This window comes from bacterium (assembly GCA_019695335.1).
In the GTDB taxonomy this organism is placed as follows: domain Bacteria; phylum CLD3; class CLD3; order SB21; family SB21; genus JABWBZ01.
Window position 1 is genome coordinate 1 of record JAIBAF010000014.1, and the last position, 57671, is coordinate 57671.

At 39.5% G+C, this 57671-nt stretch carries 45 protein-coding genes (1 of these 45 running past the window's edge); 27 read left to right on the forward strand and 18 right to left on the reverse strand.

Features of this window, described 5'->3' with window-relative positions; genetic code table 11:
* The 3 genes from lipA to K1X84_05290 all read left to right on the forward strand — a co-directional run.
* Window positions 1-756 (forward strand): lipoyl synthase (gene lipA, locus K1X84_05280; protein MBX7151030.1); only part of this gene is annotated, 756 nt, incomplete at its 5' end.
* Between the two features lie 26 nt (window positions 757-782).
* Entirely contained in the window at window positions 783-1364 is a 582-nt protein-coding gene (locus K1X84_05285; GenBank protein MBX7151031.1) for a uracil-DNA glycosylase family protein, read from the forward strand.
* Between the two features lie 67 nt (window positions 1365-1431).
* A complete protein-coding gene (locus K1X84_05290; protein MBX7151032.1) occupies window positions 1432-3870 on the forward strand; it encodes a zinc-dependent metalloprotease in 2439 nt (812 codons plus the stop codon).
* Here the strand turns inward: K1X84_05290 and K1X84_05295 are convergent.
* Window positions 3867-4430 (reverse strand): hypothetical protein, encoded by a 564-nt coding sequence (locus tag K1X84_05295; protein ID MBX7151033.1) that lies wholly within the window; start codon window positions 4428-4430, stop codon window positions 3867-3869. The genes K1X84_05290 and K1X84_05295 overlap by 4 nt on opposite strands.
* Before the next feature lie 96 nt (window positions 4431-4526).
* Here K1X84_05295 and K1X84_05300 point away from each other — a divergent pair, with 96 nt between their 5' ends.
* The 8 genes from K1X84_05300 to K1X84_05335 all read left to right on the forward strand — a co-directional run bounded on the left by K1X84_05300 (window position 4527) and on the right by K1X84_05335 (window position 14642).
* Window positions 4527-5684: an AraC family transcriptional regulator gene (locus K1X84_05300; GenBank protein MBX7151034.1), complete on the forward strand. Its 1158-nt coding sequence runs from the start codon at window positions 4527-4529 to the stop codon at window positions 5682-5684.
* Window positions 5685-5853: 169 nt separating this feature from the next.
* Window positions 5854-8175 (forward strand): TonB-dependent receptor, encoded by a 2322-nt coding sequence (locus K1X84_05305; protein MBX7151035.1) that lies wholly within the window; start codon window positions 5854-5856, stop codon window positions 8173-8175.
* A 19-nt stretch (window positions 8176-8194) separates the two neighbouring features.
* Window positions 8195-9100, forward strand: a complete 906-nt coding sequence (locus K1X84_05310; protein ID MBX7151036.1) for a DUF4249 domain-containing protein — start codon at window positions 8195-8197, stop codon at window positions 9098-9100.
* 152 nt (window positions 9101-9252) lie between these two features.
* Window positions 9253-10923, forward strand: coding sequence for a DEAD/DEAH box helicase (locus tag K1X84_05315; protein MBX7151037.1), 1671 nt, complete (start codon window positions 9253-9255; stop codon window positions 10921-10923).
* Window positions 10924-10970: 47 nt separating this feature from the next.
* A complete protein-coding gene (locus K1X84_05320; GenBank protein ID MBX7151038.1) occupies window positions 10971-11444 on the forward strand; it encodes a DUF2147 domain-containing protein in 474 nt (157 codons plus the stop codon).
* A gap of 115 nt (window positions 11445-11559) precedes the next feature.
* A complete protein-coding gene (locus tag K1X84_05325; protein ID MBX7151039.1) occupies window positions 11560-13197 on the forward strand; it encodes a M28 family peptidase in 1638 nt (545 codons plus the stop codon).
* Window positions 13194-14024, forward strand: a complete 831-nt coding sequence (locus tag K1X84_05330) for a phosphate ABC transporter substrate-binding protein (protein ID MBX7151040.1) — start codon at window positions 13194-13196, stop codon at window positions 14022-14024. Before K1X84_05325 ends, K1X84_05330 begins: the two co-directional genes overlap by 4 nt.
* Before the next feature lie 66 nt (window positions 14025-14090).
* Complete coding sequence (locus K1X84_05335; protein ID MBX7151041.1) at window positions 14091-14642, forward strand: hypothetical protein; 552 nt, start codon at window positions 14091-14093, stop codon at window positions 14640-14642.
* Between the two features lie 2 nt (window positions 14643-14644).
* On the opposite strand, the gene glgA is transcribed toward K1X84_05335, so the two are convergent.
* From glgA to rpmH, 12 genes are all read right to left on the reverse strand, one after another.
* Entirely contained in the window at window positions 14645-16114 is a 1470-nt protein-coding gene (glgA, locus tag K1X84_05340; protein MBX7151042.1) for a glycogen synthase GlgA, read from the reverse strand.
* Window positions 16115-16126: 12 nt separating this feature from the next.
* The gene (locus K1X84_05345) at window positions 16127-16840 is read right to left on the reverse strand and encodes an esterase (GenBank protein ID MBX7151043.1); all 714 of its coding nucleotides are present in this window, start codon (window positions 16838-16840) and stop codon (window positions 16127-16129) included.
* Between the two features lie 33 nt (window positions 16841-16873).
* Complete coding sequence (locus K1X84_05350) at window positions 16874-17635, reverse strand: DUF3108 domain-containing protein (protein MBX7151044.1); 762 nt, start codon at window positions 17633-17635, stop codon at window positions 16874-16876.
* Window positions 17632-18489 (reverse strand): low molecular weight protein arginine phosphatase, encoded by an 858-nt coding sequence (locus K1X84_05355; GenBank protein MBX7151045.1) that lies wholly within the window; start codon window positions 18487-18489, stop codon window positions 17632-17634. Before K1X84_05355 ends, K1X84_05350 begins: the two co-directional genes overlap by 4 nt.
* A gap of 13 nt (window positions 18490-18502) precedes the next feature.
* Window positions 18503-19525, reverse strand: a complete 1023-nt coding sequence (locus K1X84_05360) for a radical SAM protein (protein ID MBX7151046.1) — start codon at window positions 19523-19525, stop codon at window positions 18503-18505.
* Between the two features lie 353 nt (window positions 19526-19878).
* Entirely contained in the window at window positions 19879-26799 is a 6921-nt protein-coding gene (sprA, locus tag K1X84_05365) for a cell surface protein SprA (GenBank protein ID MBX7151047.1), read from the reverse strand.
* Between the two features lie 180 nt (window positions 26800-26979).
* Entirely contained in the window at window positions 26980-27642 is a 663-nt protein-coding gene (gene rsmG / locus K1X84_05370; protein MBX7151048.1) for a 16S rRNA (guanine(527)-N(7))-methyltransferase RsmG, read from the reverse strand.
* A 3-nt stretch (window positions 27643-27645) separates the two neighbouring features.
* Window positions 27646-29547 carry a tRNA uridine-5-carboxymethylaminomethyl(34) synthesis enzyme MnmG gene (gene mnmG / locus K1X84_05375; GenBank protein MBX7151049.1) on the reverse strand — a complete coding sequence of 634 codons (1902 nt, stop codon included), beginning with the start codon at window positions 29545-29547 and terminating at the stop codon, window positions 27646-27648.
* A gap of 70 nt (window positions 29548-29617) precedes the next feature.
* Window positions 29618-31006 (reverse strand): tRNA uridine-5-carboxymethylaminomethyl(34) synthesis GTPase MnmE, encoded by a 1389-nt coding sequence (mnmE, locus tag K1X84_05380; GenBank protein MBX7151050.1) that lies wholly within the window; start codon window positions 31004-31006, stop codon window positions 29618-29620.
* A 1-nt stretch (window position 31007) separates the two neighbouring features.
* The gene (gene yidC, locus K1X84_05385; protein ID MBX7151051.1) at window positions 31008-32723 is read right to left on the reverse strand and encodes a membrane protein insertase YidC; all 1716 of its coding nucleotides are present in this window, start codon (window positions 32721-32723) and stop codon (window positions 31008-31010) included.
* A 33-nt stretch (window positions 32724-32756) separates the two neighbouring features.
* Window positions 32757-32990, reverse strand: coding sequence for a membrane protein insertion efficiency factor YidD (gene yidD / locus K1X84_05390; protein ID MBX7151052.1), 234 nt, complete (start codon window positions 32988-32990; stop codon window positions 32757-32759).
* A 98-nt stretch (window positions 32991-33088) separates the two neighbouring features.
* The gene (gene rpmH / locus K1X84_05395) at window positions 33089-33232 is read right to left on the reverse strand and encodes a 50S ribosomal protein L34 (protein ID MBX7151053.1); all 144 of its coding nucleotides are present in this window, start codon (window positions 33230-33232) and stop codon (window positions 33089-33091) included.
* A 674-nt stretch (window positions 33233-33906) separates the two neighbouring features.
* Between rpmH and dnaA the strand changes: the two genes are divergently transcribed.
* The 13 genes from dnaA (at window position 33907) to K1X84_05460 (ending at window position 48204) form a co-directional block, all read left to right on the forward strand.
* Window positions 33907-35319 carry a chromosomal replication initiator protein DnaA gene (gene dnaA / locus K1X84_05400; protein MBX7151054.1) on the forward strand — a complete coding sequence of 471 codons (1413 nt, stop codon included), beginning with the start codon at window positions 33907-33909 and terminating at the stop codon, window positions 35317-35319.
* A 149-nt stretch (window positions 35320-35468) separates the two neighbouring features.
* Window positions 35469-37883 (forward strand): aconitate hydratase, encoded by a 2415-nt coding sequence (locus K1X84_05405; protein MBX7151055.1) that lies wholly within the window; start codon window positions 35469-35471, stop codon window positions 37881-37883.
* Window positions 37884-37946: 63 nt separating this feature from the next.
* The gene (locus K1X84_05410; protein MBX7151056.1) at window positions 37947-38801 is read left to right on the forward strand and encodes a TIGR02757 family protein; all 855 of its coding nucleotides are present in this window, start codon (window positions 37947-37949) and stop codon (window positions 38799-38801) included.
* Window positions 38802-38886: 85 nt separating this feature from the next.
* The gene (locus tag K1X84_05415; protein MBX7151057.1) at window positions 38887-39462 is read left to right on the forward strand and encodes an RNA polymerase sigma factor; all 576 of its coding nucleotides are present in this window, start codon (window positions 38887-38889) and stop codon (window positions 39460-39462) included.
* A complete protein-coding gene (locus K1X84_05420; protein ID MBX7151058.1) occupies window positions 39446-40048 on the forward strand; it encodes a hypothetical protein in 603 nt (200 codons plus the stop codon). The genes K1X84_05415 and K1X84_05420 overlap by 17 nt, the downstream gene beginning before the upstream one ends.
* Window positions 40049-40061: 13 nt before the next feature.
* A complete protein-coding gene (locus tag K1X84_05425) occupies window positions 40062-40568 on the forward strand; it encodes a hypothetical protein (protein MBX7151059.1) in 507 nt (168 codons plus the stop codon).
* Window positions 40569-40696: 128 nt separating this feature from the next.
* Window positions 40697-41287: a YceI family protein gene (locus K1X84_05430; GenBank protein ID MBX7151060.1), complete on the forward strand. Its 591-nt coding sequence runs from the start codon at window positions 40697-40699 to the stop codon at window positions 41285-41287.
* Window positions 41288-41436: 149 nt separating this feature from the next.
* Window positions 41437-41799 carry a MarR family transcriptional regulator gene (locus tag K1X84_05435; protein MBX7151061.1) on the forward strand — a complete coding sequence of 121 codons (363 nt, stop codon included), beginning with the start codon at window positions 41437-41439 and terminating at the stop codon, window positions 41797-41799.
* A 1-nt stretch (window position 41800) separates the two neighbouring features.
* The gene (locus K1X84_05440) at window positions 41801-42730 is read left to right on the forward strand and encodes a hypothetical protein (GenBank protein ID MBX7151062.1); all 930 of its coding nucleotides are present in this window, start codon (window positions 41801-41803) and stop codon (window positions 42728-42730) included.
* Between the two features lie 67 nt (window positions 42731-42797).
* Window positions 42798-44438 carry a cyclic nucleotide-binding domain-containing protein gene (locus tag K1X84_05445; GenBank protein ID MBX7151063.1) on the forward strand — a complete coding sequence of 547 codons (1641 nt, stop codon included), beginning with the start codon at window positions 42798-42800 and terminating at the stop codon, window positions 44436-44438.
* Between the two features lie 3 nt (window positions 44439-44441).
* A complete protein-coding gene (locus tag K1X84_05450) occupies window positions 44442-45809 on the forward strand; it encodes an NAD-dependent succinate-semialdehyde dehydrogenase (protein ID MBX7151064.1) in 1368 nt (455 codons plus the stop codon).
* Window positions 45809-46846, forward strand: coding sequence for a beta-lactamase family protein (locus K1X84_05455; protein MBX7151065.1), 1038 nt, complete (start codon window positions 45809-45811; stop codon window positions 46844-46846). Before K1X84_05450 ends, K1X84_05455 begins: the two co-directional genes overlap by 1 nt.
* 20 nt (window positions 46847-46866) lie before the next feature.
* A complete protein-coding gene (locus K1X84_05460) occupies window positions 46867-48204 on the forward strand; it encodes a PhoH family protein (protein MBX7151066.1) in 1338 nt (445 codons plus the stop codon).
* Window positions 48205-48211: 7 nt separating this feature from the next.
* Here the strand turns inward: K1X84_05460 and K1X84_05465 are convergent, their stop codons facing one another.
* A complete protein-coding gene (locus tag K1X84_05465) occupies window positions 48212-51463 on the reverse strand; it encodes a protein kinase (protein ID MBX7151067.1) in 3252 nt (1083 codons plus the stop codon).
* A gap of 110 nt (window positions 51464-51573) precedes the next feature.
* On the opposite strand from K1X84_05465, the gene K1X84_05470 reads away from it, so the two are divergent.
* The 3 genes from K1X84_05470 (at window position 51574) to K1X84_05480 (ending at window position 54922) form a co-directional block, all read left to right on the forward strand.
* Window positions 51574-53130, forward strand: a complete 1557-nt coding sequence (locus K1X84_05470) for an amidohydrolase (protein ID MBX7151068.1) — start codon at window positions 51574-51576, stop codon at window positions 53128-53130.
* A 74-nt stretch (window positions 53131-53204) separates the two neighbouring features.
* Entirely contained in the window at window positions 53205-53699 is a 495-nt protein-coding gene (locus K1X84_05475; protein MBX7151069.1) for a DUF255 domain-containing protein, read from the forward strand.
* Window positions 53699-54922 carry an ABC transporter permease gene (locus K1X84_05480; protein MBX7151070.1) on the forward strand — a complete coding sequence of 408 codons (1224 nt, stop codon included), beginning with the start codon at window positions 53699-53701 and terminating at the stop codon, window positions 54920-54922. Before K1X84_05475 ends, K1X84_05480 begins: the two co-directional genes overlap by 1 nt.
* Window positions 54923-55200: 278 nt before the next feature.
* Here K1X84_05480 and lpxA read toward each other — a convergent pair whose 3' ends face one another.
* From lpxA to K1X84_05500, 4 genes are all read right to left on the reverse strand, one after another.
* A complete protein-coding gene (lpxA, locus tag K1X84_05485; GenBank protein ID MBX7151071.1) occupies window positions 55201-55968 on the reverse strand; it encodes an acyl-ACP--UDP-N-acetylglucosamine O-acyltransferase in 768 nt (255 codons plus the stop codon).
* Window positions 55965-56654: an SDR family oxidoreductase gene (locus K1X84_05490; GenBank protein ID MBX7151072.1), complete on the reverse strand. Its 690-nt coding sequence runs from the start codon at window positions 56652-56654 to the stop codon at window positions 55965-55967. The genes lpxA and K1X84_05490 overlap by 4 nt, the downstream gene beginning before the upstream one ends.
* Before the next feature lie 83 nt (window positions 56655-56737).
* Window positions 56738-57148 (reverse strand): DinB family protein, encoded by a 411-nt coding sequence (locus tag K1X84_05495; GenBank protein MBX7151073.1) that lies wholly within the window; start codon window positions 57146-57148, stop codon window positions 56738-56740.
* A gap of 255 nt (window positions 57149-57403) precedes the next feature.
* Window positions 57404-57671: the end of an AraC family transcriptional regulator gene (locus tag K1X84_05500; protein ID MBX7151074.1), read on the reverse strand. 578 nt of this gene lie beyond the right edge of the window; only the last 268 of its 846 coding nucleotides appear in the window; its start codon lies beyond the right edge, outside the window; the stop codon is at window positions 57404-57406.

Genomic DNA, 57671 nt, shown 5'->3' on the forward strand with positions numbered 1-57671 from the left:
GCGGAATGCTGGAATCGCGGCACGGCGACTTTCATGATCCTCGGTGACACGTGCACGCGCAGCTGTGGCTTTTGCGCCGTCAAAACCGGGAAACCGACATGGCTGGATCTGGAAGAACCCAAACGCGTAGCCGAGTCGGTCCGGAAAATGCATTTACGTCACGCCGTGATCACTTCCGTCAATCGCGACGAATTGCCCGACGGCGGCTCGATGATTTTCGCCAATACGATTCGCGAGATCAATAAAGCCATCCCGTCCTGCCGCGTCGAAGTGCTGATTCCCGATTTCAGAGGCAACGAAGAAGCTCTGAAAAATGTCGTCGACGCGAAGCCGGATATTCTGAACCACAATATTGAAACCGCTCCGCGTTTGTACCAAGTCGTCCGCCCGCAGGCCAATTATCAGCAAAGCCTTGAATTGCTCGGCCGCGCAAAAAAAATGAACATGGCTACGAAAAGCGGCATGATGCTCGGCCTCGGCGAAACGAACGACGAAGTGCTTGAAGTCATGCGCGATTTACGCGAGGTAAATCTGGATATTCTGACATTGGGCCAATATTTACAGCCAACCAAAGAACATCTTCCCGTCGACCGGTTCGTCCATCCCGACGACTTCGCCATGTTCAAAACCAAAGGCCTTGAAATGGGATTCCGGGTCGTCGAATCCGGCCCGCTCGTTCGCAGTTCCTACCACGCCGATGAACAGTCGGACGGCGTCGATCAGTATTTTCAGGATCGGATCACTTCGAAGTTTTAGTTTTTTCATAACAAACACCGGAATCAATGTCTGTCAAACTCAACCGTTTGCTGAAAGAAATTCGTGCGTGCAACGTGTGTGAGGCGTCTTTGCCGCTGGGTCCTCGGCCGATCCTGAGCGCGAAACCGACGGCTAAAATTCTGATCATCGGACAGGCGCCGGGTGCAAAAGTTCATGCCAGCGGTATTCCGTGGGACGACGCCAGCGGCGACCGGCTGCGCGATTGGATGGGCATTACACGGGAGATCTTTTATGACGCTTCGGTCATCGCCTTAGTCCCGATGGGATTTTGTTATCCCGGCAAAGGAAATTCCGGCGACCTTCCTCCGCGCCAGGAATGCGCGCCGCTCTGGCACCGGAAAGTTTTAGAACTGCTCCCGCAGATCAGACTCACCTTACTGATCGGACAATTTGCACAAAATTATTACCTGTCCGGCCGCGTCAAAAAAACTTTAACCGATACGGTCAGGGCGTTCAAAGAATACCGGCCGAAATACTTTCCTTTGGTTCATCCTTCCCCGCGCAACCAGATATGGATGAAAAAAAATCCGTGGTTTGAAAAGGCCGTGATCCGGGAATTAAAAAAATCGGTTGCTTCGATTCTGTAGTGAAACTATCATTTTGATTAATCGTTTTACCGGCATTCTAAATTACCATCTAACATTCGGGAGTATTATGAGAAAGCTTTTTTTTCTTTTTTTATGCGTTTGGACGACCGTGGCGCACACGCAGAATTCCCTGCCGACCATTGCCGCCAAAACAACCGGCATGAAAAAATACAGCGGGTTTTTCAATTTTTATTGGGAAGATTCTTCCGGAAAAATCTGGCTCGAAATTGAAAAGTTTGACAGCGAATTTTTATATATGAATTCTTTGCCGGCAGGGCTCGGATCGAACGATATCGGGCTGGATCGCGGCCAGATCGGTTCCCGGCGAATTGTCTATTTCAATCGCGTCGGGCCGAAAGTATTGCTCGTCCAACCGAATTACGGTTACCGCGCGATCACATCCGATCAAAACGAACAACGCGCCGTGAAAGAATCGTTCGCCCAATCCGTGTTATGGGGATTTAAAATCGAAGCGGCGGAAGGGAATAAGGTTCTTGTGGACGCAACCGAATTTTTTCTACGCGACGCTCATGACGTGATCGGCAGTTTGCGGCAAACCAAACAAGGTACGTATCGGTTTGACGCTTCGCGCTCAGCAATGTATTTACCTCAAACCAAAAGCTTTCCAAAAAATTCAGAATTTGAAACGACGGTGACGTTTACCGGCGGCGACGACGCCGGCGATTTTGTTTCACAGGTTGCGCCGACGGTTCAGGCAATCACGCTCCGCCAGCACCATTCTTTTATCGAATTGCCGGACGATCAATTTTCGCCGCGCATCTACGATCAACGCGCGGGATTTTTTGCGCAATCGTTTTTCAACTACAGTTCGCCGATCGGTGAATCATTGATTACGCGATTCATTGCACGTCACCGCCTCAAAAAGAAAAACCCGAACGATGCGATATCGGAAGCGGTCAAACCGATCATTTATTACGTCGATAATACGACGCCGGAACCGGTCCGGTCGGCTTTACTCGAAGGCGCATCGTGGTGGAATCAGGCTTTTGAAGCCGCCGGCTACAAAAATGCTTTCCAGGTTAAAATTTTACCCGAAGACGCCGACCCTATGGATGTTCGCTACAATGTGATCCAGTGGGTTCACCGCTCAACCCGCGGCTGGTCGTACGGCGATGCGATCACCGATCCTCGCACCGGTGAAATTATCAAAGGTCATGTGACACTCGGATCGCTGCGTGTGCGTCAGGATTATCTGATCGCGCAGGGATTACTCGCGCCTTTTGAAGAAGGAAAAGCAGTTCCGAAAGATATTCTGGAAATGGCGCTCGCACGAATCCGCCAGTTATCGGCACATGAAGTTGGGCACACGCTCGGATTAGAACACAATTTCGGCGCGAGTTACAATAACCGCGCGTCCGTCATGGATTATCCGCACCCGAAAATCAAAATCAACGCCGACGGTTCTATTGATTTGTCCGACGCGTATGCCACGGGTATTGGTGAATGGGATAAGGTTGCGATCGAGTATGGTTATCAGGATTTTCCATCGACGGCTGACGTAAAATCTTCACTCAATACTATTCTGACAAAAGCCGCAGCCAAAGGACTTTTGTACATCACCGATCCGGACGCACGCATGCAAGGCGCGGCTCACCCGTACGCACATTTGTGGGACAACGGCACGGATCCGATTGCCGAACTCAAAAACGTCATGACCATTCGCGCCAAAGCGTTGTCCAATTTTTCAGAAAAAGCCGTTCCTATCGGTACTCCGATGAGCGCGTTGGAAGATGTTTTAGTTCCGATATATAATTTTCATCGGTATCAACTTGAAGCGGTCTCGAAGATGGTCGGTGGGCTCAATTATTCGTACGCCGTGCGCGGTGATAATCAGATCATCACGGCGATCGTGAAGCGCGACGACCAGCAAAAAGCTTTGGACGCGATGCTGGACTGTCTTAATCCGGGTTCGCTGACCATGTCAGAATCCATCCTGAAGATCATTCCTCCGCGATTGTATGTATTCTATCCGACGCGCGAAATTTTCACAAAAAGAACAGGAATTACGTTTGACGCCGTCGCACCGGCTGAAGCGCTCGCGAATTTCACTGTATCCCTTTTACTTCAGCCCAACCGCGCCGAACGCCTCGTCGAGTATCATGCCCGGGATAATAATCTCGGTCTCGACGAAGTCATCAGCCGATTGATCGAGAAAACATGGAAAGCAAAGCGCGAAACCGGTTTGAACTCACAAGTGCAGTTGGCCACCGAACAAATCGTTTTGACGCGGCTTTTCGCGCTTGCACAAAATGAAAAAACATCGTACCAGGTCCGCGCCATCGTTTCCCAGGCTCTTAAAAACCTGAACGAATTTATTGACGTTCAAAAAACAAAGACGAAAGACACGACGTATCTGGCTCATTTACAATTTGCGGCCGAGCGGATTAAAAATCCGGAGAAAATATCCGGCGCTTCAACATTCGATTTGCCGCCCGGCGCACCTATCGGAACATTTGAATGCGAGTCTGAGTCGTTCGATTTTTAAATATTAAATCCATATTCAACGCCGGCGTATGTCTGGTTAAGAGCGCTGACTTTGGATTTTCCGAGAAAATAGGTTTGTTTGACGGATAACCGTGTGTGAAAAGACTCGCCGTCATAACCAACGCCGATTCCCGGCGTCATCATAAATCCTTCGCCGCGGTAATGAACCGCCGTGGAGGAACTGGAATTAATCGGACTTATTTTTTTATCGGCATGAGCGAGCATGCCCCCGAGAATCAACGATGCAAATGGAAAGAACTTAGACTTAGCCTGTGCCGATAAAAAAACTCCGGCGGTTTGTAACAAAACTTCGGTACCGTGATCTTTATAAGACGCAACAAGCGTGGAATAACCCCAATTGAAGTGGTCATTCACTTTTTTATAAAAATAAATACCGGAAGAATGCCCCAATCGAATATCTTTAAATTGATCGTTGATTTTCGATAAGTTTAAACTCTGAACAGGCAGCGTATAATTGAAACCGAATCGATAACGTTTCTGTGCGTGCACATGCATTGAACAGAACAAAACCATTAACGTCAAATACAAAACAACCTTCATGTAAACTCCTTTTTTAATTAAAATTAGTTTACAAATATAACTTAACTTCTTACGCTTTTCGTCCTGAAGCATGTATCCATACCAAATTTTTCCGATATGAACAGCGAATTAACACTGCAGCACGGTTTTGATGTCTACTCGATTATCGGAATTATTGGTATTGTTCAGGGATTTTTTTTCTCTGTCGTTTTACTGACTAACATTCGTCACAACCACCGAGCCAATATTTACCTCGGCTTATGCCTTTTGAGTATTTCAATCGGTTTGATCGATATTATTCTGATTCATACCGGTTATTATTTGGAATACCCGTGGTTTTTGGGAGTGACAAACCCGGTCGATACTTTATACGGGCCTTTGTTTTATTTTTATGTCTGTGCGCTCACCTCGGCGGATTTTTCTTGGTCAAAAAAGAAGCTGTTACATCTTATTCCTACCGCCCTGATGACGCTATTGACTGTTTTGATTGTTTTGGTTCCCATCGAAGAAAAATATAAAGCGTTGACGGATTTTTATGAAAAACGGCTCGCGACGAACACAGCGTTTGAAATAGATTGGGGAGATTTGATTTTTGATTCGCTGATCTATTTTCAATGTTTGACTTACTTGATTTTAGTTTTCAAAAGAATTGCTCGTTACGAAGCGGAGATCCTTGAAAATTTTTCATCGACCGATCGATTGAGTTTGCGATGGCTCAAATTGTGTCTTGGCGTTTTGTTGTCATTGTGGACGATCTGGTTTCTTTTGGGTGTTTTCGATCAGTATGACCGGTATGTCATTTATCTGCCCGTCATCGCTTCACCATTTATATATGGCATGGGTTACTACGGTTTGAAGCAGCCCGAGCTTTTTCATTTTCCATCCGAAAAGAAAAAATATGAAAGTTCGTCGCTCACCTCCGATCAATCTCAAAATTATCTTAATCGAATATTAGAATTGATGGAAAATGAGAAACTCTATTGTGATCCGGAATTAAGTTTAAATACGTTGGCTGAGAAGATTTCTATTCCGGATCGTTATGTTTCACAAATCATTAATGAACAACGTAATCAGAATTTTTTCGATTTCATCAATAATTACCGGATCAATGAAGCCAAAAAATTATTGATCTCCGATGCACACCAACATCTTACCATTCTTGCCATTGCGTTTGATTGCGGTTTTAATTCCAAATCGGCATTTAACGCTGCCTTCAAAAAATACACGGGTTTAACCCCTTCTGCGTACAAAAAATCCCTGCCTCAGGCGTCATAATTTTATCAGTTGATAACAATTTTTTAATGAATTTCCTTGTCCTGATTCATGTTTGAGGACGAGATTACCGGTTTTTTTTCTAAATTATGACAGCCGCTTGTGACTTATCATTTACAAGGGCTTTCTTAAATGTATTGAATAGCGATTTTTACTTACAAAGGGAGGTTGAATGAAGTTCTTGTTGTTTTTAATTATGACCACACTGTCTCTTTACGGCCAATCCGAATCGGCCAGCATCAGCGGATTTGTCTACGATGCCGGTGATCGTGAAGCTCTGATAGGCGCAAATATTTTCATCAAAGAGACTTTGCGGGGTGCTTCGACAAATCTTAACGGATATTTTGTCATTCCCAAAATCGAACCGGGCGATTACACGCTCGTTTGCCAGTATATCGGATATAAGCCTTACAACGCCACTATACATTTTAAAGCGGGCGAACAAAAGACTTTAAATGTTTATCTCGAAGGGGATGCGATTGTCGCGGAGGAAATCGTCGTGACGGCCGATTCGATTCCGGTCGTTGAGCGTCTTTTCAGAAAACCCATTTCCAAACTGGAGCTTACCGGAATTGAAATCAATCAAGTGCCCCAGGTTGCTGAATCCGATTTGCTGCGTTCTTTGCAGACATTACCGGGCATTTCATCCGTATCCGATTTTTCTTCGGCTTTGTATGTTCGGGGCGGAACCTCAGATCAAAATCTGTATATGATTGACGGCACGGACGTGTATAATCCAGAACATGCATTCGGGCTGTTTTCTACTTTCAACACGGACGCCATTAAGAAAGTCGAAATTTCCAAAGGGGGTTTCGGTGCGGAATACGGCGGCCGTTTATCGTCGATTTTAAATGTTACCAACCTGGACGGCAACCGAGAAGAATTCGAAGGCAGCGGTTCCATCAGTTTGCTGGCTGCCCGTACAACATTGCAAATGCCGCTGGGACAATTTGGTTCGCTTTCGGGCTCGATCCGCCGCACATATTTCGATAAAACAATTGGGCAAGCGGTGGACGAAATTCCGGATTACTATTTTTACGACGGCAATATCAAAGCATTTTTGCAATTGAATGAAAAAAATTACCTCACGATCAGCGGCTACGGCGGCAAAGATGTTTTAAATTTCATTTTTAATGAAAAATCCGACGACAAAGCCGGTTTTGATTATAATTGGGGTAATTCGACTGGCAGTATCCGGTGGACTCGAGTTTTTTCTCCGCAGCTATTTGCTAATTTTTGGGTCACGGGCAGCCGTTTTTCATCACATTTCGCATTCGATGATGATTTGAACCTCACTGAAAAAAATACGATCAACGATATCACATTCAAGGGTAATCTTGAATATTATGGAAAAATCTGGAACGTCAAATTCGGTTTTGAACAAAAAAATATTCAGTGCCGTTACTATCAATCTTTTCCCGGTGGAATATTCGATGTTCCGGCCGAGCCTCGTCAATACACCGGATACGCACAGACTAATTTCAAACCCACTCGCCGCTGGGATATTGAAATGGGATTACGGTACGATCTTTTCGACACCGACAAAAAATATCAAAGTCTCGATCCGCGCCTGAGCATAAAATACCAACTTAACGACGCGTCCAACGTTAAATTCGCTGCCGGCCGTTATCATCAGTACTTGCATCGTGTCCCGAGACCGTTTTTCGTCGGCGTGTGGACAGTCTCGGATCAATATCAAAAAGGGTCGTCATCCGATCATTTTATCCTAGGATACCAACATCAGCTCGCTGAAACGTATCAGTTCGAATTGGAAACATATTACAAAAATTACAACCATATTTATCAGTTTAACCAAAATCTCGCCACCAAAGTTATTGCGACGAATAAAGGAACGGATAACGTCACCGTTTTTGAAAGTACGTACGGCATTTTCGATCACGGAAAAGGGTATTCGTACGGTTTCGAACTAATGGCTAAAAAAGAAGTGGGCGTGGTCACGGGATGGGTAGGATATACGTTTGCAAAAACGCGGCACAAATTCGAAGATATTAATCAGGAAAAATCGTTCGCTCCTCGGCATGACCGCAGTTCAACTGTGAATTCCGTGCTTACAATCGATTTGAAAAATGCAATTCGCCGGATGAAAGGAAAACCGACGCAGCGCGACCTTTCACGGTGGACTATCGGCACTAATTTTATTTTTGCAACAGGCCAGCCGATTACCGTTCCGAATTCAACGTATTTTATCGGTCACACTCCGGATGGCGGAGTTGATCAACATGAATTCCCGACGGAAATCAATAACTACCGGTTACCGGCTTATGCTCGATTAGATTTAAGTATTACGTATGAAAAACAATTCAAAACCTGGTCGATTGCGCCGTATCTGCAGGTTTTCAACATCGGTAACCGGAAGAATGTTTGGTTCATTGAATACGATGACCAAAACCAAAACGGGACCGTTCAACGGAAAATCAAAACCATATCGATGTTTCCGCTGCTTCCGACTTTCGGTGTCAATTTCAAATTTTAAAACTTGGAGTTACTAAAAAATGAAAATTAGAATTTTATTTATTGCCGCTTTATTTGCTGTTTCATGTGGCGAAGGAAAAATTGATATAAGTTCACAAAAATACGAACCTAAAATTGTGATCGAAGGATATTTGACGCCGCAGCATAAAGTCGAACGAATTCATATTAGCAGAAACTTTCCGCTGGATGCAGTAATCGATCCCGAAGATATTCCGATTGCCGACGCACAGGTTACGATCACGGACTTAGCATCCATGACAGAATATCCTCTGACATATAATGTTGACTCAAGTTATTTTGAATATAACGGCGTTGGATTGGATATCGGCTTCAACAAAAGTTACCGGCTGAATGTAACCGCGGTTATTGATGGTCAGACTCTAATGGCCAATTCGACTACGACAACGCCTCAAAGCGGATTCAGCATTATCCCGGAATTGTCCACGTTAGACAGTATGGTATACCGCAAGAAAAATTCAACCGGACAACTTGAATTTTTTAAAGTAGCTTTCAACCGTTCTCCGGGAGTAGATTTTTATTTAGTTACGATGATCGCTCGCAATCCGTCGGTTGAGTCATTTATATACTCGCCGGCCAATCCGTTCGGCGATGTGGATTCTTCCGACGTTGTCAAAGATATGGAAGATTACCGTCATGATGATGACGATTGGTTGATGAATCCTAACTTAGGCCCTGGCACGACAACATTCGATCTCGAATGGTTCCTGATGTGGTTCTACGGTGAATACCAGATGACTATGTATGCCTGCGATAAGAATTATAAAGATTTTGCAATTACCAATGATGACGTACAGGAAGAAGACGGTAATTTTCACCAGCCCGTTTTGCATATCAATGGCGATGGAATTGGTGTATTTGGTTCTGTAATCGCTGATACGGCTTACATTAAAGTTCTAAAGCAATGATCACTTTTGAGATTGCCGCTTAACGATCAAGGGTTTTTCTAATTTTGAAAAACCCTTGTTTTTTATATTACTTGCTATTCATTCACCCTTTATTTAATTTCGCTGCGTGTTTCAAGTTGTTTTATTTTTATTAATGTTATTGAAAGGGTTGAATGAGTTCGTTTAGAGATTATGCGATTGCTCCTGAGATTTTAAAAGCTATTGACGAAATGGGTTTTACCGAGCCTTCTGAAATTCAGGCTCAGGCATTGCCCGTTTTGCTTGATTATACGGGTGATTTTATAGGACAAGCCCAGACCGGTACCGGTAAAACTGCCGCCTTTGGAATTCCGCTCGTTCAAAAATTGGATAAAAATGCAAAAGATGTTCAAGCGATTATTCTCGCACCTACCCGCGAATTGGCCATTCAAATTTCGGAAGAATTAAAAAAACTATCTAAATTTAAACACCTCAAAATCTTGCCGATTTACGGCGGTCAGGACATCGGGGTACAAATCCGAACCATAAGGCAAGGTGTTCAAATCGTTGTCGGAACGCCGGGCCGCGTGGTCGATCACCTTCATCGGCAAACCTTGAATCTTTCAAAAATTCAGAATTTCGTTCTCGACGAAGCCGATGAAATGCTCGATATGGGTTTCCTGGAAGAAATCGAAGAAATTTTATCGAACATTGGTCCGCAACGAAGCATCTGGCTTTTTTCGGCCACATTAAGTCGCGAAATTCGTGCGATTGCCGATCGTTTCATGAGTGATCCTGAAGAAATCAGGATTCAACGTAAAACGGCTACGACCGAAAAAACCGAAGAGCTGTATTACACCGTCAGAAGAAATAACAAATTCGAAGCCCTCTGTCGTCTTATCGATCATACGCGCGATATGTACGGAATTATTTTTTGCCAGACTAAATCTGATACTGCGGAAGTTGCAGAAAAGCTGGTTCAAAAAGGATTCAAAGCCGAGGCGCTTCACGGTGATATGAGCCAGGCTCAACGCGAACATGTGATGCGTAAATTCAAATCAAAGGGTTTACGCCTGCTCGTCGCCACGGACGTGGCTGCGCGAGGCATTGACGTCAATGATCTGTCACACGTGATCAATTATTCGTTGCCGCAGGAATCGGAAAGTTATATCCACAGAATTGGCCGTACCGGTCGCGCCGGTAAAACCGGAATTGCTATTACACTCGTTTCACCGGAAGAACAATACAAACTTCGCCGGCTTGAAGGAACGACGCGTAAAAAAATCATCAAGTCAAATATCCCGACGCTTGAAGAAATTATGGAGTCGACTATCGACCGAACAATCGGTGAATTTGAAGAAGCTTTATCCAATCCTAAAGGTTTTGACCGCTACTTTAATCGCGTCGATCCTATTCTTAAAAAATATTCGGCCGAACAAATTGCTCAAGGTTTTGTTACATTGCTTTGTCGTGAAATTCTGGAGAAATACGAAGACGACAAAGAACTCAACGTTCCGGATAATTTCGGACAATCGAGTTCACGACATCCCGGCAGACGTGATCAAATGATCGAACTCATCATTGACATCGGTCAGCGTGATAATCTTCAAACCGGAACTTTAATCGGCCGGATATGCAATATCGCCGGGATTGAAGGACGAAAAATTGGCCGCGTTTTTATTCAAGACGACCGCACAACTTTTAAAATTGATCCTGAAGTTGCCGACATCGTCATTCGAAAACTCAATGGCGTAAAAATTTGCGGTAAACCCGTTACGGTACAGCACAACGATCCGAAATTTAAAAATTTGCGTACGCTGATGCATAAGAAACATTCCGGCCGCAGACCATCATTCAAACGTTAGAATCGTCCAACGTATTCTTAATTTGCTATAAAGCGAAGGAGGTTTGTATGAAAGTACTTTGGTTTTGTTTGACGCTCATTTTTTCGTCACTGTCGTTTGCAGGAAATGCCGATGACTTACTCGGGCTTTGGCTTAATGAAGAAGGAACAGCAAAAATCGAAATCTACAAACAGGATGGCAAATTTTTTGGAAAAATTGTCTGGCTCAAAGAGCCTACGTATACAGAAAAAGACGTAAAAGATGAAAATCATCCAAGCGTTAAACTTGGCGCACAAAAAGTAGACTTCAAAAACCCTGACGCAGCGCGCCAGAATGATCCGGTTCTAGGATTGGTTATTTTGCGAAATTTTAATTACGATACTGATGATGAAGAATGGGTTGATGGAAAAATTTACGATCCAAAGAAAGGCTCGGATTACAAAGCTTTTATGAGATTGGAAAATCCGGACAAATTGTATCTCCGAGGCTATATAGGCTTTTCGCTGATCGGACGAACAACTTACTGGTCCAGAACGAAGTAAATACAAAAATTAAAGGGCTGTTCATCAGCCCTTTTTTATTTCATAGTAACGGCCACAGTTCACTATTTTGACGGTTCTCTCTTTACTCAAATCGTTAGCGTTCTTATATTGCTGTATGAAAAAAATTTATACGATTTTACCGACGATCCTTATTGGTTTATTATTTTCAAGTAACGTAATTCAGAAGTCGGTACAAATCGATATTCAAAATATCCGGACTCACTTGAATTTTCTTGGTTCTGATTCTCTTCAAGGCCGTCTTCCCGGGTCCCCCGGATCAAAAAAAGCATCAGAATATATCGCTAATTCACTCTTATCATCAGGATTGACTCCTATCGGGAACGACAATTCTTTTTTTCAGGAAATTCCACTTCATGCAAGCAAGGCTTTGACTTCATCAGAAATGAAGTTGTTTTCTCCAGACGGCCGTATTGAAAATTTATTGCTTAAAAAGGACTTTGTACTTTTCAAATCCGGAGCTCAAACTTTTATACCCAATCCAATTCCTGTAATATTTGTCGGCTATGGAATAGCTGCGCCTGAATTTGATTACAACGATTATCAATCGGTAGATGTTGAAGGAAAAATCGTTGTTTTTTTGGGTGGCGAACCTGTTTCCAATGATTCTTCATTTTTTGACGGAACATCACCTTCTATTTACAGTTTTCCTGAAACCAAACAAAAAATTGCTTTGGCCCGTGGCGCCAGAGGAAGCATTTTAATACCTAATATTAATCAAGACATTGATTTTCAATGGAGCCATATTGTCAAAGATTTTTCTTTTGAGGACATTTCCTTGACATATGCACCGGCGGGAAACTTGTGTATTATGATGAACCCCAATTCGGCTCAGAAGCTTTTCGATGACGCTCCCACCTCGTTAGTGGATGTTTTTAAATTGGAAGAATCGCATCAAATCAAAAGTTTTGACTTAAATACTCAGTTATCGTTTCGTGGTGAATTTGCAGAGAAAGACTTTATTGAAAACAACATTGTAGGACTAATTGAAGGTACCGATCCTAAACTTAAAGACAGCTATGTGCTGGTAACTGCACATTATGATCATCTGGGAATTGGTCCTGCAGTCAACGGAGATTCTATATACGACGGAGTCGTTGACAATGCTTCAGGAGTTGCGGTTACATTGGAATTAGCTCGATTTTTATCGATCAATAAGCCTAAACGTTCCGTTGTTTTTCTCTTCGTAACTGGTGAAGAATTCGGCTTGCTTGGATCGTTTTATTATATCGATCATCCTGTCGTCCCGTTATATAAAACAGTTGCTAATGTCAATATTGACGGAGTCGCTATTTTTGATACATTTAATGACGTCGTCGGTATCGGATCGGAAATTTCTGATCTAGGTACAATGTTGAAAGATATGCTAAAAAGAAATAATATGAATTTGTCGAGTATTCCTGAACCCTTTCTCCAAAGTGAATCGTTTTCTCGATCGGATAATTACGCTTTTGCACAAGCGGGTATTCCTTCTATCCTGATCATGGATGGGCTTAATCACAAACATGATTCGTATGAGAATTCAGTCGAACAAATGATTACATGGGCTTTAGAAAGATATCATTCCCCCTTTGATGATCTTAGCCAACCCATTAACTATGACGCTATTTATCAACATACTGAATTGTTAGAACAATTTATTACATTGATATCGAATAGTTCCAAAACTCCTTCCTGGAAACCGGGTTCTTCATATATTAATGCACGACTTCAATCGATTGCTGAAAAGAAATGAAAAAAATACTTTTTGTAATAAGTTTAGTATTATCAGGCTGTTCTTTGTTTAATGCAAGTGCTTCTAAGGTGTCAAGAACAATTCATATTCAAGGTTCAGATACCATGGTTCTTTTAACAACATCATGGGCCGAAGAATACATGAAAAAAAATTCGTCAATATCAGTTTATGCTGAAGGGGGAGGCTCTGCAGTTGGAATTAAAGCATTAATCGAAGGAAAAGTTGATATTTGTGCATCCTCCAGGCCACTTCAGGCAAGCGAAGTCCGCAAAATAGCTGAAAAATATGGATCAATTTCAGTATCATTTCTGGTGGCAAAAGATGCTCTCAGTGTTTATCTCAATCCAAATAACCCCATTCGTGACCTCACATTTGAGCAAGTCAAAGGAATTTTCACAGGAAAAATTAAGAATTGGAAAGAGGTTGGCGGCCAGGATCAGTCAATCCATGTAATCATTCGATCTCCAAATTCCGGAACCTATCTTTACTTCAAAGAACACGTATTGAATGAAGAAGGTTATAGTGAGTTAGCTCAGGTTCTTCCAACGACTTCTGCAATTATCAATGAAGTTCTGGTCGATAATAACGCTATAGGATATGGGGGATTAGCATACGGAAAAGATCAAGTGATACATTGTCGAATCAATGGGATAGAGGCTACTGAAAAAAACGTACGGAATGATCAATATCCGATCATTCGATACCTATATCTATACACTCGTCAACGGCCGCAAAATGATGTTAAATCTTTCATTGATTGGATTCTAACCGCCGAAGGACAAGATATTGTCAAAAAATCAGGATATATTCCATTATTAATAAGATAAAAGTCATTCTAATTCTTAATTCTAATGATTATATTTCTATTATTTTAATTTAAAACGGAGGTTACGATGTTAAAAGCATTTATTTCTTTTTGTCTTATGATTTGTATGATATCATGTAAACCTGAAACGAAACCGGTACAGCTTAAGTCCGGAGATGTTATATTTAAAGCACCATCTGAGTGGGTAAGTGAGGTTCCTACCAATTCAATGAGAAAAGCGCAGTTCAAATTAACGGGAGCAGACAAAGTAGACGCTGAATTAGCTGTTTTCTTTTTCCCTGGCGCTGGTGGCACGGTAGATGCAAACTTGAACAGATGGTACGGCCAATTTAAGCAACCTGACGGATCCAATACCAAAGACAAGGCTGAAAAAACTGAAGTTCAGGTAAATGATATATCGGTATCAGTCGTATACGTCACAGGGATATATTTAAAACCTCGGGATCCGTCCATGATGGGTGGTGGCCCGGTTGATGAAATGACGGACTACGCGATGCGGGCCGCAATTGTCGAAACAGCGAATGGTCCTTGGTTTTTTAAGGCGGTAGGCCCTAAAATTACAATAGACAGTCATAAGAATTCTTTTGACGAATTTGTAAAAACATTTGAAATAAAATAATTTTATTTGTTTTTATTGCGCTTAATATAGGCTTCTTCATAAAGAAGCCTATATTTTTTTGCAGAAGAATTCCATGAAAAGTCTTTTTTCATTCCGTTTATCTGTATTTTGTTCCATGTTGTTTTATCTTTGAACGTAGCTAAGGCTCTATTTACGGTCGTAAACAAAGCATATACGGTTGAATCATTAAAGTTGAATCCATTACCGTTTGATTGATCATAATGTTCATGCCAGTCCAAAACCGTATCGGCTAACCCACCGGTTTTGCGAACTATTGGAACTGTTCCATACCTTAAACTGTACATTTGATTCAATCCACAGGGTTCATACAATGATGGCATGAGAAATATATCTGCTCCCGCTTCTATTAAGTGTGCCAACTCATTACTAAATCCAATGTATGACCAAAATTTATGAGGAATGGCATGTGCTATCGCTCGAAATAGATGTTCGAATCGATCTTCACCGCTTCCCAATAAAACCCATTGTGCCTCAAGCAATGCCAGATCACTCAAAGCATCCGCAATAAGATCGAATCCTTTTTGCGTTACTAAACGTGATACTATTCCGATTAACGGTATATCAGGATTAAATGGAATGGATGTATTTTTTAGTAAGAACTCCTTATTCTTCAGCTTTTGATCAAGCCTATCCTTGTCATAATGAAAAGGGATGTGTGGATCGCTTTGTGGATCCCAAGTGTGGTAATCAATACCATTAATTACGCCATGAAGGTCGCTTCGGCGTGGCCATAGCACTGTTTCCATTCCTTCGCCGAATTCATCAGTTAAAATCTCTTGCGCATAGGTTTCACTTACTGTATTAATCACTTCGGAAAAGACTATGCCTGTTTTTAAAAAACTAAATGTATTGTAAAATTCATAAGGCCCGCCCGGACTATAGCCTACTCTTTTCAATTCTGCTTTATCTAAAGTAGATTCGGGAAATCGACCTTGATAGGCAATATTATGAATAGACATTATAGTTGCAGTCTTATCAAACATTCGGTCCCAATTATAGTTGTCTTTTAAAAATACAGGTATAAGACCGGTTTGCCAGTCATTACAATGGATCACGTCAGGGACCCATTTCATGTATTGCAGCGATTCAATAACCGCTTTACAAAATAAAATATATCGTTCGTCCTCATCCGGATCCATTGTATAGATGTAACGCCTGTAAAAATAATGGGGGCAATCAATAAAATAGACATCGATATCTGATTGTGGTAATTTCGATCTTAGCACATGCACTGAGCGCACAATACCCGCTACACGGATAGGGATTTCACCGATCTCGGACTCATAATGCAATGAATATTTGCTTTCGTCGATAAGAGAGTATTTAGGCAGGAAAACTTTAACTTCACAACCGATTTCGGTCAAAGCTTTAGGTAAAGCTCCAATGACGTCGGCCAAACCGCCCGTCTTGGCAAAAGGGGCACATTCGCTGGCAGCTATTGCAATTTTCATTAAGTGAATAATTTATAAATAATGACCGATCATTTGTTGCCAATACGGCCAATCGTGCCCGACACCATTATCCCAGAAGTAATAATGATGCCGAATACTCCTTTCACTAAGAACTTTGTGAAAAAATTCATTTCGTTCACGGCAAGGATCCAGATCGCTTGTAACAAGTGTCAGTTCAGTTTTGCCATTATAGTGGTCAATATAATAGGGATCACTAAGATGTTGCATATAATGAGCTGGGTTATTGTAATAACAAAGATCATCATAATAACCATTTAGAAAGCCTTGAATTGTAAAAGATCCGCTCAAACTGATTGCTTTATCAACGAGTTCAGGATGTTTAAGTGCAAAATTGACTGCATGATAACCTCCGAAACTACAGCCGAAAAGAATCAAATAGCCTGATCCTGTTTGATGTCTTACATACGGAAGAAATTCATGAATTAAATATTCTTCGTAAATAACATGCCGTCTTACTTTCTCATGCGGATGAATGGTTTCATTGTACCAGCTGTCATTATTAATAGAATTTACACAAAAGATCTGAATAAGCCCATTGTCTATTTTTCCAGCAATAGGCTCAATCATTCTGCGATCGGAGAACTCGAAATGATTTCCCAAAGTCGTCGGAAATACTACAACCGGCGCTCCAGTATTGCCAAAATGGATAAAATCCATTTGTTTATTCAATCTTTCACTATACCATCCATGCATATAATGTTGCATGTATCTCCTCGCAAGAATAGAAAATTAAATTCTTTAAACGCCTTCCATTGATTCCAATTCGGCTCTTATTGATCCTACGGCAATTTTACTTTTCATTAAAACAGGTATTTTTCTTGCATCATCGGTTAGCCAAATATTAAGATCGGATCGGTTTTTAAAAGGTCCTATGGGTGTTTGAACGACAATACATTCGAAATCACCGGCAGTTACGGAAACTCGCTCCTTCCGCAACACTTTTACGATAACATCACGATACTTTCCATTGTCAAAAGTTGACAGTGTAATCTCATTTCCGATAGCTAGAGGCTGTGTCCGTATGTAATAGAAAGCTGATATAATATCCTGAACATAAACAGGGACATTTACTTCTGTTTGTCCAGAATCAACATCGGCTATCGATGCTTTGCCCGTATCATGATGAAAATCGACTACAAAATTTCGTTTATATCCACCTTCGCTTGTATTTTTGACATAACGAAGAGGGTATATACCTTCCATATCGACATACGTTTCCAGTCGATTTCTTACTTTATATAGCGTTGAAAAAAAGGCGTTGGAGTTTGTAACAGCTGAAATAGAATAACAAGGCCGATCGTTGATTGTCGTTGCACTTTCTACGTTTAGGACCGCTGTGCCGGCACTAATAAATTCCCACCCGATCGAAAATGATAACTTTTCGCCAACCTTAAATGCATTGTTCTGAATTTTTCGGAGTGATTCGTCTTGGTATTTACTTTCTTCAGCATTCGAAGTTATGTAAACCGTTAAAAAAACAACCAATAATTTAATGATCATGAGCTGATTAAATTAGGATAGATTTTTTGATTGGCTCGATGAATAATATTGGGAAATATTTCGTCAAGCACGTTCCGAATTTCATTAAATGTTTTTTGATAGAATTCAATGCCGAGCCCCATTGGGTCGGGAATTGAATCTATCAATCCTGCCGATCGTTCCTTTCCAAAAGCTTTTAATAAGAATGTTTTGTGCCTTGCGCTCGGAAAATTGTCCAAAATAAAATTAAGATGATCGATAGATAGCGCAAAAATAATATCGGATTGCTCGACTAAGACTCGATTAATTGATTTTGACCGGATTGCAGAAATATCTATACCGTTTTGTTGTGCTATTTGGACAGATTTTTCAGATGGCTTATTACCCTCAAAAGCATAGATACCGCATGATTGAATCCAAATTTTATCTAGCAGGCTTGGAGGCGCTTCTTCTTTAACTTTCTTCTGCAAGATCCCTTCTGCCATAGGGCTACGGCACATGTTTCCCGTACAAACAAATAGAACAGAATAAATATCATTAAAACTATAGGTTCCCATATAACTCTCTACAATATTAAACGGCCGATCCAGATTATCCAACGGCGATTTTATTATTTTTGGTTCTGTGGGTCGCTGACGATCATTTCTGGGCGAGATTTTTTTTATTGAACTGATTCGTCGTTTTGAAATTATCTTCTTTCTGGTTTTTGACTTTTCATTTTTATTTTTTTTCTTAACTATTTTTTTTGAGCCAACTTTAGCGTGTTTCTTTTTCTTGATCGTTTTGCTTTTTGAGGTGCTTTTTTTCACTCGTGCTTTCTTTTTTTTCAAAAGTTTTTTTTGAGTTTTTTTAAGTTTCTTTTTTTTCTTTTTCATAGGGTAACTGTTTTTATACAGCAACGGGTTCGTTGGTTGTTTTTATATTAAAAGAACTGGATTTAATTTCTTCCTTCTCGAAAACTTCTACCTCCAATCCCTCAGAACAATTGGTACAAATCGGTATTTCTTTTCGCTTTCTGAAAATTTGATTTCTGAATTTTGCATACTCGCTATTTTTCCAGATACGACGCATTCCTCCGTCTGAAAAAATGTTTCCCAATGGATATTCAGCGTTTTTATCAAAACAACACGGCGAAACGGTTCCATCCCAATTAATAACGGGGCATAGTAATACCCATCTGCAAAAATTGATCTCTTCTATACGTGCTTTGAATCGGCCGTTGCCGTCCAGTTCATACCGTCTATATTTTTCGTTTTTAGGTAAAAACTCCTCCGCTTGTTCATCGGTATAAACTTGAGCTGTTTTAAACGATAAGACCTGAACACCACACTCTTGCCCCAGTTGTCGTATCGCTTCAAATTCGTGTTCATTATGTTTCATAACAATGAATTGCAGTTCAATAACGGGTGTTTTACTTCCTAATTTTTTTTTTGAATCAGAAACCGCAAGGAGACCTTTGTATACCTTTTCAAATTTTCCGTTGACTCGATATTTCTCATAGGTCTCTTGTGATGCTCCATCTACAGCGACTATCAAAGTGCTTAGTCCTGAACGTACAATATTCTCAGCGTTTTCAATTAGAAAATGCCCGTTGGTACTGGTCATGGTTTTTATTCCCCGATCAGTAGCATATCGAACCATCTCGGTAAATTGCCGGTTAACAAAAGGTTCACCTTGGCTCCATAGAGTCAAATGAACGAGATACCTTCCCATCTCATCTATCAACTTTTTGAATTTATCCAAATCCATTAAACCATCTTCACGTGTCATTAATTTGCTTCCAGTTATACACAAAGGACAGCGCAAATTACAGATATTAGTAGGTTCGACCATCATTAAAAACGGATAACCAAAAACAATATTCTTGCGCGTTATTTTGCATACTCCATAAGAGAAAAAAACAAGTAACATGTTTGGTATTTTCCATAAATTTCTAGGACGTGATAGTATATCGATAATTTCTGTTAAGATGTAATTCATAATTTTATTACAAAAAAGGATTTATCCATGATAATGCATTTATTATGTAAAATCAAGGTAAGATAAATCTCTTAGGTTAATAATTATAGCGTAGTAGTAGTAGTATGTTATGTTGTGAATTTGTTAATAACAGACGGATGGGCATTGTTTTTATTTGATTTAATTTTAGAAAATAACGATAGAAATTGTTATTAAAACTGATCTTATTGTTATTTTAACATTTTAAACACAAGTATGATGCAATTTATATACGAAAGATATACACCTATTCACCGATTATAATATCATGTTCCAATTGAAATGTTAATATTTATACCAGCCAAGACACGAGTGATTTTTCCCGCAATTAGACTCTTATTGCTTTCGTATTTGAAAAACATTCCACCCGTCAGTCGACTGGTGAATGAATAGTCTACTCTAGGTTCAAGCGACCAAATAGTGGCTTCATCGGTCTTTTTCTTTTCAGGAATTTCTAAAGTTGTGTTGTAGTTAAAAGAAAGTCTCTTATTGTATGCAAAAGTGTTTGAAATCCGTATTTCGTTGTTGAGTTGTTTATTTTTCAAAAACCACAATGGCAAACGGAATCCGCCACGTTTGACATAAGATAATGTAGAGGTTATAGACTTGGAATTGGTCGTCTGCCTAGATTTTTGTTGTGTATTTTCGATGTTTGTGTTGGTAAAAGTAATATTCTGCGTAATTCCGCCTTTCCACATAATATCAAAACCCATTTGCGGAAAAGTTTTGTTGGTGCTTATGTTGTCTGTAACAAATTTTCTACCATTACTTACAAATTCTTTACCTGGAATTCCTCCTATTGGCTTATCGCTTTTATATTCAGTAAAAAACATAGTCTTTTTCGAATTATAGTTGAAGTTGAAATTAATATTGTTTGTGAGACCGCTCATAAGATTAAAGATCGGCCAACGACCAATATTCGACGCTCGAAGTGTAAGATCATAAAATATTGGTAAAGGAGACGACTGTAGCCACGGAAATAACGTCGAAGTTGTTTTTGTTCGCGTCTCAATATTGTTAGTACCAATTCCACGGCTTTCCGTATAATCAAATCGAAGATCTACAGTGAAATAAATAAAATTGAAACCGTACGTAAATCCATAATTTAATGTTTTGCGGGCCTGGTAAGTAAAGAGTCCTTGGCTTTGATAAATTCTGTTTTTATTAAATTGTTCTATTGTATCAAGGTTGAAACTAAAAAGATTATGAAGAAAATCGCTATTGGGTGTTGTAGTATAGCCGAACCACGTCATTGATGGGTCGGGGCGTTGATCAAGTCCACTCAAGGTAACCGAATTATCAAACGATGTGTTGAAACGAACATCATTAATCATGTTCAATGCCTTTTCGGTCAAAGACCCGAACTTTCGGGAGATTTTCTTGAAAGTATTTTCTGATTGAGTAGAATCTTGCGTTTCTTGTGTTTCAGAGCCCCCCGAGCTTAAGCTTTTGAATTTGTCTCTTCTTCCGCGACGCCCACTTTCCTGCCCACCAGTTGGCTGCTTTTGTTTACCACTTCCTTCAATCGATTCACCCACAGATGATATGAAATTTCGAATACTATAGGTCATATCCAATTGTATTCGTCGCGTTAATTGAGAAGCTTGATTAAATCGTGTTTGCGGTGGCCGCTGGCGGACAATCGAATGCGTCGAAGTGTAGGTAAGAGTATGAGTTAGGAATCGAAATGATGTCGGAGAGTAAGAGAGATTAAAAGAATTTGCTGTTGAATAATCTCGATTAAAAATCAAAGAATCAGGATCATTTTTTCCTTTTATTGTATCAATGGCTGTCCGATATTCAAAATCATCGAAGCCGTCAAATGGGTTAAGTCCTTTTGTTATGCCTTTTAGAATTTGTCCGGAAGACAGGCCACGTAGGTCTGACTGATATTTGACGGCGATCGTTGAGTTCAAAGATTGCCAAGGGCTTATTCCTAAGGAGTAACCTCGAGTGGCCGTCAAGGAGTTAAAGAAAGGTTTTTTGACAGGTAAACCTTGCGCGTCGCGTTCAGTAGTTTCTGTTCGAGTAGATGTCAAAGAAAAATCAGTCGATAAATTGGTTAGCAAACTGTAATTGAAGTCTGTTTCTTGAATATTTTTAAAAATTGAGCCAATGAATGGAGTCTCAGCCAAAGGCATCCATTTGAAAACTTTTAACGATCGTTTCTTGACTCCCATATTGTAAGCTGTCGCACTCGTCCAATTAGTATTTTTGCTGTTGACAACGGTGGGAGATTTCGACTCAGAAACCGTATAATTGAAGTTGGATGTTAGATTGTCTATGGTATATCGAAGCAACCAAAAATTGTTTTCATTTTTTGATTTTGAGAAACTCAGACTGAAACCACGAGATGTATTGATAGTGCGTATTCGAGAATCGAAAGTTTCTGCGATCGAAATCTGAGTGCCGACACTATCTTGTTCACGTTCAAGTCGGCTAATATAACTAGTATCGCCTTCAATGGAGTTTAAATAGTTTAAGCTATCTGTAATTACAAATGCGCGATTCCGCAGAGATTCTAAATTCAATCCGTTTTGTTTTCTGGCATCTTTAACGAGAATATCGTTATTAGGTACGTATTTTGGATCAACTTGGCTATGATTAATGTTGAAAGTGAGTGGTAAATTGATTCCCCAGCGTTCGATGTAAAATTTATGAAGATTGACACCTCCACTAAAATTCCAATTTCGTGCATTTCCTGAATTTGCATCAAATCGCTGATCAATAGTTCGAAATTCTGAAGTTCGATATTGTATTAATCCGCTAAATGAAGCAAAGTCCGCTAAATTAAAAACCAATGCGGCTTTAGCGGCATATCCAGGAGCGTCATTGACATCCGATACGCGAAGCTCATTTACCCAAATTTCACCAGTGTAAGGTGTCGAATTTCCATCGTTAGTCGCTCCTATATATAATTGTCTGATAGAGGCTATTGATGGATTACCTTTGATGCGGAGGATTTTTCCATCACCTAAATCAAATGTTTTTGTGTTTAAAGAATCCGGAGAAACCGAGGCATCAAATTTCTTTTTGGATAAATCTGAAAAATCGATATTGATTGAATTTTTGCTTTCGGCCCAATCGGCAAATAAAGGTTGTTCAATTTCGAAATAATTATTTTTGTCGCCTCCAAAACGGAAGAAGAATTTTATAGGACTTTGGTTAGTCTGAGTATCTTCGACGGGTAATGTAAGATTACCACGAGTGTCACCATGAACAAACATGCGCATTCGTCCATAATTACGCAAATCCGATGATTGTATGTTTTTAACAATTACAGCCGATGCAGTAGATGGCAAATTATTGAGTTTAAGAGACAAAGACTGTTCTTTGACTTGCCTGTCGCGGTTATTACCAGCCTGTCCTGATATATATTCATTTTTAACACTACGGGGTTTATCATAAAAAGAAGTTTCTTCTGTATTTGCATAAGAAATTTCGACAATTTTAGATGCATCATCAGCATTTATAGGTGGTATACTCGGAGGCAGAACAAGTCCATTGGCATTTTCTTCAGGAAAGGTCCATTCACTACTTACAAATTGCATTTCGGCCAGTTGAAAAGAAATAATCGAAGCGTCATTTGTTTCAGGAGATACCCACAATCGTGCGTTCCTGATATTTTGCAAACTGGGATTGTTTATAGCGGTATCCGGTCTTGAAATTGGAATTCTGTAGAGACGCCAATTAGGATCTTTACCTTTTCCAATAACTAAATTAGTGTCAGAACTGTTAGGATCTATTGAGAAAGAATACCTAAAAAATGAATTGTTCAGATCGATGACACCATTACCGTCCAGATCTTCTGTATCACCAAATTTTGTAATACCATCTACTTCATTGCCGGTCACGTTTTTTTCGATACCATTTACTTTTATTTGATCAATATTGCCATCGCTAATCGCTTTTTTGATATCATCAACGCCTTCCAATTTTGCTTGAAACGGATTCCAATCGTCGCCGAAAGGATCTTCAGTTGAAGCATTTATAACACCCCATGGATAGATAATTTGTAGGCTATCAATAATTCGTTGTTGATCCACGGTTACATTTGTTGAACCGGGAATAATACCTAAACTTCTCAAAATGCTATCTTCTTTTACATTTGAAAAATTATCCAATCCAATGTCTTCGTCATCGCCGATAGCAATTTGAAGGCCGGATTTAATTTCCTTATCTAATTCATTGTTTCCATTCTGGTCTTCTGAAATTGCACCCAGATCAATTGTAACTCTGGTTTTTTGATTGGTCTCATTTTTGATCCAAAGTTCAATAAATTTGGTTTCTGCAAGCTCTTTTGCGGCTGAAATAGAAAAACCTTTCATAATACCACCCCATGACTCTGAAATTAGAGAAGGATTTTTTGTTTGGGGTTTAAGCGCAACTTCTAAAATGGTTGTTGTTTCACTATTGTTTACATCGATTTGGCTTAAGTCTTGTTTCTTAACTTGATTTTGAAACCATATGAATTTGCCTCGCATAGAAGAATCTTTGAACGCTGGCGTGCTGGATAAAATCCATGATCGTCGGGTCGTTCCTAGCGGGAATGTTCTTTTGACAGCTTCAAAATCGTCTATATAGGCAACACCGTTTTCGTTTTGTCGAATAAGACCATTGCTGGTATTGGGATTTGGAAGTATTTTTGCATATTCTGCACGAATATTAATTTTCGATGGTTGATTCGAGGAAATTAATGGGATATAGTTTACAAAATTTGTCAGGTATTTTGCGTTGAACTCAAGATTAGTATTAACATCCCAGACAAAATTATTGTATGGCTCTTCACCTAATTGAACTCGCTTGTTGATTGTTGACTGGCTTTGAAATAATGCTGTCGTCCCAATAAATGAATTCTGCCCAAAACCGTGCTCCGATAAATTGTACTCTGCACGAGCCCCAAAAATAGATTTTTTATCAATCTGAAAAAGCTGTGCTTGCTCATAGTTAATTTCAAGATCGGCAGTTGGTAGCAAAGCGGCCTGATTAAGTAATTCAATCGTTCCAGAAAAATAGTCTATTACATAATCCACGTCTTTTTGTAAAGATGTACCATTGAGGATTACTTCTTCACTGCCTTCAAGCACATTAAATCCCAAGTTGATAGTGCTTGTTTTTTTTGTAGTCGTTAGTTCTATTGAAAATTGATTTGCGGTTCTGTTTTTTTGCTCGCTTAGGCCGCCTCGATCAAGATCATAAAAGTTGGCGAATCTTACTGAATCGGTTCCAATAACTGAAGGATATGCTTCGTTTAAAAATCCGGATAAATTATTTAAACCCGGGTCAAAAGGTCGCAATCTAGGAAAGATTAAATAACTTCTTCCAAAGTCGATAACGTCCTTATCAACTATATTATCTGGTCCGCCGGAATTTTCTCCAACTTCGTCAATATGCAAGATTTCCATGATGCCTCGAGATTTATTGTCGGCATCATTCACGACGGTCAGTTCATTATTAATTCCATTAGGTTTGAATTTTATTTTAAGGGTACGAGTCTCTTCTTCGGATAAACCCGGTGCTCCAAAATCATATATATTTTTAAGTTCAAGATTCCATGTTGGATGTGAAGGACTAGGATTATTTGACCAAATCATTTTTAAAAGTAAGTTGGTAGTATCAGTATTGCCAATTTCATTACCGTCTTGGGTTTGAAACCAAACAGCTAAAATTTCTCCCAGTTGTACCGGTGTTGCCATTGTTATAATACCAAGCCGTGAGTCATAAGTATATTCAGCGCCTTTTACCATTTCTAGAAACCATCCGGATTGAGCTGTAGCATCAAGTTGCTTAAGCGTTTCAAAATTAAGATTAACACTGTTGGGGTCGGCAAGAATTCCGTTATTCGTAAGAGCAGTTCCTTGAATACTACCAGGAACTTTTTGGTTGTTTTGAGAGGCTTTGAAAACCTTTATTGCAATAATTTCTTTTTCAGGAAAGTAAGTATGTTGATAACGGGCCTGATAACTTTCATAATTGTCTCTGTATGAGTTGTCAAGAAAAAAGAATTTGGCTTTAGCATATTCATAGGAAGATCTTTTGATGGTTGTACCTTGCTCAGAGCCGCCCTTAAATTTGAGTTTTGTTTTTTCACCGCGTTGTAAACTGGCGATCGTGGTGAGATTAAGGTTGGCCAATTTAAAAAGCGCTTTTACTCCAAACAACCCTTTGTTTTGTCCGCCGGTTGTTACGAACTCTGTTCCCGGGAGCGAAAGGTCTATATTACCCGCTTCAAGTTTTTGTAGGATTTCGTCGTCAAATCCTGTGTATGTCAGTTTGATATTGTTTTCAAAATCGAACTCACGTTCGCTGTCTTGATCGAAAAGAATTTCTACTTTTCGGCCAATTGTACCGCGCAGATTGAACTGCTGTTTTTGTTCGAATTTAGGAGTGAATTGAGTTGTTTTTCCCGTAGTTTGATTCTGGTTTGAAGATTTTTCACTTGCGCCTGAAACGCTTAAGTTGATGTTTCCGGTTGCATCGACTGCAACCTCATCGCCGCCAAATATTTTTTGAAATGTTTCATTGGTCGTAACTGTAGCCGAAAAAAGTCGGACCGCGCCCCCTGTTTTCTCCTCTTGTTTTGATAAGCTGTTTGTTACAGATTTTGTAAACGAACTTCGAATTTCGTTTGTAAAATTTTCTCTGAAATATTCTTCTCGGTCAACTATGGTTTCTTCTTTGAAAGAGTTCGTGTATTTCCCTCTACCATACCGGTCTTGGAAAATGTAAAAATTCTGAGCGGTATCGATTTCTGTATTTAAAGCATAATTGGGCAATAAAGTTTGTGTTTGTGAGAAGTCAATCGATGGGCCACGTAACAGAAAGAAATTGTTATTTGGATTTAAAGAAATGGCTGAAGAATAGCTGAAAGGATACAATTGAAAGCTTGATTGAGTTACAGACGAATTTTCGAACAAATCGGCTTCGTCAATAATCGTTTCCGATACAATATGATGCATGTATCCGTTAATGCCGAATTGGTCGGCAAAAGCCGACAAAAGCCCCGTTAAGTAGTTTTCTGCTTCTTGTACAGATTCGTTTTCAGAAGTTAAAGAATCAAGAATTCCGGTTGAATCAATTCTTACAATAGAAGAATCGCTCTGAGCATATGATGGATGGCAAAAAAGAAGAAGAAAGAAGATCGAGAATAAAGTATAAATTCTCACCGACAGAGGCAGTTTTTTCACGCAAGTACCTTTACAAAATCAGAAGATTAAAACGATTTGAATAGAAACGATCATGTTCAATAAGATATGAACGTATTAGAAAATTGTAGAAAGGTGCGTGAAAAATAATCTCCAGTTGATACGACGGTTAGGCGTATAAATTTTACATATAAGAATTCTTCAATTCAAGGAAAAAATATTTTATAAATGCTGGATTGTAATAATAACCCCATCTCCTCCATATGAAAAAGGAAGCTTCTCCAGAGGATAAACGTTAAGTTTGTAATCCTTACTCTTCTTATGAAATAAATCGAGCTCTTCCTGAAAACTCTTTCCCTTTAAAAACACCAAAGTTCCGCTTTGGTTGATTAAAGGTTCGGATAAGAAAAGAAGTTTATCTAACCGTGCAACTGCCCGCGCTGTAACAAAATCAAATTCATTAAGAAAATCTTTTGAAAGATTTTCAACTCTCTTATTAACGATCTCTATCTTTTTTAAATTAAGTTTTGAAACGAGGTCATTTAAAAAATTAGTTTTTTTTGTAATGGAATCGACTAGAAAAAAATGAGATTGAGGAAATAAAATTTTTAAAATAATTCCAGGAAATCCGGCGCCCGAACCTATATCAATAATTTTATCAGTTGGGGAAAATTTTAAAAGATGAGCGATGAGAGCTGAATTTAGAAAATGCCTTTCCAGAATATTTTTTTCATTACGGGAAATAAGATTAAATTTCTTATTTTCTTCCAACAAAAATTCAAGATACAACTCAAACTGTTCTTTTTGTTGAGGAGTAGTTTTAAGAATATAATTATCAATTGTTTGAAAAAAGTCATTGAATTTAAAATCAATATAATTAACCATTTACTAAATCTGCGTTTTTGCATTTTGATTGCCGCGATTTCCTTTTTCTAAATATACCAAAAGTAAAGACAAATCGGCTGGACTTATACCAGATATGCGGCCTGCTTGGCCGATATTATCGGGTTTTATTTTTGAAAGTTTTTCTTTTGCTTCGGCAGACAAAGATTTGATAGCTTTATAATCGAAATGTTTTGGGATTTTCTTTTCTTCAAGTCTAATGAATTTGTCAACTTGTTCTTTTTGACGTTTTAAGTATCCATCGTACTTAATTGATGTATCTACTTCACGAAGCGTGTCACGATAGTTCAAATCTTCAAGAATATCATCTGCAAAAATCTTCGAACCTTTATAAAGATCCTTGAGAGTAATTTCAGGTCGCTTTAATATTTTTATCAATGGCTCCGGGTTTTCAATTATACTTGATGACTGTTCTTCTAGAAACGGATTTACGGTGGCAGGCTCGACAGTTTGATTAGAGATCCATTGATGAATTTTATTTATACAACTTACTTTTTTCTTGTAAGAATCATATTGAACATCGCCGACTAACCCCAACTTATTGCCATATTCGGTTAGTCGCAGATCAGCGTTATCATAACGTAATAGTAGCCGGTACTCTGCTAACGAGGTAAAAATACGATATGGTTCCAAAGTACTTTTATTTACAAGGTCATCAATCAGAACACCAATATAGGCTTCATTTCTTTTTAAAATAAACGGTTCATCATTTTTAATTTTCAGTGCCGCGTTAATTCCAGCCATTAAACCTTGTGCCCCAGCTTCTTCGTATCCTGAAGTTCCATTGATTTGTCCGGCGAAAAACAAACCTTCTACAGACTTTGTTTCCATATTCAAATTGATTTGAAAAGGAGGGAAAAAATCGTATTCAACTGCATATCCAGGACGTAATACTTTTACATTTTCAAGTCCGGGAATAGTTCGAATTGCTTGTTCCTGAACCTCTGCAGGTAAACTTGTTGAAAAACCGTTAACATAATATTCAATCGAGTCATAGCCTTCAGGTTCTAAAAAAATTTGGTGACGTTCTTTATCTGAAAAGCGATTAATTTTATCCTCAATAGAAGGGCAGTAGCGAGGTCCAATGCCTTTGATTCTACCGGTAAACATTGGTGATTGCTCAAAACCCGATTTAAGAATTTCGTGGGTTGTTTTATTTGTGTATGTCAAATGACAAGGGATTTGTGGATTTTTTATAGAATCGGTTCGATATGAAAAAGGTTCAGGAGGATTATCACCATACTGTGGCTGACAAACTGAAAAATCAATCGTGTCTTTGTGAATTCGCGGAGGAGTTCCGGTTTTTAAGCGTCCACTTTCAAATCCTAACCTTATAAGTGACTCGGTGATTCCCAAAGCAGGATTTTCACCAAACCTTCCAGCACTTATATTTTTAAGTCCGATATGAATAATTCCATTTAAAAAAGTTCCACAAGTCAAGATAGCGGCTTTGCAATTTATAATTTCGCCGTCAGAAGTTTTGACACCTTTAATTCGATAATGATCGACAATAACCTCTACAACGTTTGCTTCCCTGATTTCTAGGTGTTTTTGTTTTTTTAAACTTGCTTGAATTGCTTTAGGGTAACCTGCGCGATCGACCTGTGCTCTGGGTGACCATACTGCAGGCCCACGCGATAAATTGAGAATTCTAAACTGGATTCCAACTTGATCAGTTATGAAACCCATTTCGCCGCCTAAAGCGTCGATTTCTTTTACCAAGTGCCCCTTGGCCGTACCTCCAACCGCAGGATTACATGAAAGTGTCCCGATCTTTGATGATTCCATAGATATCAGGAGAGTCGAACATCCCATTCTTGATGTAGCTAAGGCGGCCTCGTATCCGGCATGCCCTCCACCTACTATTACAACGTCGTATAAACTCATATTTTTAAATACTTTTATAATGTTTCACGTGGAACAATATAGCCAAGAAATAGTGGTTTCACGTGAAACATTATTTGCCAATACAGAAATTAGAAAAAATGTTATTTAAAACATCATTACTTTTAATTTCACCAATAATTTCTCCGAGATGAGAAATAGCGTTATGAACGTCAATTGAAGCAAACTCAAATGACATTCTTTTCATAACAGTATCTTTAGCTAGCCGGATACTTTGTAAACTTTCTTCCAAAGCAATTTTGTGTCTTTGTCTTGAAATAACCGGTGAATCAAAACCAATATTGTTGCTAAAAATTTTTGTTATATGATCTTTCAGATTAGTGATTCCGATTTTATCTTTTGCAGATATTTCTATAATTTCGGAATTAGCAAAGGCCTTAAGTTGTTGCATTGAAATTTGAGGACGGTCAATTTTGTTTGCTATGAATACGGTATGTAAGTTTTTATATTTGGAACATTCTTCTTTTACTCTATTGATGATTGTAAAATCGTTTTCATCAAGTTTAGTTGAAATATCAAATATAAGAAGGATCAGGTCACTATTTGCCAATATTTCATTTGTGAGTTGGATACCTTCGTTTTCAATATTGTCTGTTGAATGCCGTATTCCAGCCGTATCAATTAATGTGAATGGTATCCCGTTAATATCGATTGTTTCTTCAATATAATCCCTGGTAGTCCCAGGAACATCACTAACCAAGGCCCTACTTCGTAATAGCAATGAATTGAGAAGACTCGATTTTCCTACATTCGGCTTTCCAATTATAGCAACTTTTGCTCCGTTACGAATTATTTGACCAAAATTATAAGTGGAAAGCAATTCCGATATTCTAGACTCGATAGTTTCTATCTTGTTAACGACAGAATCGGTTTTAATATCAAGCAAGTTCTCTTCAGCAAAATCTAAATCGAGTTCCAATAAAGAACATAATTTTATTAATTCTTCACGGAGAATTTTTATTTCAGTGGAAAGATTGCCCATGAATTGTGCGGCTGAGGAACGTCGTGCTCCTTCAGTTTTAGCGCTTATTAAATCGCCAACCGCTTCAACTTGTGATAGATCCAATTTACCATTCAAAAAAGCTATTTTGGTAAACTCACCCGGTTCAGCAAGCCTAGCACCATTTTTCAGAATCAAATCGAGAATTTTTTGAGTATTTAATATTCCGCCATGACAATTAATCTCAACAGTGTCTAATCCGGTATACGTCTTAGGTTCAAGCATAACTGAAACTAAAACATTGTCGATTGTTTCGTTAGAAAACGGATCCGTTAATTGCCCATAATGGAGGGTATGGGAATTGACGTTCTTTAAGCGGATATTAGAAGAGAATAATTTATCAGCTACCTCAACTGCATTCTTACCTGAAATGCGAATAACACTAATTCCTCCTATACCTATGGGCGTCGCTATAGCAGCAATTGTGTCGGTCAAAATCATATTATTTTTTCAATGAGGTATTGGTAATTAGGAGTTGTTGTCCCATAGTTAGTGCGTTGAAAATTGTCCAATATAAAACCAAACCGGAAGAAAAATTATTGAAAATGAAAAAGAACAAGATAGGCATACCATACATCATGAATTTTTGGTTGAATTTTTGTGCTGGATCTTCAGAGTCTCCCATGGGCGTCATCGGGGTCAATTTCTGTTGAACAAAAGTGAGTATAGTCATAAAAATTGGCAAAGGATTTACATTAAAATCGCCAATGAAAGGTAAACCCGTATGCAATGTTGCGATAGTATCCGGTACAGAAAGATCTTTTACCCATCCGAAAAATGGAGCCTGACGAAGATCGATGCTCTCATGAAAAACATTATAAATGGGAAAAAGAATAGGCATTTGAATCAACATAGGTAAACAACCCGACAAAGGATTATATCCGATTTCTTTATATAGCTTCATCATTTCTTGTTGCATTTTTGTCGGATTATCTTTGTACTTTTTCTGAATTTCCTTTTGACGAGGCATCACTTCTTTCATCTTTTGCATACCCACGTAGCTCTTATGAGTCAAAGGATACAAGACAATTTTAACGATCAGCGCAAAAATAATTATTACCCATCCGTAATTAGGAATGATCCCATATAAAAAATTGAAAGTATACAAAATGGCTTTTGTTAGTGGCCGAATAATTGCCCAACCCCACTCCAATATAACGGTCAAATTTTCATTATACGTATTCAGAATGCTAAATTCGCTAGGTCCCAAATAAATTTTAAAACGATCGATTTTATTCGCCTCGTACTTCATGATCAAACTAAGAAAATTATTTTTTTGCGATAATTTTCCATTTTCATGAACGGTTTCAGCTTTTAGTGAACAACCTATACCATCCTTCTCCTGAGGAATCATAAATAAGACAAAATATTTTGTTCTGGAGGCAACCCACTTCGTCAAACCTGTATATTGAGTTTCTAACGAAGCCGATTCTTTAATATCAAATTCTTCTTTTTCTTCTCCTAACTGCACATACGATTTAAAAAAGCTTAAATCATCAAGGGAATTCTTCTCCGTTGACTTTAATCCGGATATCCACTGCAATTGGTACTCTGAATTTGAAATAGCATCATCAAAATTTTTAAATTCAACATTAAGATCATAGTGATATTGATTATTATAAAAAGTATAGGTAAAAACAATTTGTCGTGTACTATCAAAGGTTAGAGTGTAAGAGTAAGTGTAGGTTTGGTCGTCCGACAAAGTAACCGACGAGTTAGTCGATGATGATTTAAAAACAGCTTTGTCCAAATTTACCAATTCATCATGATATTTAAACACTAGGTTCAAATTTCTTTGTGGATCAATAAAATCGACCTGATTACCGGTATAATCCTTGAATTTTTTTAAATGCCATTGTTTAAGAACTCCACCGCCCCGATTTGACAAAACTGCAGTATATAAATCCGTATTAATTGTAATATCATTTTCAACCGCATCAGACCACCATTGTTTTTTGACCATGATTTTTGTAGTGGTATCAGTACGTAGCTCAAGCGATGGTTGTTGTACAGTTTCTTTAGCAACGCTTTTGGTGGTATCGAGTACTTCCGGATGTTCGATAATATTTGGTTCAGGTGAGATTAATTTGGTATAAAATGGCCAAGCAATAATAATAATCGTAATTAGTACCATCGCACCTATTGTTTTCTTATCCATTAGAAAGCGCTCCTACAAACGTGTTTTAAAATTTTAGTTAGATTTGTGACATGTGCACTCAGGAACCGGATCATATCCACCGGGATTAAATGGGTGGCATCTCAGAATCCGTTTGGTGGCAAACCAAGACCCTCGCAAAACACCGTGTTTTTCAAGTGACTCTATAGCATAATGTGAACATGAAGGATAAAATCGGCATGAAGATGGAATAATCAGTGAAAATGTCCACTGATAAACCTTGATCAGTATTACAAGTAAAATTTTGATCAATTGAATCAGCAATTGCATAAAAACAAACAAGGCTTCTTCCAAAAAAATTTTTGAAAGAAGCCTGGCCATTAAAATTTTTGAAAGAAAAAGATTATTTATTCATCACTGACTGACAATTTTTTACGGCCTTTTGCGCGCCTTGAAGCGAGCACACGTTTGCCAGCCTTTGTCTTCATTCGTGATCTGAAACCGTGTTTATTTTTTCTTTTCCGCTTACTCGGTTGATAGGTTCGTTTCACTTTAACTCCTAAGAATTTATTTAATATTATTTTAAATAATTGCTATTTCAAAAAAAGCATTCTTTTAGGGTGGGGAATTTAATCTAATTAATTCAAAAAGTCAAGTTAATATTATTCCAATACTTCATGCTCAACCGTCAAGTCCTTTAAATTAGCTAAACAAAATAATTACAAATATTTAACACATGCAACGGGTTGATTGTGTTTAAACATTTGTTTATAAAGATTTTACAGTGATATTTATTAAAGTTTGTTCATTTAAAAATTTGTTAAAGAAAAATTTGTTTTACCTCATCTTCAGTAAAAATAAATATAAACATTATAACATTAAATCGTTAAATAAAACTTTCTTGACAATCATTGACTCTTTTTTAAATTTATCATGATAAAAAGAGACAGCTGGTTGGTGTTGATAATTTGTTAATTGTGAATAACTTGTTGTGTTGAATCATTTATAATTTGTAATTTTCCTTCCTTTATTTGAAATATTACCCGATCAGGTTGTTTATTAAGCTTAAGTTTTATTTGTCTTTACGTGTTAATTATTGATTTAAAATATTTGGGTGACTCGGATTTTGATATCTAAACTTCATTGTTATTCTTTTAATTGTTTGTGTGAATAACTTATTTAGCATTATAAAATTATGGTTGAATCGCAAAACGCTCTACAGATCATGAATGGCTTAAATATGCTTGAAGGAGTGACAACTTCAGACGTTAAGTCTGTATGGGAAAAATGCTGTTCATTAATCAAAGAACAAATCCCGGGACCGTCATTTCGAACGTGGTTTAATCCAATTGAGCCAATAAAAATTGAAAACGGGAATATATACCTTATGATTCCCAATCAATTTTTCATTGAATGGCTTGATGGACGGTATAGTGAATTGATTAAATCGTCTTTGTTTTCAGCTTCAAACCAAGAATTGAATGTTTCTTATATTGTCAAAGATCAGACGTCACAGCAAATTCCGCTTGAGGAGAACATTTCACAATCGGTTTATTCAATTCCTAAAACTACAACTCAAGGATATGATGTCGATCTATCAAAATTTGATACTTTTTTAAACTCGCGATATACATTTGATAATTTTATTGAAGGCAACGGAAATAAATTCGCTAAAGCCGCCGCTTTAGCGGTGTCGGAAAAACCAGGAAAAACATCTTTTAATCCACTTGTAATCTATGGGGGTGCCGGACTGGGTAAAACCCATTTGATCCAGGCAATCGGTAACTATGTTCGTCAACATCATCCAACCAAGAAAATAGCGTACGTTACTAGTGAAAATTTTACAAACGATTTTGTGATTGCAATTCGCAACGATAAAGTTCAGGAATTTAGCAGACTTTACAGGAATTTTGACATTTTAATGGTTGATGATATACAGTTTTTTGCAGATAAAGGTAAAACACAGGAAGAATTTTTTCATACATTTAATACGCTCCATCAGATGGGAAAACAAATCGTTTTGACGTCTGACCGTCCTCCGAAAGAGCTGAAACATGTAGAAGAAAGGTTAATTTCAAGATTTCAGTGGGGATTAGTGACCGATATCCAACCACCGGATCTGGAAACGCGTATAGCAATTTTGCAAAAACGCAGCGAAGAAGACGGTGTTTATTTACCTCCTGATGTTTGTGAATTTGTCGCTATGAATATCACAACAAATATTCGTGAACTGGAAGGCTCGTTGATAAAATTATTGGCTTATGCTTCTATTTCTAATACCGAACTCACGCTCGATCTTGCAAAATCTGTTTTGAAAGATACGATTGCAATCAAGAAGAAAAATCTTTCAATAGACATGGTACAGAAAACCGTCGCCTCGTATTACAATATTCCCGAGGACATGTTACGTGCCAAAACAAGAAAGAAAGAAGTTGTCGAAGCTCGTCAAATTTGTATGTATCTCATCAAAGAAATTCTTGGAAGTTCACTCAAAACCATTGGACTTCATTTTGGAGGACGGGATCATTCTACGGTTATTTATGCTTGTAAATTGGTCGATGAATGGATGACGGCTAATCCCAAAATCAAAGACGATATAGAAATTATCAAACGAAAAATTGAATTAGCCGGATATTAAAACTTTCTTTTTCCTTTCACTGAATAAAAGGACTTGGGTTTTTCTCAAGTCCTTTTATTTTTATGACGATCTTGCTTAAGAATACGATTTTTTTTACATTCGCATTCGATTTTCAAAGACCCGCATTTTTTTAAAGGAGAATAAGCGATATGTTTGATCTAGATATGATTAAAAAGGTTTATCAAAACCTCGATACAAAATTAACAAAAGTACGCAAGCTGTATGGTCGGCCGTTGACCTTAACTGAAAAAATTCTATGTTCACATTTTTCTGAAATGCTTAAATCAGCGCCAGAACGTTTTAAAACATATGTTGATTTAGCGCCAGATCGCGTTGCCATGCAGGATGCTACTGCGCAGATGGCATTGTTACAATTTATGTCTTCAGGAAGGAAAAAAGTTGCTGTGCCATCCACTGTCCATTGCGATCACTTAATTCAAGCGGAAGTTGGTGCATTGGGAGATCTGTCGCGCGCCGAAAAGGACAACAGAGAAGTTTATGATTTTCTTTCCAGCGTCTCTAATAAATACGGAATTGGTTTCTGGAAACCCGGAGCCGGTATCATCCACCAAGTGGTTTTAGAAAATTACGCATTTCCCGGTGGCTTAATGATCGGTACAGATTCACATACACCCAATGCCGGAGGACTCGGAATGCTGGCCATCGGCGTTGGTGGCGCTGATGCCGTGGATGTCATGGCCGGACTACCGTGGGAATTGAAATGGCCAGGCGTGACAGGCGTCAAACTGACAGGATCGTTGTCTGGATGGACATCCGCTAAAGATGTTATTTTAAAGCTAGCAGGAATTTTGACAGTAAAAGGAGGAACTGGAAAAATCGTTGAATATTTTGGATCCGGGACCCAGTCCATCAGCTGCACAGGTAAAGGAACAATTTGTAACATGGGCGCTGAGATTGGCGCTACGACATCAGTATTCCCTTTTGATACACGAATGGCAACTTATTTGCGTTCTACTGAACGAAGCGAGTTAGCCGCATTGTGTGAAAAATTTGCGCAACATTTAATGGCTGATCCGGAAGTATATGCATCACCTGAAAAATATTACGATGAAATTATTGAAATCGATTTGAGCGCTCTTGAGCCTCATATCAATGGTCCTTTTAGCCCGGATAAAGCTTGGCCAATTTCTCAATTCAAAAACGCCGTTGATGAAAACGCCTATCCGGAGGAAGTTAAAGTTGCACTGATCGGCAGTTGTACAAATTCATCGTACGAAGATATCGAACGTTCTGCAAGCATAGCGCGTTTAGCTGCACACAAAAATCTAAAAACCAAATCGGAATTCGTAATAACTCCGGGCTCCGAACAAATTCGGGCAACGATCGAGCATGACGGTCAACTGGATGCTTTGACGAAAATTGGGGGCAAAGTTTTGGCCAATGCATGCGGCCCATGTATCGGGCAATGGAAACGTCATGACGTGAAGGACGGCGAAAAAAATACTATCATTACTTCTTATAATCGAAATTTCGCCAAACGTAACGACGGTAACTCGGCTACGCATTCATTTGTCGCAAGTCCTGAAATTGTGACGGCCTTAGCAATTGCCGGTTCATTAAAATTTAATCCTCTTACTGATTATATCACTACTCCGTCTGGTGAGCAAATCAAGCTTCTTCCCCCGAGCGGCGATGAATTACCCAAAACAGGTTTTACATCTGGCGACGTAGGTTATGTTCAGCCGGCTAAAGACGGGTCAAAAATCAAAGTTGTCATCGACCCTAAAAGTACAAGACTTCAAGCTTTACTAGCATTCAAAAAATGGGATGGAAAAGACATTGCTGATGTTCCGGTATTAGTCAAGGCCAAAGGAAAATGTACAACCGATCACATTTCACCGGCAGGGCCGTGGTTAAAATTTCGTGGCCATTTGGATAATATTTCCAATAATCTTTTTATTGGCGCTGTCAATGCTTTCGGATATGAACCCGGTAAAGGGAAGAATGTAATAACCGGTGAAGTAAAATCTTTTTCAGAAAACGCCCGTTATTATAAATCACAGGAAATCGGATGGATTACCATTGGTGATGAAAATTACGGTGAAGGATCCAGCCGCGAACATGCCGCTATGGAGCCTCGTTATCTGGGCGGTAAAGCAATCATTGTAAAAAGCTTTGCCAGAATTCACGAGACCAATTTGAAAAAACAAGGAATGCTGGCGCTCACTTTCAAAAATCCTTCAGATTATGATTTGATACAAGAAGACGATCGATTATCCGTTATCGGGCTTCAATCATTTTCACCGGGAAATATACTGAAATTGATTATCAAACATTCTGATGGTACGCAACATGAATGTGAACTCAATCATTCGTATAATAAAACTCAAATTGAATGGTTTAAAGCAGGAAGCGCTCTAAACTTGATGAGTATTCTTGACAAAAAAACACCGGCCAAACCGTCAAAGAAAAATGCTAAAAAAACAAAGAAAAAGAAGAAGCTTGTTGCAAAAAAAGCTGCGAAAAAAACACTAAAAAAAGTGGCAAAGAAATCGGTGAAAAAGTTAAAGAAAAAGACAACTAAAAAAAACCGTAGAAAATAATTTAAAACCTCCAGAGCATAAACTTTATGGGTTGAAACGATTGTTCAACCCATTTTTATTTAAATGACACCATCTCCTGAAAAAAAGAAATATTTAGACGGCTTATTCTATTCGATTGGTCAACAATATATATCGAGTGATCCGATTCAGATCGTAAAAAAGTTTGACAATCCCGAAGACCAGGAAATTGCGGCGATAGTTGTTTCATCACTTGCATTCGGTCAAGTGTCACAAATACTAAAAGCCGGAAATATGGTTTTATCATTAATGGAAAACCAACCGTCTGAATATGTGAGGAATTTCAATCCAAGCGACGCTTTAAAAATTTGGAAGAAATTTTACTACCGTATGATCAGACATTCCGATATGCTCAGATTGCTTTGGGTTTTAAAATCAATCAAGATCGAGCATGCCTCAATTGGGCAATGGGTTTTGGAAAAATATCAGGAGGACGACGTTCATTTAGGTATTACATGGGCCCGATGTATCCAAGACATGAAAATTATCGATCGTAATCTTTGGAAATGGACGAGGTCGAAAGGAATAGGATTTAATCACCTTTTACCAGATCCCGGCAAAAGCAGCGCTTGTAAACGCGCTCATCTTTTACTTCGGTGGATGGTCAGAAAAGATAATGTTGATTTTGGAATTTGGAGCGGATTGCCCAAAGAAAAACTTCTGATTCCAGTCGATACACATATACAACGGATTGCTTACAATATCGGTTTGACCGATCGGCGCGATCTTTCTGCAAAGACATCTTTGGAAGTGACATCGGAATTAAAAAAATTGGATCCCAACGATCCTGTTAAGTATGACTTCGCATTGTGCCGTTTGGGTATCTTGAAAATGTGTCCTAAAAAGCGAAATCCCATCAAATGTAGTACCTGTCCTATTTTCGCAATTTGCCGATTATAGTTTTAAACTGTCAAGAACCGCAAACGTCTAATTCAATAACATCAACCGATTGAAACGGGCGTTTGGAAAATATCAGCGGAGCGGCATGGATGATCGGACTTTAGTTCAACTTTTTACCCAAGGTCATGGCTATGAGCGACAAAAGGCGTTTACAGAAATTGTCAACGGGCATCGCGAACGGTTGTATTATGTCATCAAAGGTTTTGTCAATGATCATGATGATACGGATGATATTTTACAGGAAGTTTTCCTTAAAGCGTATCAGCACCTGCACAATTTCGAAGGAAAAAGCTCGCTCTACACCTGGTTATGCCGGATTGCTATTAATTTGAGTATAACTCATTTACGGAAAAAAAAGATTCGTAATTTTCTTTCACTGGACACATTGATTAATCCTCCAGAAGCTCAACAATCACTGCCCGATCAAATTGCCGATGCCAATGAATTACGCAAAGTCATACAGAAAGCCGTTGAAAGCCTTCCTGAGAAACAAAAAAAAGTTTTTATACTTCGATATTACGACGAGCTATCAAATGGCGAGATTGCCACGATCATTGGTAAATCCGAAGGCGCTGTCAAAGCAAATTTTTTTCATGCAGTCAATAAAATAAAAAAGTATATTGAAAAACACTTGAAGGATGGTTATGGAAATCAAACTTGATCATATTCCCGATTATATTGAAAATCGGCTATCCGCCGAAGAAAGTGATTATATTGCAAAGTTGATCAAAACGGATCCCGATTGGCATAAAAGTTACAATGAGATTCTGTCAACTATGACGGCTATAGGAAAAACCAAACAATCTTTCCAAAAGACTCCTGACAATTATTGGAATCATTTTTCAGCCCGGCTTCAGGGTAGAATATACAAGCAACAGCATAATAAAGTATTGTCTCGAAGAAGATTTCAGATCGTTTTTCCTGTTACGACAGTGGCCTGTGCTATTATTGTTTTCATGTTCATGATCGTGAAAACCGACCAGAAAATTAATTACGTTTACCAAAATCTTAATTGGTCTGATGCTATGGAAGAAGATGATTTGGCATATTATTCCAATGATGCGGATCAACTTTGGGACAATTATTTCGGTAGCATCAGCGAATCGGAATTCAATCAGGATTCTGATCCGGTTTCGGGATCTGTATCGCCTCTCGACAGGGTCGGAGCTGAAAATGAATTGAACAAACTGTCTCATGATGAAGAGATGGAACTTTTGAAAGAGCTTAATGAAAATGTAATTATCTAAATGAGGCATTAATATGAAGATAAATACAAATTTAATCTTACTTGCTTTTTTTTATGTGATATCCACGACTGCCTATTCTCAAGAGACTCAGGAAATAATTGATAAAATCCAAGCCATAAAAAAGAAAAAATTGATTGAAAAGCTCAATCTGTCAAAAGACAAGAGCGATGAATTTCTGAAAATTTATGACAGCTATATGTCTAAAGACATGTCGCTTAATAAAGAAAAACGAAGCGTTTTCAAGAAATTGTCGCACATGTCTGCATTAGGCGATGATATATCGAGCGATAAAATTTTGAATACCGTTGATGAACTCAATAACTTAGATCGGGCAATCCAAAAGAATTATGAAGATAATCTAGGACAACTAAAGGAGTCATTGACTCCAGCCCAATTAGCGCGTTTTATTGTTTTTGAAAATCGTTTTCAATACAAACTCCGCGATTTGTTGATAGACATTCGACGCAAAAAAGGCCGAATTCAACAATATGAAAATCCCTTCGACGAACCAATCGAGTAATCTCAAACTCAAATTATAATTTTCAAAAAATTTTGCATATTGGGAATTTTTTTATTATTTATATGTTATAACATTAAATGTTTAAACTTTTATATTAATTTCTTTAAACTTAAATAAAGGGAGCTGTTATGAAAAAGACAGTTATTTTTTCTCTCGCGTTATTAGCATTTAGCTTAAATATAGCAAAAGCGCAAACGAGATGGGAATCGGATCAAGTTCACTCCAATGCGATTTTTACTGTAACCCATCTAGTTGTTTCAGAAGTTAGTGGCCATTTTAAAGAATTCAGCGCATCGATGGTGTCGACTAAAGATGACTTTTCAGATTCAAAAGTTGAAGCTACTATTAAAGTTGCATCTATTAGTACCGATAACGAGAAACGTGATGGTCATTTGAAGTCAGAAGATTTTTTCTATGCCGAAAAATATCCGGAAATCAAATTCATCAGCAAATCATTTACAAAAACCGGAGACAAAACTTACAAAATTACAGGCGATCTGACCATGCGTGGTGTGACGAAAACAATCGAACTGAATGCGATTTATAAAGGCAGTGTCAAAGATCCTTGGGGAAACACAAAAACCGGTTGGACCGCAACGGGTTCGTTGAACCGTTTCGATTATGGTCTTAACTGGAATTCATTAATAGAAGCCGGCGGTGCTGTTGTGGGTGAAACCGTTAATTTGCAATTGAATATTGCTTTCGTACAGAAAAAGTGATAGTATTTTGAGCAAGGGGCGAAGATTCTCCTTCGCCCTTTTTGCCATGGAGCCATCTTGTGACATCCATTGATGAAAAAATTCGTGGTAGATTTAGAAATGAATACCACCGGTTGACCGTCAATTTGATTTTTACTATCAACCGGATCATGAACGAGCATCAACAGCTGCTAAAAAAATTTAATATCTCACTACAGCAATTCAATATTCTTCGAATCCTCCGCGGACAATACCCTCAAACGATTTCCCTGAATTCGGTTAAAGACAGGATGCTTGACAAAAGTTCCGATGTTTCCAGGCTTGTTGATCGTCTTGTCAAAAAAAATCTTATCGATCGTACAGTTTGTCCGTCCGATCGCCGTCAAGTGAATCTTCTGATTACAGAAAAAGGTTTGAGTTTGCTCGAAAACATTGATAAAATTGAGGGATCGTTTGATCAAATTGTTTCCGGTTTGACTCAGGAAGAAGCAAAAACATTGAATCAGTTATTAGATAAATTGGAAAAGCATTAACATGAATAACAAAATCAAAATTTCATTAACGCTGGCACTGCTCGCACTCATAATTCTTACGTCGGCTTGCCAGAAATCAGAACCGCCCAGCCAATCTTCCAAGCAAACTGTCAGTAAAGAATTTGCTGACTATTGGTATCAAGGAAAAGCAGAGCTTAATCGCTATGAGATAGAGCAGGCTCGTTACGGTGAAATTCGCAAAGGCGATGTGGTTCTGATCTTTGTGACGGAGGATTTTAATAGCGCAAAACAAGTGAAATTAGAAAACTATAGCGATGAAGCCAAAAGTAAGGCCATTCCGCTTTTAAAGATGAATTATGTTGTCAAATTTAATACCGGAATTTATCCGTATTCCGTTATGACTTCGGTCTTTACACCGGTTGATCTTTCCAAGACATTGAAAATAAGCAATTCCGTTCAGGAGTGGTGTGGACATACTTATACGCAACTTAATTTAAAGGATAATCAGTACGTATATGAAGGCCATTCGTATTTCGAAAATGAAGCGGATGCATCGTATAAAATTGGAGCCGAGTTATTAGAAGATGAAATCTGGACCCGAATTCGTTTGAATCCGCAAAGTTTACCTTTAGGAAAAATTAAAATCATTCCTGGACTGATACAAGCGAGGTTTTTACACCGGCCAACAGCTACTGAAACAGCAACGGCTGTAATCATAGAAAACCCGTCAGATTCTTTGATGACTTATTCGATTCAATATGAAAGCTATCAACGCGATCTTAATATTACTTTCAAAAAATCATTTCCTCATGAAATCATTTCTTTTGAAGGTACTTATATTGATGGATTCGGACCGAAAGCAAAATTATTAAAGACGAAAGCCGTACGAACTCATCATCGGATGCTTGACTATTGGACGAAAAATTCTGAAAAGGATTCAACATATCGTTTTGAATTGGGGTTGAAATAAATTTGTTGCCGTCGGATGAATTTTTTTGTATGTTAAGATACCAGTCCATCCAATAAAAATGTAGCGCATGACAGCAGAGATTGACCGGCAATCCTACGACCCGGAAGATATTCTCCCTCGATTGAGTCATATTGAGATTTTACGCGCGCTCCCGCCTGAAGAAATCCAAGCATTAATTCCATTTGTTGAACACATGACTTATCCTTCCGGCGCCTCGATTATTGAACAAGGCGCAGTAGGCGATGCCATGTATTTCATCGAAAGCGGTACAGCCGCAGTTCGCCGAAATGGTTCAAGTGAAACATGGATGGTTAAGGAAGGTAGTGTTGTGGGGGAAATGGCTTTGTTGACTGGGGAAACAAGATCGGCCAGCGTCAAAGCTGAAACTGACCTTTCGGTATGGCGAGTTTCAAAAGCTGCTTTTGATAAAATTGTAGCTGAGTCACCGCATCTTAAAGATGCACTCGATGACTTAGTCAAACAACGTCTCAAAGGAATTGCTATAGCCCTACCCAATCAGCATGTCTGGGTTTCAACGGCATTAAGAGCCTTAGAAGCGAGATATCGCGGCTTATATACTTGGCAAGGTTTTATGGGAATTGGTTTAGTGATATGGCTTTTCCTGTTTATCAATAATATTTCCCAAGTAGTATCATTCGATGATTACGAATGGTTGAACGCTGCTTTTCAATTGCTATCAGGATTATTGATTTTACAGGGTTCGTGTGAAGGTTTTGTGATCGGCGTCGAGAGAATGGGCGCTAAATTCAAGTGGGACGGATTTATTTCGGGAACCATCGGCTCTTTATTAAGCACACTTCCTGAGTTTGTCGTTATAGGATTTTTAGTCTGGGTTGAGCCGCTCGCTGCATTTATAACAGCTATTGCGACGATATTCAACAATGCGTTGGCATTCTCTGTTTATTCATTTTTTCTGCCGAAGGATCGTCAAGGATGTTTTACAATGCCTCGTTCGTTGACAAAAGCGGGCGGAGAATTGATGATTGCCGGATGCGCAATTGCATTAATTGTCGGTACGGTCATGCTTGTGGCTAAGTCCGAAAATGTTCGGACAGAGATGCAGGGATTTGATCTGATTATTATCGGTTTGGTTTTGATGGTCATTTATGCTTATTACGTTTTGGTTTTGATACGCTATTATGCCGAGGGAAAAGATGATGTGGATTCGATGCCGCCTGATCCGGAACGACTGGGGCACGATACGAGTTGGAAGGGTATTATTTTCATGTTTATTTTGGGTATTGTCGGAGCTTATTGCGGAGGAGAAGTGATCGGCGGTTTTGCGGAAACAGCGCTCAAAGATCTGGGCCTACCGACGGTTTTGACATCCGGAGCGTTGGCGTTTTTTGCAGGCATCAGCGAATATATTATCGTTTATAAATCCCATCGCCGAGGTGAATTGGGTATAGCGTTGAGCAATGTTTTCGGGGGATTGACACAAGTGATGTTTTTGTTGCTTCCATTTGGATTGCTCGTGATCGGAATTATGGGAATTTTGACGGGTAATCCGGTTTTTGTGATCCCAATAAATTTAGCAACATCTCTATTGATGCTCTTATTGTTTCCTCTGTTTTACACTTTACATCAATATGTTCAACAAGAGAAAAATCTGAATAACCTTGATGCGGCTGCTATGACCGGAATTTATATATTGCTTTTGTATTTCCTTTTTACATTTCCGAATTAAAAAATGGCTTTCCAATCGATCAATCCATCCACAGACGCGTTGATCAAAAATTATTCTCCTACCTCATGGAAAGACGCGCTATCCCTTGTCGACAAAACCACTCACGCTTTTCAAAAATGGACTGAAACAAGTTATCAGTCTCGTGCGAATCATTTAAAAAAAATGGCGGAAGTTCTTCGGGCCCGAAAAAAAAGTTTAGCCGAGCTGATGGCTAGTGAAATGGGTAAACCTATATTGCAGGGAATTGCCGAAATTGAGAAATGCGCGTGGGTTTGCGAATATTATGCCGATCACGGAGAGAAGTTTCTGTCGCCAGAATCGGTTCCTTCCGACGGTCAAAAAAGTTATATTACCTATAAACCACTTGGAATAATTCTCGCCATCATGCCGTGGAATTTTCCATTCTGGCAAGTGATTCGTTTTCTTGCACCAACAGTGTTGGCCGGGAATGGAGCTTTACTCAAACATGCGCCGAATGTGAGCGGTTGTGCTATGGCCATCAAACAAGTTTTTGATGACTCAGGTTTTCCACAGGAGCTTTTTAATGTAGTATTCCTTGAACCTGAGCATATTAGTCAACTCATTGAGCATCCTTTGATTCAAGGCGTTACACTTACCGGAAGTGTCAAAGCAGGTCAAGCTGTAGCCAGTCACGCAGGCAAATTTCTTAAAAAAACCGTGATGGAATTGGGAGGCAGTGATGCATACATCGTTCTTGAAGATGCCGATATCGAGCTTGCAGCAGAAACATGCGTTAATTCGCGTCTTATTAATACAGGACAAAGTTGTATTGCCGCAAAAAGATTCTTGGTCGTAGAAGCGGTTCACGAACGGTTTGAAGAACTGTTGATTGAAAAGATGAGAAAGAAAACGATAGGCAACCCCTTGGAGGGCCAATTCGATCTTGGGCCGTTGGCAAGAAAAGATTTGCGAGACACGTTGCATCGGCAAGTTGAGGAAAGTATTCGTCAAGGAGCAAAACTAAAATTGGGTGGTCAAATTCCGCAAGGTTCCGGTGCGTTTTATCCGCCGACAGTTTTGAGCGGTGTAAAGCCGGGCATGACTGTTTTCGAAGAAGAAACTTTCGGGCCTGTGGCATCCGTGATTTCGATAAAAAACGAATCGGAAGCTGTTCAACTTGCAAACAAGACTTCGTTCGGCTTGGGCGGCGCGGTTTTCACTACTGATTTAGAACGGGGTGAAAAAATCGCTCGCGATTATATTCAAGCCGGAAGCTGTTTTGTCAATGCGTTCGTAAAGTCCGATCCCAGGTTGCCATTTGGCGGGATCAAACAATCCGGTTATGGACGAGAATTATCAGCTTTTGGTATCAGAGAATTTGTCAACATCAAGACGGTATACATAAAATAATGAGCAGGATTTTAATTTTAGGTCTGTCTCTGCTGATTGCATGCGAAAAAAAAGAATCTGAGGAATCGTGTTCTCAGAACATTGCCGATACATTGACAATTTCAATACCAAGCTCTGTTGGAGTTGATTCTTTGAAAATAGAATCCGGAATTACTAAGGCAAATTCCTCAGCGTACATATTCAGTTTATTGATTCTCAAAAACAATCTGCTTATTTCAGAGAATTATTTCAAAGGTAAAACCGTCAATGACAACTACAGCATACGATCGGTAACTAAAACGATCGTTTCAGCTTTGACTGGTATAGCAATAAAGGAAAATAAAATTAGCAGCATTGACAAAAAAGTAAAAGATTTTTTCCCCGAGTATTTTTTTTCAACGACGGATCCGCTTGCCAGTAAAATCACTATAAAACATCTTCTGACGATGACGGCCGGATATCATTGGAATGAAGCCATTGACCGGTTATATGGTAATCGAATTGAATGGGCTATTAATTTGCCTATGGACACAATTCCCGGAAGAATTTTCAATTACAGTTCTGCCGTACCGCATATCTTATCCGGAATACTCACCCGAGCCACTCACACCGGTACGCTTGAATTCGCCGACAAAAATCTGTTTCAGCCACTCCAAATTCAAACACCAATTTGGGACAAAGATCCGCAAGGATTTTATAATGGAGGAAGTGGACTAAATCTGACTGCTCGCGACATGGCGAAAGTCGGATTTTTATACCTCAATCATGGTTGTTATGGCGGTCAAAGAATAGTCAATTCTTCGTGGGTTGATTCATCGGGAGTTGATCAAACCAACGGTTATGAATATGGGTATTTGTGGTGGATCGGCCATACATCTGTTTATTCATATTATTACGCTTTAGGGTACGGCGGGCAGATGATCTTTGTCGTACCGGATTTGGCGTTAGTGATGGTTACAACAGCGAATCCGGTTGTCAACGATACTGAATCCGCACAAACAATTGGGCTTGTCACGGATATCTTTGAAAATGATATTATTCCCGCATTTTTAAATTGATCACTAATTTGTGAGGAACAATGAGTAAAAGCGAAGAAAAAACCAAGCTGTTTATTCTCGACACCAATGTTTTACTCTACGATCACACGTGTATTTACAATTTCAAAGAACACGATGTGGTCATTCCCATTGTCGTTTTGGAAGAAATTGACAATTTTAAAAAAGGCAGCGATCTGATTAATTTTCAGGCGCGTGAATTTATCCGTGAACTGGATCGCCTTTCCAAAGACCAATTATTCAAAAAAGGCTTACAACTTAGCAAGAACCACGGACGTTTATTTGTCGAAGTTGGCGAGCCGCAATCGGAACTTGTTGAAAAAGCATTTACGATCAATAAAGCCGATCATCGCATTCTTGCTCTCGCAGACCAAATGCGCAATAAGCGAAAAGACCGTGAAGTGATCATCATCAGCAAGGATATTAACTTACGGATGAAGGCCAAATCGCTCGGGATGCTTGCGGAAGATTACGAAACAGGAAAAATTCGAAATATTGATGAGCTGTATACGGGTATCCAGACCTACGAAAACTTCGATGTCAATCTTATCCGCCGTTTTTACGAACCACCTAATACTGTAACGTCTGAAGAAATTTTAATTGATAAAAAACCGTACGCCAATGAATATTTCATTTTGAAAAATCATAGCAGCAGCGTGTTGGCTCATTATAATCCCATGGGCGCGGTAATGGAACGCGTGACGAAAAGATCGGCATATGGAATCGAACCGCGCAATGCCGAACAAACTTTTGCATTGGACGCGCTTCTCCGTACGGAAATAGCGGTTGTGACGCTTACGGGCAAAGCCGGAACGGGGAAGACGTTGCTGGCGCTCGCGGCCGCGTTGCAGCAGAGGCAAAACTACAGCCAGATTTATTTGGCGCGCCCGGTCGTACCGCTGGGTAACCGTGACATCGGGTATCTCCCCGGCGACGTTCAATCGAAACTCGATCCGTATATGCAACCGCTCTGGGATAATCTGGCTGTGATCAAAAATAAATTTGGTTCAGAAAGCAGCGAAAATACGCGCATCAATGAAATGATCCAAAACGGAAAATTATTGATTACTCCGCTTGCTTATATTCGCGGTCGAAGCCTTGATAAAATATTTTTCATCGTCGACGAGGCTCAAAATCTGACGCCGCATGAAATCAAAACCATTATTACACGCGCCGGTGAAGGCGCTAAAATGGTTTTTGTAGGCGATATTTATCAGATCGATTCGCCATACCTCGACAGCCAGTCGAACGGCCTGACGTATTTAGTGGATCGAATGAAGGGGCAGGAATTATTTGCGCATGTGAATTTGCTTAAAGGCGAGCGTAGCGCTTTGGCGGAATTGGCAAGTAATTTATTGTAAAAAAATTCTAAATTTTTACTAGATCGCTAATAATTTCATCAACTGACTGATATCGTAACGACGGTTCGCGTTGTATACATCGCAAAATCAAAGCGTGAAGAGAAGTCGAGCTTTCAAGATATTTTGGTGAATCGTTGTGAATAGAAAAAATCAAGCTCATCTCGTTGTCGCCATGAAACGGTAATTCTCCAAAAAGCATTTCATACAAAACGACGCCGAACGAATAAATATCCGTCCTGAAATCTACTGATTTTCCGATCGTTTGCTCCGGGCTCATATAAGCCAGCGTGCCGACAAGTTGTCCACGATCGGCTATGGAACTCAACGCATTCATGCGAGCGAGTCCGAAATCCATAATCTTAATCGTTTCGTCTTTCTGTATCATGATATTGTCAGATTTCAAGTCGCGATGGACGATGTTTTTTTCGTGAATTGCTTTTAATCCTTCCAGAATTCCTTTTGCGTAACTGATCGCCTCCGAAATTTCAATCTTCTCTTTTTCACGAATACGAGACTTCAGCGTCACACCTTCGATCATTTCCATCGCGATATAGCGCATATTTTCATTACTGCCGGCATTAAAAATCCGGACAACATTCGGGTGATTGACTTGCCTTCCGATTTCAACTTCTTTAAGAAAGCGTTTGATTCCATCTTGCGATTCTAACAAGTCTTCTCTCAGTACTTTCAGCGCGACCGTTTTTTTCCGTGACTGATCAATCGCTTCGAAAACGGATCCCATTCCGCCTTCGCCTAATTTACGGATAATTTTGTAGTGACTTATAAATCGTGTTTTGCGATAGACTCGGTAATATTCCCGAAAACGCACGCCTCCAAAGACGGTCAGCCCTATAATTCCTACGATACCAAGACGGAACCACCACGTCGACCAAAAAGGTGGACGAATAATAATTTCAATCGCCTGCCCGTCTTCATTCCACAATCCGTCGCTGTTGGCCGCTTTGACACGAAACGCGTAACGTCCCGGATCCAGATTGGTGTAGTTGACATAACGCCGCGCGCCGGAATAGATCCAGGCCTTATCAAAACCTTCCATCATGTACGCATATTGATTTTTTTCAGGAATGGAGTAATTCAAAGCCGCAAATTCAAAGGAAAACACATTTTGTGTGTAATCGACTTCGATCGATCGTGTGTGTGTAATGGATTGCATGAGGGGAGAATTTTTCCCAATGGGAACAGATTCGTTGAAAATCTGAAAATCGGTGAGCAAAACCTGAGGAGCCGATGAATTACTCAACAAACTGTCAGGGTGAAAATAGTTAAATCCATTAATGCCGCCAAAAAAAATATCACCTTTTTTGTTTTTGAAATACGCTCCGGCGTTGAACTCATTGCTTTGAAGTCCGTCACGTTCATCGTAATTAATAAACGTCCGTTTACGCGGATCAAATTTGGCGAGTCCTTTATTCGTGCTAACCCATAGAAATCCGTGATGATCGGCGACGATACCATACACGACGTCATTCGGCAAGCCGTTTTGTTCAGTAAAAAATTCAAATGTTTCAGTTTTCAGATCCAAAACATTGATTCCACCAGCAGTCCCGATCCATAATTTGTCAGGATAAAAAACAGTGTCTTCAAGTACGCACAAAACGATGTTGTTATTCAAAGAATTCGGACGATTGGGATCGTTGACATAGCGGCGAGATTTACCGCTTCGTTTGTCAAAACGATTGAGACCTCCGCCTAGCGTACCTATCCAAATATAGCCATGATAATCTTCAAAGACCGCGCGGATCTGATTACTGCTGAGACTGGCGGAATCGGGCGGATTATTTTTGAATGCCATGAATTTTTTTGTTGTTAAGTCAAACTTGTTAAGGCCGCCGCCGTTAGTTCCGATCCAGATAATTCTCGTGGAGGAATCGCGATCAGCATGAATGGTGCGAATAGAATTAGCGTTGAGGCTATTAGAATCGTTCACAATATTTCTAAAATTACTAAACGAATTTTTTTTAGCATCAAAAACGTCAATTCCGCCTCGAACCGAGCCAATCCACAATAATGCGTCTGAAGATTTGAAAATCGTTCGGACAGAATTATTACTTAAACTGTTTGAATTTCCCGGATTATTTTTATAGTGGACAAATTTTCCAGAATTCAATTCCCATCGATTCAGACCGCCGGCATCCGTGCCAACCCATAAAGAATTTTCCTCATCGTCGAAGAAAAAAGAATATACCATGTTGTCGCTTAGGCTATTAGGATCGGAGGGTATATTTTTAATGTGCGTAAATTTTTCACGATTTGGATCGTACTGATTAATTCCACCGCCATTCGTGCCGACCCATAGAATTCCTGAATGATCGAGATACATCGATTCGACCGAATTGTGGCTCATGCTCGTTATTTTTTGAGGATCGTGCATGAAACGAGCAAACGTTTGGGTTTTAGGATCCCATCTGCAAACACCGCCTCCAAAAGTCCCAATCCATAAATACCCATAACGATCTTCTACAATCGCGTTCACATCATCGTTGCTTAAAGCAGAAAGGTCGGTTGCTCGTGCACGATAACCGGTAAATTCACCGGATGTACGATCAAATCGGGCAACACCTCCACCATACATAGCGATCCAGATTTCGCCGTTACGATCTTCAAGAATCGCATGTACGTTATTGTGAGGCAAACTGTGAACCTTTTTGGGGTCGTTGCGGTAATGAATAAAATGTTGCTGATCGTAAGCGAACAAACCTCGATTCGTTCCAATCCACAAAACATTCCGGCTATCCTCCAGCAACGTCAATGCAACGGCATCCTCGTCAGGCAATTGAAGTTGTAAAAAATTTCCGTCATCATTCAAAACACCTAATCCTGCAGAAGAACCAATCCATAGCTTTCCTGAACGATCTTGATAAATGGTTTCGATATTGGATGTTGAGAATGTTTTAAAACGCGTAAATTTTTCAGAGGCAGGATCAAAACAATTTAATCCCTGAGAAGTTCCGATCCATAATCTTCCGTCGCGATCTTCAAATAAAGTGTTAATGAAATTACTGGAAATTGAATTCGTATCTTGCTGATGATGTTTGAAAATACGAAAACGGTAGCCGTCAAAACGATTTAATCCGTCCTCTGTACCGAACCACATAAAGCCATCGCGATCCTGCAAAATGCAAAAGACGTTGCTTTGCGATAAACCTTGCTCGATTGAGAAATGCCTGAATTTGACGTCACGCAATTGTGAAAAACAAACGGCGTTCAAGAAGAAAAAGAAAAATAAAATGTAGCGCATGATTTGGAATTTTTAGGAGTTCTTTTTAAATGTAAAACTAATTGGCTCAAAAAACAAACGTGATTGAAAAGCAGTTCAAGAAGCATTAGATTAAAAAAATGGAGACACGGATGACAATATTCCTAAATGGAAAAATTTATACCGGTTATGGTCAGGAAGTTGAGGCGCTCGCCGTTTCAAACGGGCGCATATTGGCTACTGGAACGAATCGCGATTTAATTTCATTTTTTCCGTCATTCAAACAGATTGACCTGGAAAAACAGCGAGTCTTACCGGCTTTTACCGATGCGCATACGCATTTTCTGGCCTATTGTTTAAAACAGGATCAGCTTGATTTCAATGGTTTGACTTCTAAAGAGGAAGTGCTGGAATTAGTCCGGAAAAAAGCAACGCATACACCCAAAGGCGAATGGATTCAAGGAAGCGGCTGGAATCAAAATCTTTGGAATCCTGTCAAGTATCCTTCGAAGGAAGATTTGGATACAGCTGCGCCGGATCATCCGGTATGTTTGGAAGCGCGAGATGCGCACACGTCGTGGGTGAATTCTTCTGCTCTCAAAAAAGCCGGGATTACACGAGAGACGACGTTTGATTCAACGGGAGAAATTTTAAAAAACGCCGATGGCAATTTATCGGGAATTATAAAAGAAGAAGCACGTCAGCTTATTTGGCAATTCATTGAGAAACCCACGGCGGAGAAACGGCAGGATGTATTGCGTAACGGAATGAAATTGGCCTATGCGCAAGGGCTGAGCGGAGTGCACTGTATGGAGACTATTTCTGATTGGGAGACTTACCAAACATTGCATAGAGATGGTGAATTAAAACTTCGCGTAAATTTTTATTATCCGATTCGATATTTGGATCACGTGATAGAATTAGGTTTGAAAAGCGGACTGGGCAATGAATGGCTGCGTTTCGGTGGCATGAAAATTTTTCTCGACGGGACGCTTGGCTCACAAACGGCCCACATGATCAAACCTTTTGAAAACTCAGACAACTACGGAACGGAAATTTTAACGGAAGAAGCTGTTAATAGCCTTGTATTTCGGGCAGCACAAAATAATATCGCCTGTGCCATTCATGCGATTGGTGACAGAGCAAATCGGAAAGCCCTGCACGCTTTTTCAGCAGTACGTAGAAAATTTCCTGAAAAAAGATTGAGGCAAAGGATCGAACATTGCCAGTTGGTTGATCCGGCTGATATGCCGCGTTTCGCCGAACATGAAATCATTGCGTCGATGCAACCAATACAAATTCCGGAAGACGTCGATACCGCCAATAAATTTTGGGGTGAACGTTGCCGCTACGCCTATCCGTTTCGTTCGCTTCTTCAGGCCGGTGCAGTCCTCGCTTTTGGATCGGATGTGCCTATCGAGACGTGCAATGTTTTTGAGGGAATCTTTGCGGCATTAAATCGTTCTAAACGTGGCGGCATCGAGAGCTGGATTCCTGAACAAAAACTTGAATTACAGGAAATTATTCATGCGTATACCATTGGAAGCGCGTTTGCGTCAGGTGAAGAATCCATAAAAGGCAGTCTGAATCCCGGTAAAGTTGCCGATTTTATGATATTGTCCGATAATATTTTTAACATTCCGGCCACTGAAATTCCAAAGATAAAAGTCAAAATGATGGTAATTGGCGGGGAAAAAGTTTATGGATAAGGTTTTAAAGAATTCAGCATTGTTTAGACTAAAAATTTATGCTAAATTAGGCGGCTAAATAGAAAGAAAAAGTTATGGGCATCAGCAAATTTACCGCGTTAACATTGTTGATTTGTTTTTCACTCAGTTGGAACTTTCCCGGAGATCAATTGACATGGTATTCTTTCGATGAGGGATTGACAAAAGCCAAAGCAGAAAACAAACATGTATTGATCGATGTTTATACGGATTGGTGCGGCTGGTGTAAAGTGATGGAACAGAAAACTTATTCCGATCCGGATATTATCAAATATCTTAACGCCAAATTTATTCTTGTTAAACTGAATCCCGAAAAAGACGGCTCGATCACTTATAACGGAAAAAAATATTCGGCGGCACAATTTTCGGAAGGAATCGGCGTCAATGGTTATCCAGCCACGGCGTTTTTTGAATCCGATTCCAAAATGGTGACGCTGGTGCCCGGGTATATTCAGGCGAAAGAATTCCTGAATATTATCCAGTATATTGGTGAAAAAGAATATTATCAGATCAGCTTCGACGATTATCTTAAAGGCAAATCCGCGCCCTGATGTTTACCAGAAAAACTTTCCATATTTTCCGTTGGGAATACACACAAAAAATCAAATCGAAAGGATTTATCTTTTCGATTATTTTTATGCCTACGTTTATCATTGGTTTTACTCTGGTTCCCACTTATTTTGCTTCCCGTGAAAGTCAGAAAACGACCAACATTGCCGTTGCCGATGCGACCAGCTTTGCTTTGGAGTCATTAAAATTAAAAATCGCTGAATCCAAACAATCGCACTTGTTCAATTTTCTTGAAATTCCCGGTGACGACGCCTTACGTGCGGATCGGGACGGCAAGGAATTGGTCAATAAAGGTATTGTTGATGGGTATTTGTTTCTCGACGATTCGATCTTTGCCAGAAAAACAGTTAAATATTACGTCAAGGGAACGGGGAGTTTTGAGAGTTTGCGGCAACTTGAAAACGCATTGAGCGACGTCATTCTGGTCGAACAATTGCGGCGGATGAACGTTAACGTTTTTGATGTCCGGAACGTAGCGCGAAAAATCGATGTGGAAGTTTCCCAGATCAATGACGAATCTAAAATCATGCAGAAATATATTGCAGCTATTATTTTTGTAATGATGTTATTTTTTTCAATTTTTAATTCAGGCAGTGCGTTCATGCGCGGTGTTGCAGAGGAAAAAAATAATCGCGTGATCGAAGTATTGATTTCCTCGGTCACTCCGAAGGAATTGATGGTCGGGAAGATTTTGGGACTCGGTATGGTTGGCTTAACGCAAATTGTCATCTGGATGCTTGCCGGAATGGCTTTCGGCGGCCCGATGGCGTTAAGTATTTTGTCGCCGCAGGTTATTTTTCTTTTTATCGTATATTTTGTTTTGGGTTATTTTATGTTGGCGGCTATTTTCTCAATCATCGGCGCCGTCGTATCTTCGGATCAGGACATTCAGCAAATTCAGGGCGTCATTTCGGCTATTGGCGTGGTTCCGGTTGCGTTTGCTATTCTCGTTTTACAAGATCCTGATTCCATGCTCGTCAATATTTTATCGTATTTTCCTCCGCTGACGCCCACGCTGATGATTTTGCGAGTGGTTATTTCGGAGCCGCCGATATATCACATTGCAGGAACGATCGTGACCTTAATCGTTTTTCTGATTCTAACGATGCGTTTTTCGAGCCGGGTGTTCGAAGTTGCGTTGCTGATGTATGGTAAAAGACCCACTGTGAAGGAAATATGGCGGTGGTACCGCTCTAAACAATAACAAAATTTCAATGCCAATTAAGTGGTTATTCAATATTATTATTTTTTTTCAATTAGCACTTTATAGCTGGGCTTTGTATGTGTTCATTTTTGATAATGATGGTCATGTTCCCGTCGCTTACGTTGTGATTCATATGGTTGCGGGGCTTAATATATTATTTCTAGTTCTAGGCAGTATAATGTCTTTGTTCTTAAAAAAACTGATTAGACAGATTTTATGGTCCATATTGATCGCATTGCCTGCTATTGGCATAGTAATCTATCTGTTTCTTCTGCGCTTTATCTAATAACACCTCTTTCACTTTTTTCAAAAAAATTAATAATTGAGTTGATTTCATGGCTGAGCGGCAATGTTTCTTTAATTCTGACTAAGGCCGCAGAGCGATTCAGTTTTTCACGGTAAATAATATGGTACGCTTTTTCGATAGATCGAATTTGTTCCTCCGAAAAATTTTTTCGCCGAAGACCAACATAATTTAATCCCGCATAGCGCAAAGGTTCACCGGCAGCTAATACATAAGGCGGAACGTCTTGTGCAATACGATAGCCCCCGCCGACAAACGCATGCTGCCCGATACGTATAAATTGGTGCACCGGTACCATCCCGCCAATACCGGCATAATCTTCAATGATCACATGGCCAGCAAGATTCACGGCATTTGAAAGAATGACGTGATTGCCAATGACACAGTCGTGTGCCACGTGAACGTAATTCATAATAAGGCAATGGTCACCGATTACCGTTTTGCCGGATTCTGCGGTACCGCGATGAATGACCGAGTATTCGCGAATGCTCGTGTCGTCACCGATAATTAATTCGGAGTGCTCGCCATTAAATTTCAGATCTTGCGGAATACCGCCGATCGCGGCGCCGTGAAATATCTTGCAACGTTTTCCAATGGCTGTGAAAGATTCGATGCGAACATGGGCTGCTACGGATGAGTCTTCTCCGATCGTTACATCGCGATCAATGATTGAAAAAGCATCCACCGAAACGCGGGCATACAATGTTGCATCGGAAGAAATAATAGCTGTCGGATGAATCATACGCGTCCGGGAATTTTGATGATCGAACCGGTAACTCCGGATGAGGTGTCCGAAGCAAGAAACAGAAGCAGTTCGGCGATTTCGTCTGCGCGAACCCATTTTGAAAAATCAGCGTCCGGCATGCTTTTTCGGTTTGCGGGCGTATCGATAATGCTTGGAATAATGGCGTTAATTTGGATGTTATGAATTTTATTTTCTTCAGCCATCGTTTCAGTCAGGTTGATAACACCGGCTTTAGCCGCACCGTACGGGCCTGCTTGAGCGCCGCCCTTGAGGCCGGCACCGGCGCCGACATTAACGATCTTGCCTGATCGTTGAGAAATCATAACTTTCAATGCTTCACGGGAACACAAAAACACAGATTTCAAATTTAATTCGATCGTTTTGTCCCAAACGCCCGTATCGATCTCAGTCACGTTGGACCAGGGATAAATTCCTCCGACTAAATTTAGTACAACATCCAAACGTTTAAATTGAGCGGTCACATCATGCATAAGCTGACGTACGCTCGATTCATCTAAGATATTACACGAATGGAAAATCACACGATCGGATTCAATAAGGTCGGAAGCTTTTGACGCATCTACGGCTACAACCGTTGCGCCGTTATCGATAAACTTTCTGACAACGGTTTTGCCCAGTCCGCCGGAAGCGCCGGTAATCAGACAGATTTTGTTAGTGAGCATGGTTATCCTTTTTTTAAAACATATAAAAAAAAAGGCCAAAAGAAAAGTTTCTTCTGACCTTTTAAGTAATGACTCACTAAAGTTTAAAACGGATACTCCGGTGGTACGATTTTGCAACAGCGTAAATAAGTCGTCGCTTGCCCACGATGATGCGCCGTATGTTCGATAATCGAGTAAAATGAATTCACAAAATCCTCGTTTATTTCACCAGCGGAAGAAACGCTGCGATGCAAAATTTCGAGCGATTGTTTGAGATAGCTCATCACTTCTTCTTTTTTACCGGTGGTTTTGGGAGGATTCCATTCGGATTTTGTTTTTCTGAGATAATTTTCTTCCATCCAAACAATTCCGTAAGCGATGTGATGCATCAGTTCTCCGTACGTCCAAACCGCCGAATCGGGCTTGAAATTATACTTTTCTGACGGCATCGCTTCACCGACATTCAGTGTATACTGCCGCGTCTTTTCGACGGCGGCCAATAATGGCTGTTTCATAGTCTCACCTTTCGTTTTGTATTCTGAGCCAGGAAATATAAATGTTGCCTCGGTAGAATTCTTAAGGAATCTTGCTTTTTTGTGTTGTGAAAAATCTTTAGCGGGCCATTGGAATGCTGTACAAACCATATATCCACCGAATAAAAACAGAATTCCTAAATTCTTTAGAAAAAAAACTTTCATGTTTTACCTTTCATGTCTTGTTAATTACATAAAAGATAAAAAACGATGAAAAAGGATGCTTAAGGAATCTTGCTATTTTCCGGATTGCCGGAATCGGGAAGGCGAATGCTTGTAGGTTTGTTTGAAGGAGGTTATGAAATGTTCGAGGCTATTGAAACCAGAGGCAAAACAAATGTCTGTTACAGACAGATCAGTTTGTCGTAAAAGCCATTCGGAATTTTTCAACCGGACCTTTTGCAAATATTGGTACGGCGAATGCGAAGTGAAAGTTTTGAATACGCGGCTAAAATGAAAAGGACTGACGTAGCAATAATCGGCAATGGCTGACAATGAAATGTCA

What these genes read in the sequence shown, in the direction of transcription:
- K1X84_05495 (MBX7151073.1), bottom strand. Translation starts at nt 57,148, where the DNA reads ATGAAACAGCCATTATTGGCCGCCGTCGAAAAGACGCGGCAGTATACA.
- K1X84_05350 (MBX7151044.1), bottom strand. Translation starts at nt 17,635, where the DNA reads ATGATCATTAAATTATTGGTTGTTTTTTTAACGGTTTACATAACTTCG.
- K1X84_05410 (MBX7151056.1), top strand. Translation starts at nt 37,947, where the DNA reads ATGACACCATCTCCTGAAAAAAAGAAATATTTAGACGGCTTATTCTAT.
- glgA (MBX7151042.1), bottom strand. Translation starts at nt 16,114, where the DNA reads ATGAAAATTGCAATAGCTGCCAGCGAATGTGCCCCTTTTGCCAAGACG.
- K1X84_05295 (MBX7151033.1), bottom strand. Translation starts at nt 4,430, where the DNA reads ATGAAGGTTGTTTTGTATTTGACGTTAATGGTTTTGTTCTGTTCAATG.
- K1X84_05420 (MBX7151058.1), top strand. Translation starts at nt 39,446, where the DNA reads ATGGAAATCAAACTTGATCATATTCCCGATTATATTGAAAATCGGCTA.
- K1X84_05320 (MBX7151038.1), top strand. Translation starts at nt 10,971, where the DNA reads ATGAAAGTACTTTGGTTTTGTTTGACGCTCATTTTTTCGTCACTGTCG.
- K1X84_05480 (MBX7151070.1), top strand. Translation starts at nt 53,699, where the DNA reads ATGTTTACCAGAAAAACTTTCCATATTTTCCGTTGGGAATACACACAA.
- mnmE (MBX7151050.1), bottom strand. Translation starts at nt 31,006, where the DNA reads ATGATTTTGACCGACACAATTGCTGCTATAGCGACGCCCATAGGTATA.
- K1X84_05285 (MBX7151031.1), top strand. Translation starts at nt 783, where the DNA reads ATGTCTGTCAAACTCAACCGTTTGCTGAAAGAAATTCGTGCGTGCAAC.
- K1X84_05455 (MBX7151065.1), top strand. Translation starts at nt 45,809, where the DNA reads ATGAGCAGGATTTTAATTTTAGGTCTGTCTCTGCTGATTGCATGCGAA.
- K1X84_05290 (MBX7151032.1), top strand. Translation starts at nt 1,432, where the DNA reads ATGAGAAAGCTTTTTTTTCTTTTTTTATGCGTTTGGACGACCGTGGCG.
- K1X84_05440 (MBX7151062.1), top strand. Translation starts at nt 41,801, where the DNA reads ATGAATAACAAAATCAAAATTTCATTAACGCTGGCACTGCTCGCACTC.
- mnmG (MBX7151049.1), bottom strand. Translation starts at nt 29,547, where the DNA reads ATGAGTTTATACGACGTTGTAATAGTAGGTGGAGGGCATGCCGGATAC.
- K1X84_05490 (MBX7151072.1), bottom strand. Translation starts at nt 56,654, where the DNA reads ATGCTCACTAACAAAATCTGTCTGATTACCGGCGCTTCCGGCGGACTG.
- K1X84_05470 (MBX7151068.1), top strand. Translation starts at nt 51,574, where the DNA reads ATGACAATATTCCTAAATGGAAAAATTTATACCGGTTATGGTCAGGAA.
- rsmG (MBX7151048.1), bottom strand. Translation starts at nt 27,642, where the DNA reads ATGGTTAATTATATTGATTTTAAATTCAATGACTTTTTTCAAACAATT.
- K1X84_05355 (MBX7151045.1), bottom strand. Translation starts at nt 18,489, where the DNA reads ATGAAAAAGAAAAAAAAGAAACTTAAAAAAACTCAAAAAAAACTTTTG.
- K1X84_05310 (MBX7151036.1), top strand. Translation starts at nt 8,195, where the DNA reads ATGAAAATTAGAATTTTATTTATTGCCGCTTTATTTGCTGTTTCATGT.
- K1X84_05435 (MBX7151061.1), top strand. Translation starts at nt 41,437, where the DNA reads ATGAACGAGCATCAACAGCTGCTAAAAAAATTTAATATCTCACTACAG.
- K1X84_05345 (MBX7151043.1), bottom strand. Translation starts at nt 16,840, where the DNA reads ATGCAACATTATATGCATGGATGGTATAGTGAAAGATTGAATAAACAA.
- K1X84_05330 (MBX7151040.1), top strand. Translation starts at nt 13,194, where the DNA reads ATGAAAAAAATACTTTTTGTAATAAGTTTAGTATTATCAGGCTGTTCT.
- lpxA (MBX7151071.1), bottom strand. Translation starts at nt 55,968, where the DNA reads ATGATTCATCCGACAGCTATTATTTCTTCCGATGCAACATTGTATGCC.
- K1X84_05425 (MBX7151059.1), top strand. Translation starts at nt 40,062, where the DNA reads ATGAAGATAAATACAAATTTAATCTTACTTGCTTTTTTTTATGTGATA.
- K1X84_05430 (MBX7151060.1), top strand. Translation starts at nt 40,697, where the DNA reads ATGAAAAAGACAGTTATTTTTTCTCTCGCGTTATTAGCATTTAGCTTA.
- K1X84_05305 (MBX7151035.1), top strand. Translation starts at nt 5,854, where the DNA reads ATGAAGTTCTTGTTGTTTTTAATTATGACCACACTGTCTCTTTACGGC.
- K1X84_05445 (MBX7151063.1), top strand. Translation starts at nt 42,798, where the DNA reads ATGACAGCAGAGATTGACCGGCAATCCTACGACCCGGAAGATATTCTC.
- K1X84_05415 (MBX7151057.1), top strand. Translation starts at nt 38,887, where the DNA reads ATGGATGATCGGACTTTAGTTCAACTTTTTACCCAAGGTCATGGCTAT.
- K1X84_05475 (MBX7151069.1), top strand. Translation starts at nt 53,205, where the DNA reads ATGGGCATCAGCAAATTTACCGCGTTAACATTGTTGATTTGTTTTTCA.
- K1X84_05360 (MBX7151046.1), bottom strand. Translation starts at nt 19,525, where the DNA reads ATGTTACTTGTTTTTTTCTCTTATGGAGTATGCAAAATAACGCGCAAG.
- K1X84_05335 (MBX7151041.1), top strand. Translation starts at nt 14,091, where the DNA reads ATGTTAAAAGCATTTATTTCTTTTTGTCTTATGATTTGTATGATATCA.
- K1X84_05460 (MBX7151066.1), top strand. Translation starts at nt 46,867, where the DNA reads ATGAGTAAAAGCGAAGAAAAAACCAAGCTGTTTATTCTCGACACCAAT.
- K1X84_05315 (MBX7151037.1), top strand. Translation starts at nt 9,253, where the DNA reads ATGAGTTCGTTTAGAGATTATGCGATTGCTCCTGAGATTTTAAAAGCT.
- K1X84_05325 (MBX7151039.1), top strand. Translation starts at nt 11,560, where the DNA reads ATGAAAAAAATTTATACGATTTTACCGACGATCCTTATTGGTTTATTA.
- K1X84_05465 (MBX7151067.1), bottom strand. Translation starts at nt 51,463, where the DNA reads ATGCGCTACATTTTATTTTTCTTTTTCTTCTTGAACGCCGTTTGTTTT.
- K1X84_05405 (MBX7151055.1), top strand. Translation starts at nt 35,469, where the DNA reads ATGTTTGATCTAGATATGATTAAAAAGGTTTATCAAAACCTCGATACA.
- yidC (MBX7151051.1), bottom strand. Translation starts at nt 32,723, where the DNA reads ATGGATAAGAAAACAATAGGTGCGATGGTACTAATTACGATTATTATT.
- dnaA (MBX7151054.1), top strand. Translation starts at nt 33,907, where the DNA reads ATGAATGGCTTAAATATGCTTGAAGGAGTGACAACTTCAGACGTTAAG.
- K1X84_05300 (MBX7151034.1), top strand. Translation starts at nt 4,527, where the DNA reads ATGAACAGCGAATTAACACTGCAGCACGGTTTTGATGTCTACTCGATT.
- K1X84_05450 (MBX7151064.1), top strand. Translation starts at nt 44,442, where the DNA reads ATGGCTTTCCAATCGATCAATCCATCCACAGACGCGTTGATCAAAAAT.